The organism is Burkholderia sp. AU16741 (assembly GCF_002223345.1).
In the GTDB taxonomy this organism is placed as follows: Bacteria; Pseudomonadota; Gammaproteobacteria; order Burkholderiales; family Burkholderiaceae; genus Burkholderia; species Burkholderia sola.
This window is the reverse complement of sequence record NZ_NKEZ01000004.1, coordinates 1-54920: the sequence shown is the minus strand read 5'-3', so window position 1 is coordinate 54920 and position 54920 is coordinate 1. Positions and strand designations below refer to the sequence as shown.

Below are 54920 nucleotides of genomic sequence, written 5' to 3'. Positions count from 1 at the left end.
GACCGCGCCTTTCGAGCCCGCGTAATCGACGTACTCGTTCGGCGAGCCGAGCCGCGACGCGATCGACGACACGTTGACGATCGCGCCGCCGCGGCCGCCGCGGTCGGTGGACAGCCGACGCGCGGCTTCGCGCGCGCACAGGTAGGCGCCGAGCACGTTGGTATCGAAGATCCGCCGCAGGCGGTCGGCGGGCATGTCGGCGAGCGGCATCGACGGCGCGACGATGCCGGCATTGTTGACGAGCGCGTCGAGGCGCCCGAACGCGGCCGCAACGGTGTCGAACATCGCGACGACGTCCGCCTCGTTCGCGACGTCGCCCGCGACGATGCACGCGCGGCCGCCCGCGTCGCGCACGGCCTGCGCGGTCAGTTCGGCCGCGGCTGCGTCGCGTGCATAGTTGATGCCGACGTCCCAGCCGCGTTCGGCCGCGAGCACGGCGGTCGCACGGCCGATGCCGCGGCTCGCGCCGGTGACGAGGACAGCCTTGCGGTCGGACGGTGCGGTCATCGCGTGCGGTTTCCGGTGACGGTTACTTCGCGGCGTCGGGCGCCCACTTGTCGCGGGCGGGCGGCTGGTAGCGGCGCAGCCGCTCGATCAGCGCGACGGGTTCCGGTTCGACGCACAGCGCGTCGAAATAGGCTGGCCGCATGAAGCCTTCGTCGACCGTATGACGCAGCAGCGCGATCAGCGGATCGTAGAACGAATCGATGTTGTAGAGCGCGACGGGCTTGCGGTGATAGCCGAGCTGGGCCCACGTGTAGACCTCGAAGAGCTCCTCGAGCGTGCCGGCGCCGCCGGGCATCGCGACGAACGCGTCGGAGAGGTCGGCCATCATTTTCTTGCGATGGTGCATGTCGGGCACGACGTGCAGTTCCGACAGCCCCGTATGGCCGACTTCCTTGTCGACCAGCAACTCGGGGATCACGCCGACCGCACGGCCGCCGGCGGCCATCACTTCGTCGGCGATCACGCCCATCAGGCCGACGCGGCCGCCGCCGTATACGAGCGTGAGGCCCGCATCGACGAGCGCGCGGCCGAACGCGCGCGCGGCGTCGGCATAGACGGGCCGCACACCGGACGACGAGCCGCAGTAAACGCAGACCGCCTTCATTGCTTCGCGTCCTTGGCGGGGGCCTGGCCGGTGGCGACGGGGCCGCCCGCCGGGCGCGGCGAACCGTCGCGCGGCGGCAGGTAATCGGTGAACTGGCGCTTCGGCAGCTTGCCGGACACGAGATCGTCGAACAGCTGGCGCGAACGGCCGCGCAGGTACGGCGCCATGATCGAGATCACGTGCATGCTGACCTGGTGCAGCTCTTCGCGGATCGCGTCCTGATCGTTGTATTTGCGCGGATGCATCACGTACTGGTACGACAGCCAGTACGTCGAGATCACCGCCATGTTGGTGGCGATGACCTCGATCTCCGCGGGCGTCGCGACCATTTCGGCATCGGAGACGAGCAGCTCGCACATGTCGTGCGCGAAGCGCACCTTGTGGCTGATGATCTGCTTGAAGTGCGTCTCGAGCGTGCGGTTGCGGGCGAGCAGGTCGTTGAGGTCGCGATACAGGAACCGGTAGGTCCACATGAAATCGGCCATGTACTGCAGGTACGACCAGGTTTCGTCGATCGTCGGACGGTGATCTTCGGGAAAGCGCAGCCGCCGTTCGATCTGCTGTTCGAACTGCGCGAAGATGCTGTTGATGATGTCGTCCTTGTTGCGGAAATGGTAGTACAGGTTGCCTGGACTGATTTCCATTTCCTCGGCGATCGTCGTGGTGGTGACGTTCGGCTCGCCGATCTCGTTGAAGAGTTTCAACGACAACTCGAGAATCCGTTCGCGGGTGCGGCGGGGAGGTTTCGCTTCCATGTCGTCCGGCCCTGTGTGTGCCGGACTGGCGGGCGCTGCAATCGATGCTGCGTGATTCGTCCGGCGCGGGTTGCTGTTCTATGTCTGGCGGACGATTATAAACCGGGGTTTCGCCACGTCGGGGCATTTCGTGATCGCGGCCTCCGCGCGGCGCATGGTGCGGCGCCGCATGCAGGCGTGGCGAAAGGCGCCCGGCGCTTGCCTAGAAGCCGAGCCAGCGTGCGACGACCGGCCCGAGCACGAAGCCCCACGTCGTCACGCACGCGAACAGCGCGACCGTCACGGCCGCGCTGCCGAGGTCCTTCGCGCGCTTCGACAGTTCGTGGCGCTCGAGCGAGATGCGGTCGATCGCCGCTTCGACGCTCGAGTTCAGCAGCTCGACGATCAGCACCAGCAGCACCGAGCCGATCAGCAGCGCGCGCGACGCGGCCGGCACCGGCGCGAAGGCGCCGATCGGCAGCATCAGCGCGGCGAGCGTGAGTTCCTGGCGAAACGCGCTTTCCTCGCGGATCGCGACGCGAAAGCCGTTCAGCGAATGCTTGAGCGCGAACCACGCACGCGTGATGCCGCGGTGGCGCTTGTACGGATTCGGCGGCAGCGCCGCGAGCCGGTCGTCGGGGCCGAGCGGCTCGTGCGGTTGCACGTCCGCGTCGGCATGCGGCTCTTCCTCGTCGAACGGGCGGTGCCGCGACGGCGTCGCGGCGGGGGGCGGGATCTTGTCGTTCAGGTCTCGTTTCAAACGGCTGCACCTTCGGCTGGCGAGTACGCGGTCTTCGGCAGCGGCTTCAGATGCGACGCGAATTGCTCGGATGCGGCGCGCCACGAGAAGCGTTCCGCCCACGCGCGCGCAGTCGTGCGTTCGATCTTCAGCGCCTCGAGGCAGGCTTCCTGCAGGTCCTCGTGCATCGCGCCGGCATCGCCCCCGCCGAGCACGTCGATCGGGCCCGTGACGGGATACGCGGCCACCGGCGTGCCGCAGGCGAGGGCTTCGAGCAGCACGAGGCCGAACGTGTCGGTGCGACTCGGGAATACGAACACGTCGGCCGCAGCATACACCTTCGCGAGCTCCGTCTGTGACAGCACGCCGAGATAGTTCGCCTCCGGGTAGCGCGACTTCAGCTCCGCGAGCGCGGGGCCTTCGCCCGCGACCCACTTCGAGCCGGGCAGGTCGAGGCGCAGGAACGCCTCGACGTTCTTCTCGATCGCGACGCGCCCCACGTACAGGAAGATCGGCCGCGCGGTGTTGAGCACCTTCGACTCCATCGGCCGGAAGATGTCGAGGTCGACGCCGCGGGTCCAGAGCACGACGTTCGTGAAGCCGAATTTCTCGAGGTCCTGCTTGACGACCGGCGTCGGCGCCATCACCGCGAGCGACGGGCCGTGGAACCAGTGCAGGAACTTGTAGGTCGCCGCCAGCGGAATGCCGAAGCGCGCCTGCACGTATTCCGGGAAGCGCGTGTGGTACGCGGTCGTGTACGGCAGCTTGCGGGCGCGCGCATAGCGCCGCGCGGCGAGGCCGAGCGGGCCTTCGGTCGCGATGTGCAGCGCGTCGGGTGCGAACGCATCGATCCGTGCGCGCAGCTTGCGGTACGGCAGGATCGACAGGCGGATTTCCGGGTAGGTCGGGCAGGGCACCGTGCGGAATTCCAGCGGCGTCAGCATTTCGACGCGGTGGCCGAGCGCGGTGAGTTCGCGGGAGGTGCTCTTCAGCGTGCGCACGACGCCGTTGACCTGCGGTTCCCACGCGTCGGTGACGATCATGATCTTCATCGCGGCATGTCCTGTAAGTAGGGTTGTGTCAGGCAGCGGCCTTGGCCTTGCGCGACGTGGTCTCCGACGGCGCGCTGCGCATCACCGTCCAGTAGACGATCTTCAATTCGCCTTCCATCGTTTCGACGAGCGCGGACAGGCTTTCGACCCAGTCGCCGTCGTTGCAGTACATCACGCCGTCGATGTCGCGAATCTCGGCCTTGTGGATGTGGCCGCACACGACGCCGTCGCAGCCGCGGCGGCGCGCCTCGTCGGTCATCACGGTCTCGAACTGCGAGATGAAGTTGACCGCGTTCTTGACCTGGTGCTTCAGGTACTGCGACAGCGACCAGTACTGGAAGCCGAGCCGGCTGCGGATCCGGTTGAACCAGCGGTTCAGCACGAGGATCAGCGTGTAGAGCGTGTCGCCGAGGTACGCAAGCCATTTCGCGTGCTGGATCACGCCGTCGAACAGGTCGCCGTGCACGATCCACAAACGTTTGCCCGCGAGTGTCGTGTGGAACGCCTCGCCGCGCACCTGGATGTCGCCGAACGCGAGATCGCAGAACTGCCGCGCGCCTTCGTCGTGGTTGCCGGGGATGTAGACGACCTGCGTGCCCTTGCGCGCCTTGCGCAGGATCTTCTGCACGACGTCGTTGTGCGCCTGCGGCCAGTACCAGCCTTTTTTCAGTTGCCAGCCGTCGATGATGTCGCCGACGAGGTACAGGTATTCCGAGTCGTTGTGACGCAGGAAATCCAGCAGGTAGGGCGCCTGACAGCCGCTCGAGCCGAGGTGGATGTCGGACAGCCAGATGGTGCGGTAGCGATGGGCCGACGGCTCGGGGTCGTCGTGCTGCGTGGTGTGCGCGACCGGCGGCTGGTGCGACACCACGCCGTCGGTTGCCCCCGAACCGGACAGGAACGCGGTGGCGGCGCGGGCGCCGATGGGATGACGAAACAATGAAGTCGCGGACGTTTTCTGGCCCATGCATGACTCGCGCCGGTTGACATTACCCGGCATTCCGCCATGCGGGCGTGACTGTGCCGTGACAGTCACGAGACGTTCTTATTACGACCGTTGAAGGGTGTTTAGCCGTGAACGAGCGGGCGTTGCGTTAGCTGCCGCACCGAACGGCCGGCGCTTGTCCGGCAAGGCCGTCCGGCTCGATCGGGGGCGGGATGGGCGAGCGGCTTTCGTCTGGCGAATGCGGCGCGTCAGCGCGGTATCGCGACGACGCGGGTGCGCGCGAGCCGGTCGTGCGGGAACTGGCGGCCGGCGTGCAAGCGGGCGGCGCCGGCCCACACGACGATCCATGCGGCGGCGAGCGCGAGCGTGACGGGTACCGACAGGCCGAGCAGCGGGTGCAGCGCGAGCGGCGGCAGGAACCACAGCCAGCCGAGCGCGTAGCGGACGAGCGCGTGGCCGGCGCTCAGCGGCCGGCCGCTCGACGATTCGAGCCGCAGCCGCCAGGTTTTCATCGGCAGCGTCTGGCCGCCGTGCGTCCAGAACCACACGAAATACGCGCCGACGACGAGCGCGATCCACGCGGCAAGCAGATTGTGATGAACGAGGCCGTTGCGTTGTTGCGTCGCCAGGCTGAACGCGAGCCCGGCGAAGAACACGACGCCGAACAGCAGCACGCCTTCGTAGAGCAGCGCGGCAAGGCGCCGCCGTACGGACGGCGCGGCGGCCGGGGTCTCGGGCGCGCGGGCGTTCGCCACGGCCGCTCAGGAGCCCTTGAACAGCGAAGGCGCGTCGGCGGGCGACACCGGCACGACCGCGGCCGGTGCCGATGCGGTGCCGGACGTCGACGATGCCGGCACCGGCTGCGCGGCGGCACCGGCCGACGCGGGCGCCGGGGCGGCAGCCGCGCCGCTCGCCGGGCGTTCGTGCGAGTTGACGAGGCGGCGGACGTCACGGTCGGCGACGGTCGGCGGCGCGCTGACGACGCTCGGCCGGCGGCGGCGCTCGGCGGCGGCAAGCCGTTCCTTCTGCTCCTCGGGGAGTTGCTGGTAGGCCTTCCACGCGCGCTCGCGCGCCTGCGCGGACAGCTCCTTCGCGCTCTGGTAGTTCTCGCGCGCGACGCGGCGCTGTTCGGGCGTCATCTTCGCCCATTCGGTCATCCGCTCCTGCAGGCGTTTCTGGTTATCCAGCGACAACTTCGCGAAACGCGATGCGATCTTCAGCCATTTACGCTTGCGGGCGTCGCTGAAGCCGTCCCACTGGTCGGCGAACGGCGCGAGGGCCGCGTGCTGCGCCGGCGTGAGGCGTGCCCACGACAGCGGGCCGGTGGCGGCCGGCAACGGCAGCGGAAGGGGCAGCGGCGGGAGTTCGGCGGTCAGCCCGGTCGCGGTCGACGCGGGCGCGGCGGGGCTGGTGGTCGCGACGGGCGCCGTCGCGGGGGCCGGGTGGAATCGGGGATACGTGGCGACGTAGGAAACGGCGATCGCGATCACGCATCCGAAAAATACGGCCAGGCCGCGCTTCTGACTCACCCGTGCGATCCCCTCGTTATTGTCTGTTAGTGAGCGCGCGAAAGATACGCGTTGAACCCGTGATCGAGATACGCATTGAGCGGCAGGTCGTCGCTGAGCATCGCCGCGTCGATGTCGGCGAGTTCGGCGGTGCGCTGCATGTCTTCCCAGTACGCGATGCCGACGAGCCCCGCGAGCAGCAACGCGAGCGGCCACGCGCGCAGCAGGCGGCGGGCGAACGACGTCGGCACGCGGTTCGCGGGCGTCGGGCCGTAGGCGCCGGCCGCGCCGGCGAAGGCCGGCACGAACACCGGCGCGCTCGCGGCTTCGGGCTTCTTGCGCGCGAGCGCGGCCCGGCGGGCGACGGCCAGCCGATCGGTGGTCGCGGCAGGCAGCGCGGCCGCGCGCTCGTCCAGCGCGCGACGCACCTTCAGCGCGAATTCGTGTTCTCGGTTTGCGGAGCTCATAGCGTGATTCCTTTGGCCTTGAGCGCTTGCGCCAGGGTGTGAGTGGCTCGCGAGCAGTGCGTCTTCACGCTGCCCTCGGAGCACCCCATTGCGGCGGCAGTCTCGGCGACATCCATATCTTCCCAATAACGCATCAGGAACGCTTCCCGTTGACGCGTCGGAAGCTTCTGGATTTCTTCGTCGATCAGGGCCAGGACCTGCTCTCTTTCGAGGCGGTGCTCGCTGCTCTCGACGCCCGCGTTGTCGTCCGCGGATTCAAGCGTTTCGAGCGGGTCGAAGTCGTCGTCGTCGGTGTTGTTCAGCGACGAGAAGAGCGTCACCCACGTGTTGCGGACCTTCTGCCGGCGGAACCAGTCGTGGATCGCGTTCTGCAGGATCCGCTGAAAAAGCAGCGGCAGCTCGGCCGCCGGCCGGTCGCCGTACTTTTCCGCGAGCTTGATCATCGCGTCCTGCACGATGTCGAGCGAGGCATCGTCGTCACGTACGGCGTACGCAGCCTGCTTGAACGCGCGCCTTTCGACGCCCGCCAGAAAGTCGGCGAGTTCCTTGTCTGATGCCATTCCGTGAAGGTATGCGCTGCGGCCCGCTGCGTGGTGTAAAAGGTCGAAAAATTTCGTAAAACCCGCGGATGCTATCAAATTTTCGCGCGGCTTGGCACCGGGTCGGGCGCCGCACGTTGCGCGCGAGCCGCGCCGGGCGGGCGCCGGGCGGCGCGCATGATGCGCTGCGGGATATTTTGCTTGACGGCCCCATCGCGACCGGCTATCGTCAGCGATTCGCAACATGAAGTGATGGTCTCATTTGAGGCTGGCCCAAGAAGCCCGCCCTTCAAACTGGACGCGCCGCTTGAACCCGAGCCACAAGCCCGGCAGAGAGCACCCGATCAATTTTTTGCCGAAAATTCGAAAGGTCAAAATGAACATGCCCAGCGCGGAATTCTCCACGTCGGAACCCCTTTCCCCTCCCGATAGCGACTCCATCGGCGGCACCGTGCTCATGAAGGCACTGGCCGACGAAAACGTCGAATTCATCTGGGGCTACCCCGGCGGCTCGGTTCTCTACATCTACGACGAGCTGTACAAGCAGGACAAGATTCAGCACGTGCTGGTGCGCCATGAACAGGCGGCCGTGCACGCAGCCGATGCGTATGCGCGCTCCACCGGCAACGTCGGCGTCTGTCTCGTGACGTCCGGCCCCGGTGTCACCAACGCGGTGACCGGCATCGCAACGGCATACATGGATTCGATCCCGATGGTCGTGATCAGCGGCCAGGTGCCGACTGCCGCGATCGGTCAGGATGCGTTCCAGGAATGCGACACCGTCGGCATCACGCGTCCGTGCGTGAAGCACAACTTCCTCGTGAAGGACGTGCGCGACCTCGCGGCAACCGTCAAGAAGGCGTTCTACATCGCCCGCACCGGCCGTCCGGGCCCGGTGCTGATCGACATCCCGAAAGACATCTCGAAGACGCCGTGCCAGTACGAGCCGATCAAGAGCGTGTCGCTGCGTTCGTACAACCCCGTCACGAAGGGCCATTCGGGCCAGATCCGCAAGGCCGTGTCGCTGCTGCTGACGGCCAAGCGTCCGTACATCTACACGGGTGGCGGCATCATCCTCGCCGATGCGTCGCGTGAACTGAATCAGTTCGCGGATCTGCTCGGCTACCCGGTCACGAACACGCTGATGGGCCTCGGCGGCTATCGTGCGTCGGACAGGAAATTCCTCGGCATGCTCGGCATGCACGGCACCTACGAAGCGAACATGGCGATGCAGCACTGCGACGTGCTGATCGCGATCGGCGCGCGCTTCGACGACCGCGTGATCGGCGACCCGGCGCACTTCGCGTCGCGCCCGCGCAAGATCATTCACATCGACATCGACCCGTCGTCGATCTCGAAGCGCGTGAAGGTCGACATTCCGATCGTCGGCGACGTGAAGGAAGTGCTGAAGGAACTGATCGAGCAGCTGCAGACGGCCGAGCATGGCCCCGACACCGAGGCGCTCGCGCAATGGTGGAAGGACATCGAGGGCTGGCGCGCGAAGGACTGTCTGAAGTTCGACCGCGAAAGCGAGATCATCAAGCCGCAGTACGTGGTCGAGAAGGCGTGGGAGCTGACGGACGGCAATGCGTTCGTGTGCTCGGACGTTGGCCAGCACCAGATGTGGGCCGCGCAGTTCTACCGTTTCAACAAGCCGCGTCGCTGGATCAACTCCGGCGGCCTCGGCACGATGGGCTTCGGCCTGCCGGCGGCGATGGGCGTGAAGATGGCCCATCCGGACGACGACGTGCTGTGCATCACGGGCGAAGGCTCGATCCAGATGTGCATCCAGGAACTGTCGACCTGCCTGCAGTACGACACGCCCGTGAAGATCATTTCGCTGAATAACCGCTATCTCGGCATGGTCCGCCAGTGGCAGCAGATCGAATACAGCAAGCGCTATTCGCATTCGTACATGGATGCGCTGCCCGATTTCGTGAAGCTCGCCGAAGCGTACGGCCACGTCGGCATGCGGATCGAAAAGACTTCGGATGTGGAGCCGGCGCTGAAGGAAGCATTGCGCCTGAAGGACCGCACCGTGTTTCTCGACTTCCAGACCGATCCGACCGAAAACGTCTGGCCGATGGTACAGGCCGGCAAGGGCATCACCGAGATGCTGCTCGGATCGGAAGATCTGTAACGGCGCGACGCGCGCCCGGCCCGATGCGGCCGCCTTCACGAAGGGCGGTGCGGCACGCGGCGGCGCGCGGCGCGAGTGAATCGACACGGACACATTCTGGAAGAAGCGAACATGAGACACATCATTTCCGTCCTGCTGGAGAACGAACCGGGCGCGCTGTCGCGCGTGGTCGGCCTGTTCTCCGCACGCGGCTACAACATCGAAACCTTGACGGTGGCGCCGACCGAAGACCAATCGCTGTCGCGGCTCACCATCGTTTCCATTGGCTCCGACGACGTGATCGAACAGATCACGAAGCATCTGAACCGCCTGATCGAGGTGGTGAAAGTGGTGGACCTGACCGACGGTGCACACATCGAACGCGAGCTGATGCTGATCAAGGTACGTGCAGTGGGCAAGGAGCGTGAAGAAATGAAGCGGATGTCGGATATTTTCCGCGGCCGCATCATCGACGTGACCGAGAAGACCTACACGATCGAATTGACGGGCGCGAGCGACAAGCTCGACGCATTCATCCAGGGGCTGGACGCGGGCGCGATCCTCGAGACCGTGCGCACCGGCAGCTCCGGCATCGGACGCGGCGAGCGCATCCTGAAGGTGTGATGCCGACATAGCCAAAAATGGCACGCCGGGTGCGCCGTCATGTCCCGGCCCGCAGTATTCCATCCGAACGAATTATTGAATTTTTTGAATTAGCGAAGGAACCATCATGAACGTTTTCTACGACAAAGACGCCGACCTCTCCCTCATCAAGGGCAAGCAAGTCACGATCATCGGCTACGGCTCGCAAGGCCATGCACACGCGCTGAACCTGAAGGAAAGCGGCGTGAACGTGACGGTCGGCCTGCGCAAGGACGGCGCGTCGTGGAGCAAGGCCGAAAACGCCGGCCTGTCGGTCAAGGAAGTCGCGGAGGCGGTGAAGGGCGCGGACGTCGTCATGATGCTGCTGCCGGACGAGCAGATCGCCGACGTGTACGCGAAGGAAGTGCACGCGAACATCAAGCAAGGCGCGGCGCTCGCGTTCGCGCACGGTTTCAACGTCCACTACGGCCAGGTGATTCCGCGCGCCGACCTCGACGTGATCATGATCGCGCCGAAGGCACCGGGCCACACCGTGCGCGGCACGTACTCGCAAGGTGGCGGCGTGCCGCACCTGATCGCTGTGGCACAGAACAAGTCGGGCGCGGCACGCGACATCGCGCTGTCGTACGCGGCGGCGAACGGCGGCGGCCGTGCCGGCATCATCGAGACGAACTTCCGTGAAGAAACCGAAACCGACCTGTTCGGCGAGCAGGCCGTGCTGTGCGGCGGTACCGTCGAGCTGATCAAGGCAGGTTTCGAGACGCTGGTCGAAGCCGGCTACGCGCCGGAAATGGCGTACTTCGAGTGCCTGCACGAACTGAAGCTGATCGTCGACCTGATCTACGAAGGCGGCATCGCGAACATGAACTACTCGATCTCGAACAACGCCGAGTACGGCGAATACGTGACCGGCCCGCGCGTCGTCACGGAAGAGACGAAGAAGGCGATGAAGCAGTGCCTGACCGACATCCAGACGGGCGAGTACGCGAAGAGCTTCATTCTCGAGAACAAGGCAGGCGCGCCGACGCTGCAGTCGCGCCGCCGCCTGACGGCCGAGCACCAGATCGAGCAGGTCGGCGCGAAGCTGCGCGCGATGATGCCGTGGATCGCGAAGAACAAGCTCGTCGACCAGACGAAGAACTAAGCACCGTCAGCAGCAAAAGGTGCTGTTCCGGCCCTTCAAGCGAAGGGCCGGCATCAAAAAGCCGTCCGAAGGCAGCAGTGCCCCGGGCGGCTTTTGTTATGCTACGGGCTTTGCAATTCACCGAACACAGAACGAATCCATGAACTATCCTCATCCGATCATCGCGCGCGAAGGCTGGCCGTTCATCGCGATTGCAGCCGTCATCGCGCTGTTGATCCATGCCGTCGGGGGCTTCGGCTTCGCGTGGCCGTTCTGGCTGCTGCTCGTCTTCGTCGTCCAGTTCTTCCGCGATCCGCAGCGCCCGATCCCGGCGCAGCCGAACGCGGTGCTGTGCCCGGCGGACGGCCGCATCGTCGCGGTCGAGACCGCGCAGGATCCGTACGCGAACCGCGAAGCGCTGAAGATCAGCGTGTTCATGAATGTCTTCAATGTCCATTCGCAGCGTTCGCCGGTCGATGGCGCGATCTCGAAGGTCGAGTACTTCCCCGGCGCGTTCCTGAACGCGGCGATCGACAAGGCGTCGACCGAGAACGAGCGCAACGCGGTCGTGATCCAGACGGCGAGCGGCAAGACCGTCACGTCCGTGCAGATCGCCGGCCTGATCGCGCGCCGGATCCTGTGCTACGTGCGCGCCGGCGAGCCGCTGTCGCGCGGCCAGCGCTACGGTTTCATCCGCTTCGGTTCGCGCGTCGACGTGTACCTGCCGCTCGGCAGCCGCGCGAAGGTGTCGATCGGCGAGAAGGTCTACGCGTCGTCGACGATCCTCGCCGAGCTCGAACAGTAAGGGGCGGGGCGCACGATGGCCGCATTCAAACCGCGTCGGCCGCGTAACGGCTCCGGCCAGACGCCACGCCCGTTCCGCCGCAACAAGGTGATGGCGCCCGATGCGGCGCCGCTCGAAAGCCGCCGCGCCGCGCGCCAGCGGTTCCTGAAGACGCGCGGCATCTATCTGCTGCCGAACGCGTTCACGACCGCCGCGCTGTTCTGCGGCTTCTTCGCGGTCGTGCAGGCGATGAACGTGCGCTTCGAGATCGCCGCGATCGCGATTTTCGTCGCAATGGTGCTCGACGGGATGGACGGGCGCGTCGCGCGCATGACGCATACGCAGAGCGCGTTCGGCGAGCAGTTCGACAGCCTGTCGGACATGGTGTCGTTCGGCGTCGCGCCCGCGCTCGTGATGTACGAGTGGGTGCTGAAGGATCTCGGCCGCTGGGGCTGGCTCGCCGCGTTCGTCTATTGCTCGGGCGCCGCGCTGCGCCTCGCGCGCTTCAACACGAACATCGGCAGCGTCGACAAGCGCTTCTTCCAGGGGCTGCCGAGCCCGGCCGCCGCCGCGCTGATCGCGGGCTTCGTGTGGCTCGCGACCGACAACCGCGTGCCGATGAAGCTCGGCTGGCTGCCATGGGTCGCGTTCGCGCTGACGATCTACGCGGGCGTGACGATGGTGTCGAACGCGCCGTTCTACAGCGGCAAGGCGCTCGACGTGCGGCACCGCGTGCCGTTCGCGGCAATCCTGCTCGTCGTCGTCGCGTTCGTGCTCGTGTCGTCGGATCCGCCGCTGATGCTGTTCTGCCTGTTCGTGTTGTACGGGCTGTCCGGCTACGTGTTCTGGGCCTACATGGCCATTCGTGGGCGGGCGAATCCGGCGCGCTCGTCGCAGCGCGATCACTGACGCCGCGCACGATCGTTGATCTGCCCGGAAACGGCGGCCTCGGAGCCGCCGTTTTCATTTGCCCCTTTTTCGAGCCGGGCCGCGTCGATTCCCGGGTGCCGTCCGATTGCGCGGCCAGCGGAATGTCGCTATAGTCTCCGCCATGACCGCATTTCCCCGCTTCTCCCTCCTTCTAGCCGGTGCGCCGCTACGCGCGCTAGCTTTGGCGCGCCTGCCGCGCTGACCGTTCTCGCCCCCCGTCTCAAGCCTCGTCTGTTGTTGAGCGTCGCCAGCGGTGGCGCGATCTCATTACGTTTGACTTCCGTATAAAGAGCCCTGGAGCCCCCCATGACAGACAAGCTGATCATTTTCGATACGACGTTGCGTGACGGCGAGCAATCGCCCGGTGCGTCGATGACGAAGGAAGAGAAAATCCGCATCGCGAAGCACCTCGAGCGGATGAAGGTCGACGTGATCGAGGCCGGCTTCGCGGCCAGCTCGAACGGCGATTTCGACGCGATCCACACGATCGCCGGTCTCGTGAAGGACAGCACGATCTGCTCGCTGGCGCGGGCCAACGACAAGGACATCCAGCGCGCCGCCGACGCACTGAAGCCGGCCAACAGCGCGCGGATCCACACGTTCATCGCGACGTCGCCGCTGCACATGGAGAAGAAGCTGCGGATGACGCCGGACCAGGTGTTCGAGCAGGCGCGTCTCGCGGTGCGTTTCGCGCGCAAGTTCACCGACAACGTCGAATTCTCGCCGGAAGACGGCAGCCGCTCGGATCTCGACTTCCTGTGCCGCGTGCTGGAAGCCGTGATCGCCGAAGGCGCGACGACGATCAACATCGCCGACACGGTCGGCTACGGCGTGCCGGAACTCTACGGCAACCTCGTGAAGACGCTGCGCGAGCGCATTCCGAACTCGGACAAGGCGATCTTCTCGGTGCATTGCCACAACGACCTCGGGATGGCGGTCGCGAACTCGCTCGCCGGCGTGAAGATCGGCGGTGCGCGCCAGATCGAGTGCACGATCAACGGCCTCGGCGAGCGCGCGGGCAACACGTCGCTCGAAGAGATCGTGATGGCCGTGAAGACGCGCAGGGACTACTTCGGCCTCGACGTCGGCATCGACACCACGCAGATCGTGCCGACGTCGAAGCTCGTGTCGCAGATCACCGGCTTCGTCGTGCAGCCGAACAAGGCGGTGGTCGGCGCGAACGCGTTCGCGCACGCGTCGGGCATCCACCAGGACGGCGTGCTGAAGGCGCGCGACACCTACGAGATCATGCGCGCGGAAGACGTGGGCTGGACCGCGAACAAGATCGTGCTCGGCAAGCTGTCGGGCCGCAACGCGTTCAAACAGCGCCTGCAGGAACTCGGCGTATCGCTCGACAGCGAAGCCGAATTGAATGCCGCGTTCATGCGCTTCAAGGATCTGGCCGACCGCAAGGCGGAGATCTTCGACGAGGACATCATCGCGATCGTGTCCGAGGAATCGGCGCTCGCGCAGGAGCAGGAGCACTTCAAGTTCGTGTCGCTGTCGCAGCGTTCGGAAACGGGCGAGCAGCCGCAGGCCAAGGTCGTGTTCGCGGTCGAGGGCAAGGAAGTGACCGGCGAGGCGCGCGGCAACGGCCCGGTCGACGCGACGTTCAATGCGATCGAGGGCGAAGTCGGTAGCGGCTCCGAGCTGCTGTTGTACTCGGTGAACGCGATCACGACCGGCACGCAGGCGCAGGGCGAGGTGACGGTCCGGCTGTCGAAGAGCGGGCGGATCGTCAACGGCGTCGGCACCGATCCGGACATCGTCGCCGCATCCGCGAAGGCGTACATTTCCGCGCTGAACAAGCTGCACTCGAAGGACGACAAGGTCAACCCGCAGCGCTCGTAAGCGTCGCGCGCCGCCGCGCGCGCGTTACACGGCTCCGAAACGCCCCGTGCGGCCCTGCGCCGCCCGGGGCGTTTTTTCATTGGCCGCTCATTCGGCGGCCGGCGCGCGGAACAGCCAGCGGCGCGCAGCCGTGCGTGCCGCCGGCTGACGCCGGCGGAACTCGACCGCGATCCCGCGCCGCGGCGCATCGGCGACGAACCCATCGAGCAGTTCGAGCACGTCGTGGTCGATGTAGTCGGCACGCGTCGCGTCGATGATCACCGCCGCCCGGTCCGGAATGTGCCGCAGGTGGTGCTTGACCTGCACCTTGCCCAGAAACGACACGTCCTTGCGGAACGACAGCAGGAAGTGGTCGTCATGCTGCGCGAGCGTGACGGGGCTCTTCAGGTTCGCGACGGCGACGGCCAGCACGCTGCACGCAAGGCCGAGCGCGATGCCGAACAGCAGGTCCACTGCGAGCACGCCGACGATCGTCGCGGCGAACGGCGCGAACGCGGCCGGGCCTTGCTTCATCACCGAGCGGAACAGCGCCGGTTTCGCGAGCTTCATACCGGTGTGGATCAGGATCGCGGCCAGGCTCGCGAGCGGGATCAGGTTGATCAGGCCGGTGAGCGCGAATACGCTCGCGAGCAGCAGGATCCCGTGCACGATCGCGGACATCCGGCTTTGCGCGCCGGCGTTGACGTTGGCCGAACTGCGCACGATCACCGACGTGATCGGCAGGCCGCCGACCGCGCCCGCGACAAGGTTGCCGACACCCTGTGCCTTCAGCTCCCGGTCGGGCTGCGTCGGACGCCGCTTCGGATCGATCTGTTCGACCGCTTCGAGGCACAGCAGCGTCTCGAGGCTCGCGACGACCGCGAGCGTGATCGCAACCCGCCAGACGTCCGGATTGACCAGGTGCGCGAAGTTCGGGCCGAGTTCCGCATGCTTGAGCGATGCCGCGAGCGCCGCGAACGAGTCGAATTCGGGCAGCGTGACGCGATGCGCGGCGCCCGGCGCGGCTGCCGGTGCGACCATGCCGAGCACGAGCGTCGCGCCGATGCCGAGCACGACGACCGCGAGCGGAGCCGGTACCGAACGCACCCACGCGAAGCGCTTGAGTGCCGGCGTGTCCCATGCGATCAGCAGCGCCAGCGACGCAAGCGCGATCGCCGTGGCGGCCCATGCGGTCGGCAGCGCCAGCCAGCTCGCAAACGATTGCGCGGGCTGGCCGCCGATGCCGAATGCGAACGGAATCTGCTTCACGATCAGCAGCAGGCCGATCGCGGCGAGCATGCCCTTGATGACGGGCGACGGCACGTAGGCGGCGAAACGGCCGGCGCGCAACATGCCGAAGCCGAACTGCAGCACGCCGGACAGCAGCACCGCGAGCAGGAACGCGGAGAAGCTGCCGAGTTGCGCGATGCCTTCGACGACGATCACGACGAGGCCGGCGGCCGGCCCGCTGACGGACAGCGACGAGCCGCTCAGCAGCGCGACGACGATGCCGCCGACGATGCCGGACACGAGCCCGGCGAACGGTTCGACGCCGGAGGCATTGGCGATGCCGAGACAGAGCGGCAGCGCGACGAGAAAAACGACGATGCCGGCGACGATGTCGCGCGGCAGGGTGGACAGGCGCTCGTTCAGTTTCATGGTTGGGGTGGTGTCGTTGGCGTGGAGGGCGGCGCGGGTCAACCGAGCGCGGCGGCGGTCGCAACAGGCTCGGGCTCGGCTTCGGCGTCGGCTTCGGCCGGCGGTGCTGCATAGCCGGAATCGAGCTCCTTCAGGCGGCCGTCGGCGAGCGAAAAGATCCAGCCGTGCACGAGCGGCGGCCGTTCGCGGCCGCGCACGATCGGCGACGCGCGCAGCAGCCGCACCTGTTCGAGCACGTTCAGCTCGGCGAGGCGATCGGCGGCGGCCAGGTCGTCGAGCCCGTCGAGCGCGTCGCGATGGCGCCGCGCGAGCGCGCAGAGCGGCGCAATGCGGCGCGCGACGTGCGGCAGGTCGGCGGGTGGCGGCAGCAGCGATGCGCGCACGCCGCCGCACCCGTAGTGACCGCACACGATCACGTGGTCGACCTTCAGCACCCGCACCGCGTACTCGAGCACGCTGGCGGAATTGTCGTCGTCCGGCTGGAACAGGTTCGCGATGTTGCGATGGACGAACAGCTCGCCGGGCGCGCAGTGCGTGATGGTTTCGGCCGGCACGCGGCTGTCGGCGCAGCCGATCCACAGGACGCGCGGGTTCTGGCCGCGCGCAAGCGCGTCGAAGAAGCCCGGCGTGTGTTCGCGCGTCTCGCGGGCCCAGGCAATGTTGGCAACCAGCATGCTCTTGGGGCGGTTCATGAGGACTCCTTTGTGATCAAGGCGAATAAATATCGCTCGAAACGACGGAACGACATTCTTTCTAAGTTGAAAGGTTCGATTTCGACTGATATTAGGGGTATGCCCTAGCAGTCCGGGTGGGTTGAAACAAATTGTTTCAAATTGATTGGGCGTAGTGCATTGCATGCACCAGTGAGACGCATGATATGCGTCAGATATGCCTGTTTATGCGCAGGCGCCCGCATGACGGGGCGTTCAGCGTATTGTCATCGAAATGTTAACGATCGGAAAAGTTTTCCGTGTAATTCGCGAAATTAAATAAGGCAGCGGAAAAAAAGAAATGGCCATTCACGCAATCATTCGTAAATGGCCATTGCGACAATTGCGCGTCAATGCGCAATCGGTCAGAACAGAGTGCGGCGATCGGGATCGTGCAGCGGGTCCGGCGTTTTCTGCGTGGTGCGCAGGATGCCTTGCGGATCGAAGTAGAAGCTGTACATCATGTACCAGACGTTGTCCTCGAGATACCGGTACGTCCACACCTCGCGCTTCATCAGCGGGAAGTAGGACGTCTCGACCGGGCGTCCGAAATTGACGAGGACGTCGGTCTTCGTCCACTTGCCGATCTCCGCGCGATAGAACTCGCTCGGCTGCAGCACCTGGCGCACGTTGACGATCCGGTGGGCCGCGTCGACGTCGGCCGCGACCGTGATCTCGCCCATCGGCTGGGTCGGCCACATCAGGCGCTTGCCGCCGCCCGGCAGGTCGTAGATCTCGCGCGGCGGGCCCATGCGCGCGACGATCGCCGACTCGTCCTGGCCGGCCTGGTATTGCTGCCACGGTTGCGCGCAACCGGCCAGCAGCGCGGCCGTGCAAGCGACCAGTACCGGCAGGCGCACGGGAATGCGAGAGCGCATCGGATTCTCCTGAACACGGAAACAAGTCCCGTTTTATCACGGACGGCGCGCGATCGCGCATCGCGCGGAAAAAATCGGTGCGGATCGCCGCCCGTCGCGCTTGCGGGCGGCGGGCGCCGCGGCCTATGATCCGCGCTTCTCGGGCAGATTGAAGGGCAGGTGGCCGATGCAGGGATGGAAGCGATGCGCGCTCGCGTGGGGCGCGGGGTGGATGCTGGCGTCGTCCGCGTTTGCCGGCGGGGAGCCGGTGCGGATCGCGCTGATCGAAGGGATGTCGGGCCCGTTCGCGAACGCGGGCGCGGCGGTCGAGCGCAACCTGCGTTTCGGCGTCGAGCAGGTCAACGCGGCGGGCGGCGTGAAGCTGCGCGATGGCGCGCACCCGCTCGAGCTCGTCGTGCTCGACAGCAAGGGCAGCCCCGAGGAGGCGCTCGTGCAGTTGCGCGCGGCCGCCGATCGCCATGTCGGCTTCGTCGCGCAGGGCAACAGCTCCGCCGTCGCGGCCGCGCTCGTCGCGGCGCTCGACAAGCTGAACGCACGCGATCCGGACAACCGGATGTTGTTCCTGAACTACTCGGCCGACGATCCCGCGCTGACCGGCGCGCGCTGCAGTTTCTGGCATTTCCGCTTCGATGCGCATGCCGGCATGCGGATGGCGGCGCTCGCGGACGTGATGGCGCGCGATCGTGCGCTGCGCAAGGTCTATCTGTTGAACCAGGACTACAGCTTCGGCCACGACGTCAGCACCCTCGCGCGGCAGGCGCTGGCCGCGCGGCGCCCGGACGTGACGATCGCCGGCGACGAATTCCATCCGATCGGCCGGATCAAGGATTTCTCGCCGTATATCGCGAAGATCCGCGCGAGCGGCGCGGACGCCGTCGTGACCGGCAACTGGGGCAACGACCTCACGCTGCTCGTGAAGGCGGCGCGCGAACAGGGGCTGAACGCGAAGTTCTATACGTTCTACGGCAACAGCCTCGGCGCGCCGGCGGCCCTCGGCGACGCGGGTGTCGGCCGCGTCGTGGCGGTGGCCGACTGGCACCCGAACGCGGGCGGCGCTGCGTCCGATGCGTTCTACCGCGCGTTCCGGACCCGTTTCCCGGCCGCCCAGGACGATTACCCGGTACGACGGATGAGCCAGATGATCCAGATCCTGGCCGCCGCGATGACCCGCGCGGGTTCGGCCGACCCCGTCGCGGTCGCGCACGCGCTCGAGGGGCTGTCGTTCGACGACGGCTTCCACGCGTCGCGGATGCGCGCGCAGGATCACCAGTTGATCCAGCCCCTTTACGTGATGGAAATGGACAAGGCGGGCACGCCGGGCGTGCGCTTCGACAACGAGGGGTCGGGCTATGGCTTCCGGACGGTGCTCGCGGTGCCGGCGCAACGCACGGAGATGCCGTCGACGTGTTCGATGACGCGCCCGTGACGGGAAGCGGTAAGAACGGCACCGAGTTGTGCTACAATGCGCGCCGGTTGTAAGTCACGGCACGGCCATTCTTCCGTGTCCGCCTGTTCAGTTAGAAAGGAAATCACATGTCTGTTGCAGATATCAAGAAGTCGGAAGTCGTTGCTCAGTTCGCCCGCGGTACCAACGACACGGGGTCGCCCGAAGTCCAGGTCGCACTGCTGACCGCACGTATCGTCGAACTGACGGGTCACTTCAAGACCCACGCGAAGGATCACCACAGCCGCCGCGGCCTGCTGCGCATGGTGAGCCGCCGCCGCAAGCTGCTCGACTACCTCAAGGGCAAGGATGCCGACCGTTACCGCGCACTGATCGAGAAGCTGGGTCTGCGTAAGTAATCGAGGCGATTGCCGCCAGCAAGATGCCTGTGTCAGTCCGCTGATGCAGGCATTTTGTTTTTGCGCGGTGCGTAGCGTCACACGCATCGCAGGCTGTCCCGTACGTTCGTGCGGGGCCGCCGCCGCGATCGATACCGGGGCAGGATTTGTGTCATTCCAGCGCGTCGCTGCCTGAGCGCCGCGCTGGAATGGCATAAAAAACACACCTTGCTCCGGGTGATTCGGTCGGGACGCCGCCGCGCGGGATGGCCGGCGCGGCGAATGAAATGCATGAATACAAAGGAGCAACCATGTCCATGTTCAACAAGGTCGTGAAGGAATTCCAATGGGGCCAGCACAAGGTGCGCCTCGAAACCGGTGAAGTCGCCCGCCAGGCGAGCGGCGCCGTGATCGTCGACGTCGAGGACACCGTCGTGCTGGCAACCGTCGTCGGCGCGAAGTCGGCGAAGCCGGGCCAGGATTTCTTCCCGCTGACCGTCGACTACCTCGAGAAGACCTACTCGGCCGGCAAGATCCCGGGTGGCTTCTTCCGCCGCGAAGGCCGTCCGTCGGAGCATGAAACGCTGACGTCGCGCCTGATCGACCGTCCGCTGCGCCCGCTGTTCCCGGAAGGCTTCTACAACGAAGTCCAGGTCGTGATCCACGTGCTGTCCGTGAACCCGGAAATCCCGGCGGACATCCCCGCGCTGATCGGCGCATCGGCCGCGCTCGCCGTGTCGGGCCTGCCGTTCAACGGCCCGGTCGGCGCCGCGCGCGTCGCGCACATCGACAACGCGTACGTGCTGAACCCGACGCGCGACCAGCTCAAGGCATCGAGCCTCGACCTCGTCGTCGCGGGTACCGAGCGCGCCGTGCTGATGGTCGAGTCGGAAGCCGATCAACTGTCGGAAGAAGTGATGCTGGGCGCCGTGGTGTTCGGCCACGAGCAGATGCAGATCGCGATCGACGCGATCCACGAACTGGTGCGCGACGGCGGCAAGCCCGAGTGGGACTGGCAGCCGGCGCCGAAGAACGAGGCGCTGATCGCACGCGTGACCGAGCTGGCGCAGAACGATCTGCTCGCCGCTTATCAGTTGCGCGACAAGCAGGCGCGTTCGGCGAAGCTGAAGGAAGTCTACGCGGCGACGTCGGCGAAGCTCGAGGAAGACGCGCTGGCGGCCGGTACGGTCGCGGCCGACAAGGCAACGGTCGGCAACGTGCTGTTCGACATTGAGGCGAAGATCGTCCGTTCGCAGATCCTGAACGGCGAGCCGCGCATCGACGGCCGCGACACGCGCACCGTGCGCCCGATCGAGATCCGCACCGGCGTGCTGCCGCGTACCCACGGCTCGGCGCTGTTCACGCGCGGCGAGACGCAGGCGCTGGTCGTCGCGACGCTCGGCACGAAGGGTGACGAGCAGATCATCGATGCGCTCGAAGGCGAATACCGCGAGCGCTTCATGCTCCACTACAACATGCCCCCGTTCGCGACCGGCGAAACGGGCCGCGTCGGCTCGCCGAAGCGCCGCGAAATCGGCCACGGCCGTCTGGCTAAGCGCGCGCTGGTCAAGTGCCTGCCGAGCGCCGACGAATTCGGCTACTCGATCCGCGTCGTGTCGGAAATCACCGAATCGAACGGTTCGTCGTCGATGGCGTCGGTGTGCGGCGGCTGCCTCGCGCTGATGGACGCCGGCGTGCCGATGAAGGCGCACGTCGCGGGTATCGCGATGGGCCTGATCCTCGAAGGCAACAAGTTCGCGGTGCTGACCGACATCCTCGGCGACGAAGATCACCTCGGCGACATGGACTTCAAGGTCGCGGGCACGGAGCAAGGCGTCACCGCGCTGCAGATGGACATCAAGATCCAGGGCATCACGAAGGAAATCATGCAGGTCGCGCTCGCGCAGGCGAAGGAAGGCCGCATGCACATCCTCGGCAAGATGACGTCGGCGGTGTCCGGCGCGAACACGCAATTGTCGGAATTCGCGCCGCGCATGATCACGGTCAAGATCAACCCGGAAAAGATCCGCGACGTGATCGGCAAGGGCGGTTCGGTGATCCGCGCGCTGACCGAGGAAACGGGCACGACGATCGACATCTCGGACGACGGCGTCGTGACGATCGCGAGCACGAGCAGCGAAGGCATGGCCGAAGCGAAGAAGCGCATCGAGCAGATCACGGCTGAAATCGAAGTCGGCCAGGTGTACGAAGGCACGGTGCTCAAGCTGCTCGATTTCGGTGCGATCGTGAACCTGCTGCCGGGCAAGGACGGCCTGCTGCACATCTCGGAAATCGTCAACGAGCGCGTGAAGGACATCAACGACTACCTGAAGGAAGGCCAGCAGGTGAAGGTCAAGGTGATCCAGACGGACGAGAAGGGTCGCGTGCGTCTGTCGGCCAAGGCGCTGCTGAATGAAGCAGCGGCGGCAGCGCAGTCGGATACGCCGCCGCAGCAGTAAGCGGACAGGCGGATCAACGGCCGGCAGTGCGAAAGCGTGCCGGCCGTTTTTTCTGTAGCATCGTTGTGCGGCGCAGCAGCGCCGGCGAGGCGCCCGCCGCCGTGCGCGCGGGCGTGCCATCCGATTCCGATCCTGGAGCGATTCTCACCATGAAAGCCATCGAAATCACCGAATTCGGCGCCCCCGACGTGCTGAAGCTCGCGGAGCGTCCGCGCCCCGAACCGAAGCGCGGCGAGGTGCTGATCAAGGTGGCGGCTTCCGGCGTGAACCGGCCCGACGTGTTCCAGCGCAAGGGCGCCTATGCGCCGCCGCCGGGGGCGTCGGATCTGCCGGGCCTTGAGGTCGCGGGCGAGATCGTCGGCGGGGACGTGTCCGATGCGGCGCTGAACCCGTTCGGCCTGAAGCTCGGCGATCGCGTGTGCGCGCTGCTCGCGGGCGGCGGCTATGCCGAATATGCGGTCGCGCCGCTGCCGCAGTGCCTGCCGGTGCCGGACGGCCTCACGGATATCGAGGCCGCCTCGCTGCCCGAAACGTTTTTCACCGTGTGGAGCAACGTGTTCGACCGTGCGCAGCTCGGCGCGGGCGAGGGCGGCGATCAGGAGACGCTGCTCGTGCAGGGCGGCTCGAGCGGCATCGGCGTGACGGCGATCCAGATCGCGCATGCGCTTGGCTTTCGCGTGTTCGCGACGGCCGGCACCGCCGACAAGTGCCGCGCGTGCGAGGCGCTCGGCGCCGAGCGTGCGATCGACTACAAGACCGAAGACTTCGTCGAGGTCGTGAAGTCGCTGACGCACGATCGAGGCGTCGACGTGATCCTCGACATGGTGGCGGGCTCGTACGTGCCGCGCGAGCTGTCCGCGCTCGCGGACGGCGGTCGTCTCGTGCTGATCGCGCTGCTCGGCGGCGCGAAGGCCGAGGTCAACCTGAACGAGATCCTGCGCCGCCGGCTGACAGTGACGGGCTCGACGCTGCGCCCGCGCCCGGTCGAGTTCAAGGCGCGCATCGCCGCGCAATTGAAGGCGCGCGTATGGCCGCTGCTCGCCGACGGTCGCATTAAACCCGTGATCTACCGTGTGCTGCCGGCCGGCGAGGCCGCGCAGGCGCATGCGCTGATGGAGAGCGGCGAGCACATCGGCAAGATCGTGCTCGATTGGGGCGCGAACGCATGAGGGCCCGGGTGGCGGGCTTGACATACGCGGTTTGACCGGTTCAAGCCGCGCGCAGTAAAATCGCGGGTTTGCTTCGCCAGATCCAACCTGACGGCCGGGTTCCGGCACGTTAATGACAAGATAGTGACGAGACGGACACGATGTCGAAACAACGAACAAAGCGAGTGATCGGCAACTGGAAGATGCACGGCCGGCTGGCCGGCAACCAGGCGCTGCTGAACGAAGTGGTGCAGGGTGCGGGCGCGGTGGCGGCTGAAACGTCCATCGGCGTGTGTGTTCCGTTCCCGTATCTCGCGCAGGTTCAGGCGCAGCTCGGCGGTGGCCGTGTCGCGTTCGGTGCGCAGGACGTGTCCGCGCACGAGCAAGGCGCGTTTACCGGCGAGGTGGCGGCCGCGATGGTGGCGGAGTTCGGCGCGCAGTATGCGATCGTCGGCCATTCGGAGCGTCGCGCGTATCACGGCGAAAGCAGCGAGACGGTCGCCGCGAAAGCGCAACGCGCGCTCGCTGCGGGCCTCACGCCGGTCGTGTGCGTCGGCGAGACGCTCGACGAGCGCGAGTCGGGTGCGACGGCGCAGGTCGTCGGTGCGCAGCTCGACGCGGTGCTGGCCGTGCTGACGGCCGACGAAGCCGCGCGCATCGTCGTCGCGTACGAGCCGGTCTGGGCGATCGGTACGGGCAAGAGCGCGACGTCGGCGCAGGCGCAGGACGTGCACGCGTTCCTGCGTACGCGTCTCGCGGCGAAGGGGGCGGCGGACGTGTCCGTGCTGTACGGCGGCAGCGTGAAGCCGGACAACGCGGAAGAGCTGTTCGCGCAGCCGGACATCGACGGCGGCCTGATCGGCGGCGCGTCGCTGAAGGCGGAAGATTTCCTGGCGATCTGCCGGGCCGCGCATTGAGCGGTCCGAGATCGAATTGAACCATGACGGCGGCCGGTCGGTCCGGTCGCCCGATCCAATCGGGTGGGTGTGATGCTGTTATTCAAGACGTTGATTATTGTGGTGCAGGTGCTGTCTGCACTCGGTGTGATCGGGCTGGTGCTGCTGCAGCACGGCAAGGGTGCCGACATGGGCGCCGCGTTCGGCAGCGGCGCGTCGGGCAGCCTGTTCGGTGCGACGGGCTCGGCGAACTTCCTGTCGCGCACGACGGGCATTCTCGCGGCGATCTTCTTCGTCTCGACGCTTGCGCTGACGTACCTCGGTTCGTACAAGTCGACGCCGTCGGCAGGCGTGCTCGGCACGGCCGCGACCGCGCCGGCATCGGCGCCCGCGGCATCGGCGCCGGCCGTCGCGGCGTCCGCTGCAGCCGGTTCGGCCGCGAGCGCGCCGGGCCAGGATGTCCCGAAATAAAAAGTTAATTTTTTTGCGGTTGTGCGTTGAACAAATCTGGAACTCGGGTTAGAATTTAATTCTTGAAGCGATTCGCGGGAACAAGCAGCACAACCCGAGTTGCATGCAGTGCCGACGTGGTGAAATTGGTAGACACGCTATCTTGAGGGGGTAGTGGCGAAAGCTGTGCGAGTTCGAGTCTCGCCGTCGGCACCAAAGTTACTCAATGCCAGCCGCTTCTAGTGGCTGGCATTTTTCATTTCTGGGGTGTGCTTGCGGTTGTCTTGCGATCGCCTGTACTCCGAAATGATTCCTTCCGCCGGAAGTGGTATTCTCCGGACGCTCAGAACCAACCGATAGAGGATTGCCTTGAACCTCGCAGCCTATTACCCCGTCTTGTTGTTCCTCCTCGTGGGCACTGGTTTAGGTATAGCGCTGGTCAGCATCGGCAAGCTCCTTGGTCCCAACAAGCCGGACGTCGAGAAGAACGCACCGTACGAGTGCGGCTTCGAAGCCTTTGAAGACGCCCGGATGAAGTTCGACGTTCGGTATTACCTCGTCGCCATCCTGTTCATCATCTTCGATCTCGAAACCGCATTCCTGTTCCCGTGGGGCGTCGCGCTCCGGGACATCGGCTGGCCGGGTTTCATCGCAATGATGATTTTTCTGCTCGAATTCCTGCTGGGCTTTGCCTATATCTGGAAGAAAGGCGGCCTCGACTGGGAGTGATGGGTTAATCGCCGGTTTGCATGGGCGGCCACGCTCGGTCGCTCGTCTGGAGTGGAAAGCAAATGAGTATCGAAGGGGTCTTGAAGGAAGGGTTTGTCACCACGACGGCTGACAAGCTGATCAACTGGACGCGTACCGGCTCGCTGTGGCCGATGACGTTCGGGCTCGCGTGTTGCGCCGTCGAGATGATGCATGCGGGCGCGGCCCGTTACGATCTGGACCGGTTCGGGGTCGTGTTCCGTCCGAGCCCGCGTCAGTCGGACGTGATGATCGTCGCCGGCACGCTGTGCAACAAGATGGCGCCCGCGCTGCGCCGCGTGTACGACCAGATGGCCGAGCCGCGCTGGGTGATCTCGATGGGGTCGTGCGCAAACGGCGGTGGTTATTACCACTACTCGTACTCGGTGGTCCGCGGCTGCGACCGGATCGTGCCGGTCGACGTCTACGTGCCGGGCTGTCCGCCCACGGCCGAGGCGCTGGTCTACGGCGTGATCCAGCTTCAGGCGAAGATCCGCCGCACCAATACCATCGCCCGTCAATAAAGCCCCGAGCGTCCCCTCAATATGGCAAGCAAAATCGAGACTCTCAAGGCAAACCTCGAAGCCGCGCTCGGCGCGCGCGTGGTGAGCCTCACCGAAGCGATCGGTGAACTGACGCTCGTCGTGAAGGCGAGCGATTACCTCGAAGTCGCAAAGACGCTGCGCGACGATCCGAAGCTCCGTTTCGAGCAGCTGATCGACCTCTGCGGCGTCGACTACCAGACCTTCGGCGACGGCGCCTACGACGGCCCGCGCTTCGCGGCCGTGTCGCACCTGCTGTCGGTCACGAACAACTGGCGTCTGCGCCTGCGCGCGTTCGCGCCGGACGACGATCTGCCGATCGTGGCGTCGCTGGTCGACATCTGGACCTCGGCGAACTGGTACGAGCGCGAAGCGTTCGACCTGTACGGCATCGTGTTCGAAGGCCACCCCGACCTGCGCCGCATCCTCACCGACTACGGCTTCATCGGTCACCCGTTCCGCAAGGACTTCCCGGTGTCGGGCTACGTCGAAATGCGTTACGACCCGGAAGAGAAGCGGGTCGTGTACCAGCCGGTGACGATCGAGCCGCGCGAAATCACGCCGCGCGTGATCCGCGAGGATCGCTATGGCGGTCTGAAACATTAAGGGGGCGTCATGGCAGAAATCAAGAACTACACGCTCAACTTCGGCCCGCAGCACCCGGCAGCGCACGGCGTGCTGCGCCTCGTGCTCGAGCTCGACGGCGAAGTCATCCAGCGTGCCGATCCGCACATCGGCCTGCTGCACCGCGCGACGGAAAAGCTCGCGGAATCCAAAACCTTCATCCAGTCCGTGCCGTACATGGACCGTCTCGACTACGTGTCGATGATGGTCAACGAGCACGGCTACGTGCTCGCGATCGAAAAGCTGCTCGGCATCGAAGTGCCGGAGCGCGCGCAGTACATCCGCGTGCTGTTCGACGAAATCACGCGCGTGCTGAACCACCTGATGTGGATCGGCGCGCACGCGCTCGACGTCGGCGCGATGGCGGTGTTCCTGTACGCGTTCCGCGAACGCGAAGACCTGATGGACGTGTACGAAGCGGTGTCCGGCGCCCGGATGCACGCGGCCTACTATCGTCCGGGCGGCGTCTATCGCGATCTGCCTGACGCAATGCCGCAATACAAGGCGTCGAAGATTCGCAACGAGAAGGCGCTCGCGAAGATGAACGAAGCGCGCAGCGGCTCGGTGCTCGACTTCATCGACGATTTCTTCACGCGCTTCCCGAAGTGCGTCGACGAATACGAAACGCTGCTGACCGACAACCGGATCTGGAAACAGCGTCTGGTCGGGATCGGTGTGGTGAGCCCGGAACGTGCGCTGCAGATGGGCCTGACGGGCCCGATGCTGCGCGGCTCGGGCATCGCGTGGGACCTGCGCAAGAAGCAGCCCTACGAAGTGTACGATCGGATGGATTTCGACGTGCCGGTCGGCGTGAATGGCGATTGCTACGACCGCTATCTGGTGCGCGTCGAAGAAATGCGCCAGTCGATCCGCATCGCGAAACAGTGTATTGAGTGGCTCCGCAAGAATCCGGGCCCGGTGATGACGGACAATCACAAGGTTGCGCCGCCGTCGCGCGTCGGCATGAAGACCAACATGGAAGACTTGATTCACCACTTCAAGCTCTTCACCGAAGGTTTCCATGTGCCGGAAGGCGAAGCGTACGCGGCGGTCGAGCATCCGAAGGGCGAGTTCGGCATCTATCTCGTGTCGGACGGCGCCAACAAGCCGTATCGCCTCAAGATTCGCGCGCCGGGTTTCGCGCACCTGGCGTCGCTCGACGAAATGGCGCGCGGTCACATGATCGCCGACGCCGTCACGATCATCGGTACGCAGGACATCGTGTTCGGCGAAATCGATCGCTAAGGGTTGCGCCGCCCGCGCGCGCGGGCGGCGAGCAGTCAGTCACACGTGAAGTCACAAGCGGTATGCGCCGAACCGGCGCGGCTTCGCAAGCTGTCAACAGAGTGAGCGCCAGGTCTGCCGTCCATGCACCCCAGTGTGCGGCAGGTTGTTCGTTCGGTAGGAATTGAAAGAGTCGTGTCTGAAAATGATCTCAGCTGAAGGCCTGAAGGAAATCGATCGAGCGTTGACGAAGTATCCCGCCGATCAGAAACAGTCCGCCGTGATGTCGGCGTTGGCCGTGGCTCAGGAAGAGCATGGCTGGCTGTCGCCCGAACTGATGCAGTTCGTCGCGGACTATCTCGGCATGCCGGCCGTCGCCGTGCAGGAAGTCGCGACGTTCTACACGATGTACGAGCTCAAACCGGTCGGCAAGCACAAGATCACGCTCTGCACGAACCTGCCGTGCCAGCTCGGCCCGCATGGCGGCGCGGAAGCGACTGCCGACTACCTGAAACAGAAGCTGGGCATCGGCTTCGGCGAGACCACGCCCGACGGCAAGTTCACGCTGAAGGAAGGCGAATGCATGGGCTCGTGCGGCGATGCGCCGGTGCTGCTGGTGAACAATCACAGAATGTGCAGCTTCATGAGCCGCGAGAAGATCGACCAGCTGCTTGAGGAGCTCTCGAAATGACGTCCCTCCACGACCGTCACATCAAACCGCTGATCCTCGCTGGTCTGAACGGCGAGAACTGGCATCTCGAAGACTACGTTGCGCGCGGCGGCTACAAGCAGCTGCGCCGCATTCTCGAAGAAAAGATTCCGCCCGAGCAGGTGATCGCCGACGTGAAGGCGTCGGGCCTGCGCGGCCGCGGCGGTGCGGGCTTCCCGACCGGCCTGAAGTGGAGCTTCATGCCGCGTCAGTTCCCGGGGCAGAAGTACCTCGTCTGCAACTCGGACGAAGGCGAGCCGGGCACGTTCAAGGATCGCGACATCCTGCGCTGGAACCCGCACGCGCTGATCGAAGGCATGGCCATCGGCGCATACGCGATGGGCATCACCGTCGGCTACAACTACATCCACGGCGAGATCTTCGAAGTGTATCGACGCTTCGAAGCCGCGCTGGATGAAGCGCGCGCGGCCGGGTTCCTCGGCGATAACATCATGGGCTCGGAATTCTCGTTCCAGCTGCACGCGCACCACGGTTACGGCGCGTACATCTGCGGCGAGGAAACGGCGCTGCTCGAGTCGCTCGAAGGCAAGAAGGGCCAGCCGCGCTTCAAGCCGCCGTTCCCGGCGAGCTTCGGCGTGTACGGCAAGCCGACCACGATCAACAACACCGAGACGTTCGCCGCGGTGCCGTTCCTGCTGTCCATCGGGCCGCAGAATTACCTCGAGATCGGCAAGCCGAACAACGGCGGCACGAAGATTTTCTCGGTGTCGGGCGACGTCGAGCGTCCGGGCAACTACGAAGTGCCGCTCGGCACGCCGTTCGCGACGCTGATGGAGCTCGCCGGCGGGATGCGCGGCGGCAAGAAGATTAAGGCCGTGATTCCGGGCGGTTCGTCGGCGCCGGTGATCCCGGGCGACATCATGATGCAGACGGATCTCGACTACGATTCGATCGCGAAGGCGGGCTCGATGCTCGGTTCCGGTGCGGTGATCGTGATGGACGAGACGCGCTGCATGGTGCGCTCGCTGCTGCGCCTGTCGTACTTCTACTACGAGGAATCGTGCGGCCAGTGCACGCCGTGCCGTGAAGGCACCGGCTGGCTGTATCGCGTCGTGAACCGTATCGAGCACGGCGAAGGGCGCCAGGAAGATCTGGACCTGCTGAACTCGGTGGCCGAGAACATCATGGGCCGCACGATCTGCGCGCTCGGCGATGCGGCGGCGATGCCGGTGCGCGGGATGCTCAAGCACTACTGGGACGAATTCGCGTACCACGTCGAGCACAAGCATTGCATGGTCGGCGGCCACGCGCCGCATGTGGCTTCGGCTGCGGCGGCCTGAAGCGAAACACCCGGTTGCGGAATTTGAGCGCACGGTCGGGCAAACGCGCGAACGGGCGGAAATAGGTTAAGGACCATTCACCATCATGGTTGAACTTGAAATAGACGGCAAGAAGGTCGAGGTGCCCGAAGGCAGCATGGTGATCCAGGCTGCGCACAAGGCGGACACGTACATTCCTCACTTCTGCTATCACAAGAAACTGTCGGTCGCGGCCAACTGCCGGATGTGTCTCGTCGAAGTCGAGAAGATGCCGAAGGCCGTGCCGGCCTGCGCGACCCCCGTGTCGGCCGGCATGATCGTCCATACGCAATCCGACAAGGCCGTGAAGGCGCAGCAGTCGGTGATGGAATTCCTCCTCATCAACCATCCGCTCGACTGCCCGATCTGCGATCAGGGCGGCGAATGCCAGTTGCAGGATCTGGCGGTCGGCTACGGCAAGTCGTCGTCGCGCTACTCGGAAGAAAAGCGCGTGGTGTTCCACAAGAACGTGGGCCCGCTGATCTCGATGGAAGAAATGTCGCGCTGCATCCACTGCACGCGCTGCGTCCGCTTCGGCCAGGAAGTCGCCGGCGTGATGGAGTTCGGCATGCTGGGCCGCGGCGAGCATTCGGAAATCACGACGTTCGTCGGCAAGACGGTCGACTCCGAAATGTCGGGCAACATGATCGACCTGTGCCCGGTCGGCGCGCTGACCAGCAAGCCGTTCCGCTACAGCGCCCGTACGTGGGAACTGTCGCGCCGCAAGTCCGTGAGCCCGCACGATTCCGTCGGCGCGAACCTCGTCGTGCAGGTGAAGAACAACCGCGTGATGCGTGTGCTGCCGTTCGAGAACGAGGCCATCAACGAATGCTGGATCTCGGACAAGGACCGCTTCTCGTATGAAGGCCTCAACGGCGAAGAGCGCCTGACGAAGCCGATGCTGAAGCAGGGCGGCCAGTGGATCGAAACCGACTGGCAGACCGCGCTCGAATACGTCGCGAAGGGCCTGAAGGGCATCGCCGCGGATCACGGCGCGAACGCGCTGGCGATGCTCGCGAGCGCGCACAGCACCGCGGAAGAGCTGTTCCTCGTGAAGCAGCTCGCCAGCGAACTGAAAACGCCGAACGTCGACTTCCGTCTGCGTCAGCAGGATTTCTCGGCGCCGGTTCAGGGCGCACCGTGGCTCGGCATGCCGATCGCCGATCTGTCGAACGTCGACGCCGCGTTCGTCGTCGGTTCGTTCCTGCGCCGCGACCATCCGCTGTTCGCATCGCGCCTGCGTCAGGCGGCGAAGAACGGCGCGAAGCTGCACTTCCTGCACGCGACCGGTGACGATTCGCTGATCCCGACCGCGCAACGCATCGTCGCCGCGCCGTCCGCATGGCTCGACGAGCTGGCCGGCATCGCCGCGGCCGTCGCGCAACTGCGCGGCGTCGCGCTGCCCGACGCGCTGGCTGGCGTCACCGCATCGCCGGCCGCGCAAGCCGTCGCGCAGTCGCTCGCGAACGGCGAACGCCGCGCGGTGCTGCTCGGCAACGTGGCGGTCCGTCATCCGCAATTCGCGAAGCTGCACGCCGTCGCGCAGTGGATCGCCGAGAACACCGGCGCCACGTTCGGCTTCCTGACGGAAGCGGCGAACACGGTCGGCGCACACGTCGTCGGCGCACTGCCGGGCGAAGGCGGCCTGAACGCACGCGAGGCGTTCGCGCAGCCGCGCAAGGGCTATTTGCTGCTGAACGTCGAACCGGAATTCGATACCGCCGATCCGGCGCAGGCGATTGCCGCGCTGAACCAGGCGGAGATGGTCGTCGTGATGTCGCCGTTCAAGCACGGCCTCGACTACGCCGACGTGCTGCTGCCGGTTGCGCCGTTCACCGAAACGGCCGGGACGTTCGTCAACGCGGAAGGCACCGTGCAGAGCTTCAACGGCGTCGTGCGCCCGCTCGGCGACACGCGTCCGGCCTGGAAGGTGCTGCGCGTGCTCGGCAGCCTGCTCGGCCTGCCGAACTTCGAATACGAGACCGCGGAAGAAGTGCGTGTCGCCGCGCTCGGCGAAGCCGGCGTCGCGGGCCGCCTGTCGAACCAGACGTCGGTCGCGCCGGCCCGTGCCGCGGCGAATGCCGCGAACGGCGGTTTCGAGCGCCTGGCCGACGTGCCGATCTATCACGCCGACGCACTCGTGCGCCGCGCAGGTGCGCTGCACCTGACGGCCGCCGCGAAGGCGGCGAACGCCGCGGCCCTGCCGGCCGCGCTGTTCGACAAGCTGGGCTTGAAGGAAGGCGACGCCGTGCGCGTGCGCCAGGGCGAGCGTGCGGTGCAGTTGCCGGCCGTGCGCGACGCGAATCTTGCGGAGACGGTCGTTCGCGTGTCGGCGGCGACGCCTGCCGGCGCGGCGCTCGGCAGCCTGTCCGGTGAACTGGTGGTGGAGAAGGCGTAAATGAGCTTGTTCGATACGATCAACGCGGGCGGGGCCGAGCTTCTCGGCTTCGCGTGGCCGACGGTGTGGGCAGTCGTGCGCATCCTCGTCGTCTCCGTCGTCATCCTGCTGTGCGTCGCGTACCTGATTCTGTGGGAACGCAAGCTGATCGGCTGGATGCACGTGCGTCTCGGCCCGAACCGCGTCGGCCCCGGCGGCCTGCTGCAGCCGATCGCCGACGTGCTGAAGCTGCTGCTGAAGGAAGTCATTCAGCCGAGCGCCGCCAGCCGCTGGCTGTACCTGATCGCACCGGTGATGACCGTCGTGCCGGCGTTCGCCGTGTGGGCCGTGATTCCGTTCCAGGCGGAAGCCGTGCTCGCGAACGTGAACGCGGGCCTGCTGTACGCGATGGCGATCTCGTCGATCGGCGTGTACGCGGTGATTCTCGCCGGCTGGGCGTCGAACTCGAAGTACGCGTTCCTCGGCGCGATGCGCGCCGCGGCGCAGATGGTGTCGTACGAAATCTCGATGGGTTTCGCGCTGGTGCTCGTGCTGATGACGGCCGGCAGCCTGAACCTGTCGGAAATCGTCGGTTCGCAACAGCACGGCTTCTTCGCCGGCCACGGCGTGAACTTCCTGTCGTGGAACTGGCTGCCGCTGCTGCCGGCGTTCGTCGTCTACTTCATCTCGGGCATCGCCGAAACGAACCGTCACCCGTTCGACGTGGTGGAAGGGGAGTCGGAGATCGTCGCGGGTCACATGATCGATTACTCGGGCATGGCGTTCGCGCTGTTCTTCCTCGCCGAGTACATCAACATGATCGTGATCTCGGCGCTGGCCGCGACGCTGTTCCTCGGCGGCTGGGATGCACCGTTCGAATTCCTGTCGTTCATCCCGGGCATCTTCTGGCTCGTGCTGAAGGTCTTCGCGCTGCTGTCGGTGTTCATCTGGGTGCGCGCGACGTTCCCGCGCTACCGTTACGACCAGATCATGCGTCTGGGCTGGAAGGTGTTCCTGCCCGTCACGGTGGTCTGGGTGATCGTGGTCGGCTTCTGGATGATGTCGCCGCTGAACATCTGGGCGAAGTAAGGACGAAATCATGACGGCTATCCAACACTTCTTTAAGACCTTCTTCCTGACCGAGCTGCTGAAGGGGCTCGCGCTGACCGGTCGTTACACGTTCAAGCGCAAGTTCACCGTGCAGTTCCCGGAAGAGAAGACCCCGATTTCGCCGCGTTTCCGCGGGCTGCATGCACTGCGCCGCTATGAAAACGGCGAAGAGCGCTGCATCGCGTGCAAGCTGTGCGAGGCCGTGTGCCCCGCGCTGGCGATCACGATCGAATCGGAAACGCGCGCCGACAACACGCGCCGCACGACGCGCTACGACATCGACCTGACGAAGTGCATCTTCTGCGGTTTCTGCGAAGAGAGCTGCCCGGTCGATTCGATCGTTGAGACGCAGATTCTCGAGTACCACGGCGAAAAGCGCGGCGACCTGTATTTCACGAAGGATATGCTGCTCGCGGTGGGCGATCGCTACGAGAAGGACATCGCAGCGGCGAAGGCTGCCGACGCGCCGTATCGTTGATTGTGTTTGCAGTGCCGGCCCGGCATGAACGGGCCGAGCCGCCGCGACGGGTGCGGGCGTTCCGCAAGCCGCGCCTGACTATGGCCTAACGATGAACCGGTAATCATGGAATTCACGACCGTACTGTTCTACATCTTCGCGCTGCTCCTGGTGGTATCAGGGCTGAAGGTGATCACTTCGCGCAACCCGGTGGCGTCTGCGCTTTTCCTTGTGCTGGCGTTCTTCAACGCCGCTGCGATCTGGATGCTGCTGGAAGCCGAGTTCCTCGCGATCCTGCTGGTTCTGGTCTACGTGGGCGCGGTGATGGTGCTGTTCCTGTTCGTCGTGATGATGCTGGACATCAACATCGACTACCTGCGCCGCGACTTCAAGCGCTTCGTACCGATGGCGACCGTGGTCGGCGCGATCATCGTGATCGAAACCGCGCTGATCCTGTGGCGCGGCTACGGCGACACGCATACCGTACATGCGATGGCGACGGGCGAGATGGCCACTTGGTCGAATACGCGCCTGATCGGCAAGGTGATCTACACCGACTACATCTTCGCGTTCGAAATCGCCGGTCTCGTGCTGCTGGTCGCGATCATTGCCGCGATCGGGCTGACCGAGCGCAAGGGCAAGGACAGCAAGCGCCAGCGCGTGTCGGATCAGGTCAAGGTGCGCCGCAACGACCGCGTGCGCCTCGTGAAGATGGAAGCGGACAAGCCGCTGCCGGAAACGGCGCAGAGCGAAGCCGGTTCGGGCACCAACGGCTAAGCGGAGGAAAAGAAAACCATGCTGACCCTTGCTCACTACCTTGTGCTCGGCGCGATCCTGTTCGCGATCGCGATCGTCGGGATCTTCCTGAACCGCCGCAACGTCATCATCATCCTGATGTCGATCGAACTGATGCTGCTGGCGGTGAACACCAACTTCGTCGCGTTCTCGCATTACCTCGGCGACGTGCACGGCCAGATCTTCGTGTTCTTCGTGCTGACCGTCGCCGCAGCGGAAGCCGCGATCGGCCTCGCGATTCTGGTGACCCTGTTCCGTAAGCTCGACACGATCAATGTCGAGGATCTCGATCAGCTCAAAGGTTAATTTCAGGCAACGCTGTTATGTCAACGACACTCAATGAAAACCTGCTGCTGGCGATTCCGCTCGCTCCGCTGGCCGGCTCGCTGATTGCGGGGCTGTTCGGGAACGCAGTCGGGCGCAAGGGCGCACACCGGATCACGATCCTCGGCGTATTGATCGCGTTCCTTCTGTCGGCGAAAGTCTTCTTCGACGTGATGGGCGGCGCAAGTTTCAACGCGACCGTCTACGAATGGATGAACGTCGGTTCGCTGAAGCTCGAAGTCGGCTTCCTCGTCGATTCGCTGACCGCGATGATGATGGTCGTCGTGACCTTCGTCTCGCTGATGGTGCACGTGTACACGATCGGCTACATGGCGGAAGAAGACGGCTACCAGCGCTTCTTCTCGTACATCTCGCTGTTCACGTTCTCGATGCTGATGCTCGTGATGAGCAACAACTTCCTGCAGCTGTTCTTCGGCTGGGAAGCGGTGGGTCTGGTGTCGTACCTGCTGATCGGCTTCTACTTCACGCGTGAGAGCGCGATCTACGCGAACATGAAGGCGTTCCTCGTGAACCGCGTGGGCGACTTCGGCTTCCTGCTCGGCATCGGCCTGCTGCTCGCGTTCGCCGGCTCGATGAACTACGGCGAAGTGTTCGCGAAGCGCGCGGAACTCGCGAGCCTGCACTTCCCGGGCACCGACTGGGGCTTGCTGACCGTCGCCTGTATCTGCCTGTTCATCGGCGCGATGGGTAAATCGGCGCAGTTCCCGCTGCACGTGTGGCTGCCGGACTCGATGGAAGGCCCGACCCCGATCTCGGCGCTGATTCACGCGGCGACGATGGTCACGGCCGGCATCTTCATGGTGTCGCGCATGTCGCCGCTGTTCGAGCTGTCGGATACCGCGCTGTCGTTCATCACGGTGATCGGCGCGATCACGGCGCTCTTCATGGGCTTCCTCGGCATCGTCCAGAACGACATCAAGCGCGTGGTCGCGTATTCGACGCTGTCGCAGCTCGGTTACATGACCGTCGCGCTCGGCGTGTCCGCTTACCCGGTCGCCGTGTTCCACCTGATGACGCACGCGTTCTTCAAGGCGCTGCTGTTCCTCGGCGCCGGCTCGGTCATCATGGGCATGCACCACGACCAGGACATGCGCAACATGGGCGGTCTGCGCAAGTACATGCCGATCACGTGGATCACGTCGCTCGTCGGTTCGCTCGCGCTGATCGGCACGCCGTTCTTCTCGGGCTTCTACTCGAAGGACTCGATCATCGACGCGGTGAAGCTGTCGCACCTGCCGGGTTCGGGTTTCGCGTACTTCGCGGTCGTCGCGAGCGTGTTCGTCACGGCGCTGTACTCGTTCCGCATGTACTTCCTGGTGTTCCACGGCGAAGAACGTTTCCGTCAGCCGAAGCATCCGGAATCGCCGATGGGCATGGCCGCCGCACATGGCCACGACGATCACGGCCATGGCCACGACCACGGTCATGACGACCACGCGCACGAGCCGCACGAGACCCCGTGGGTCGTGTGGGTGCCGCTGGTCCTGCTGGCGATCCCGTCGGTGATCATCGGCGCGATCGCGATCAGCCCGATGCTGTTCGGCGATTTCTTCCAGCATGGCGTCGCATTCGACAAGGTGATCTTCATCGGCGAAAACCACCCGGCGCTGGCCGAGATGGCCGAAGAATTCCACGGCTGGGTCGGCATGGGCCTGCACTCGGTGTCGGGCCTGCCGGTGTGGCTCGCGCTCGCCGGTGTGGTCGTCGCGTGGTTCCTGTACCTGAAGCGTCCGGAGCTGCCGGCGTCGATCCGCCGCGCGTTCGGCCCGATCTACACGCTGCTGGACAACAAGTACTACCTGGACAAGATCAACGAAGTGGTGTTCGCCCGCGGTTCGGTGGCGATCGGCCGCGGCCTGTGGAAGGAGGGCGACGTCGTGGTGATCGACGGCCTCGTCAACGGCAGCGCCCGGTTCATCGGCTGGTTCGCCGGCGTGATCCGCTTCCTCCAATCCGGTTACATCTATCACTACGCGTTCGCCATGATCATCGGCATGCTGGGGCTCCTGACCCTGTTTGTAACGCTCGGCGGCAAATAAGGCGGGGAGACAACACTAATGCACGCTTTTCCGATTCTCAGTACCGCGATCTGGCTGCCGATCGTTTTCGGCCTCCTCGTGCTGGCGGTGGGTAACGACAAAAATCCGGGGACGGCCCGCTGGGTCGCCCTGATCGGCGCGCTGCTCGGCCTCGCGGTCACGATCCCGCTGATCACGGGCTTCGACTCGAGCACGGCTGCGCTGCAGTTCGTCGAGAAGTCGACCTGGATCGAACGCTTCGACATCGCGTATCACCTCGGCGTCGACGGCATCTCGATGTGGTTCGTCGTGCTGACCGCGCTGATCACGGTGATCGTCGTGATCGCCGCGTGGGAGGTGATCACCGAAAACGTCGCGCAGTACCTCGCGGCGTTCCTGATCCTGTCCGGGATCATGATCGGCGTGTTCTCGGCGGCGGACGGCCTGCTGTTCTACGTGTTCTTCGAGGCGACCCTGATCCCGATGTACATCATCATCGGCGTGTGGGGCGGCCCGAACCGCGTGTATGCGGCGTTCAAGTTCTTCCTGTACACGCTGGCCGGTTCGCTGCTGATGCTGGTCGCGCTGATCTACCTGTACACGCAGACCCACTCGTTCGACCTCGCGACGTGGCAGAACGCGAAGATCGCGATGACGCCGCAGATCCTGCTGTTCATTGCATTCTTCCTCGCGTTCGCGGTGAAGGTGCCGATGTGGCCGGTGCACACGTGGCTGCCGGACGCGCACGTGGAAGCGCCGACGGGCGGCTCGGTCGTGCTGGCGGCGATCATGCTGAAGCTCGGCGCCTACGGTTTCCTGCGCTTCTCGCTGCCGATCACGCCTGACGCGAGCCACTTCCTGGCGCCCGTCGTGATCACGCTGTCGCTGATCGCGGTGATCTACATCGGCCTCGTCGCGATGGTGCAGGCCGACATGAAGAAGCTGGTCGCGTATTCGTCGATCGCGCACATGGGCTTCGTCACGCTCGGCTTCTTCATCTTCAACCAGCTCGGCGTCGAAGGCGCGATCATCCAGATGATCTCGCACGGCTTCGTGTCGGGCGCGATGTTCCTCTGCATCGGCGTGCTGTACGACCGCGTGCACTCGCGCCAGATCGCCGATTACGGCGGCGTCGTGAACGTGATGCCGAAGTTCGCGGCATTCGCGATGCTGTTCTCGATGGCCAACTGCGGCCTGCCGGGTACGTCGGGTTTCGTCGGCGAGTTCATGGTGATTCTCGCGGCCGTCCAGTACAACTTCTGGATCGCCTTCGGAGCGGCGTTCACGCTGATCCTCGGCGCGACCTACACGCTGTGGATGTACAAGCGCGTGTACTTCGGCGCGGTCGCGAACGATCACGTCGCCAAGCTGAAGGACATCGGCCGTCGCGAATTCCTGATGCTGGCCGTGCTTGCCGCGTTCACGCTGCTGATGGGCCTGTATCCGAAGCCTTTCACCGACGTGATGCACGTTTCCGTGGAAAACCTCCTCTCCCACGTCGCGCAGTCGAAGCTGCCGCTGGCCCAGTAATCGCGAGCGGAGGAACTCAAGATCATGCAAAACGCCTCTATGAATGTTCTGTTGCCTGACGCGCTGGTGATGGCCGCCATCGTCGTCGCATGGCTGAACGACACCTTTACCGGTGCTTCCGGCCGCCGCCTGACCTATCTGATCGCGGTCGTCTCGTCGGTCGTCGCCGGCGTGTGGTTCTCGGTCCAGGCGCTCGACCCGCAGCAGTACTACTTCTTCTCGAAGATGGTCGTCGTCGACTCGTTCGCGAGCACGATGAAGGCTGTCGTGTCGTTCGGTTTCGCGGTCTCGCTCGTCTATTCGCGCAAGTACCTCGAGGATCGCGACATGTTCCGCGGCGACGTGTTCCTGCTCGGCATGTTCTCGCTGCTCGGTCAGCTGGTCATGGTGTCGGGCAACAACTTCCTGACGCTGTACCTCGGCCTCGAACTGATGTCGCTGTCGCTGTACGCGGTCATCGCGCTGCGTCGCGATGCCGCGCAGTCGAGCGAAGCGGCGATGAAGTACTACGTGCTGGGCGCGCTCGCGTCGGGCTTCGTGCTGTACGGCATCTCGATGCTGTATGGCGCGACCGGCTCGCTCGAGCTGGGCGAGGTGTACAAGGCGGTTAGCGGCAACACCGACGCCGCCGTGCTGATGTTCGGCGTGGTCTTTATCGTCGCCGGTATCGCGTTCAAGCTCGGCGCCGTGCCGTTCCACATGTGGGTGCCGGACGTCTACCAGGGCGCACCGACCGCGATGACGCTGTTCGTCGGCGGCGGCCCGAAGGTGGCCGCGTTCGCGTGGGGCCTGCGCTTCCTGGTGATGGGCCTGCTGCCGCTCGCACAGAACTGGCAGACCGCGCTCGTGATCCTCGCCGCGCTGTCGCTGATCGTCGGCAACATCACCGGTATCGTCCAGCGCAACATCAAGCGGATGCTCGCGTACTCGGCGATCTCGAACATGGGCTTCGTGCTGCTCGGCCTGCTCGCGGGCATCGTGAAGGGCGACGCGGCGGCACCGGCGAATGCGTACAGCTCTGCGATGTTCTATGCGATCGTCTACCTGATCACGACGCTCGGCTCGTTCGGCGTGGTGATGCTGCTCGCGCGCCGCGATTTCGAAGCGGAAACGATCGACGACTTCAAGGGCCTCAATAAACGCAGCCCGGTGTTCGCGTTCGTGATGATGGTCATGATGTTCTCGCTGGCCGGCATCCCGCCGACCGTCGGCTTCTACGCGAAGCTCGCCGTGCTCGAGGCGACCGTCAACGCGGGTCTCACGTGGCTGGCCGTGCTGGCCGTGATCACGTCGCTGTTCGGCGCGTTCTACTACCTGCGCATCGTGAAGCTGATGTACTTCGATGCCCCGCAGGATTCGACGCCGATCTCGGGCGATTTCTGCAAGCGCACGATCCTCGTGCTGAACGGCCTGGCGGTCGTCGTGCTCGGCCTGATTCCGAGCCCGCTGCTGACCGCCTGCCTGCAGGCAATCCGTCACACGCTGCCGCTGTAATGTCGGCAGCCGGCTGGTTCATCGTGCTGTTGGCGCTCGTCTGCGCCAACCTGCCGTTCCTGAACCAACGCCTCTTCGCCATCGTGCCGTTCGGCGCGACCAAGAAGAACGCGTGGGTGCGGATCGGCGAGCTGATCGTGCTGTACTTCATCGTCGGTGCGCTCGGCTTCTGGCTCGAGTCGCGCGCCGGCAACCGCTTCGAACAGGGCTGGCAGTTTTACGCGATCACGTTCAGTCTCTTCGTCGTGTTCGCGTTTCCCGGCTTCACGTTCCAGTATCTCGTCAAACGACGCTGACGGCTTCGGCCGTCCGTCGTGCTCATTCAGGAGCCGCCGATGGCCGAACTACCCAATCACGACGCCGCACTGACCGAAACCTGCCTCGAGAGCGAGGCGATCTTCGAAGGCGCGTTCCTCAAGCTCAAGCGCGACACCGTCCGCCTGCCGGACGGCAAGAAGGCCACGCGCGAATACGTGCAGCACCCGGGCGCGGTGATGGTGATTCCGCTGTTCGACGACGGCCGCGTGCTGATGGAGAGCCAGTTCCGCTATCCGATCGGCAAGGTGATGGCCGAATTCCCGGCCGGCAAGCTCGATCCGAACGAAGGTGCGCTCGCGTGCGCGGCGCGCGAACTGCGCGAGGAGACGGGCTACACGGCGCGCGAATACGTATTTCTGGCCCGCATTCATCCGATCATTTCCTATTCGACCGAATTCATCGATCTGTACCTCGCGCGCGGGCTCACGGCCGGCGAGCGCAAGCTCGACGAAGGCGAATTTCTCGAAACCTTCACCGCGACGCTGGCCGACCTGCAGGAATGGGTGCGCACCGGCCAGATCTCCGACGTCAAGACGATCATCGGCACGATGTGGCTCGACAAGGTGCTGTCCGGTACGTGGCCGCTCGGGCCGGTCGTCACGCCCTGAGCACGGCGTCAGCGGCGGGCGGGGCGCCGCGTTACAATCCGGTGACGCGGCGCGTTCGTGCCGCGCGATCGGGATTTAGCACGACCGTTCACAAAACCGCTTTTTGCGCTACACTCGTCACACGCCCTGATTCAGCATGAAGGTCCTCGATTTACAGTGCCCGCACGGTCATCGGTTCGAAGGCTGGTTCGCTTCCGCCGATGAATTCGAAGCGCAGTTGTCCCGCAAGCTGGTCGAATGCCCGGTGTGCGGAACGACGGAGATCAACCGGATGCCGTCCGCGCCGCGCCTGAACCTGTCGGGCGCGACGCAGGCGCAGCCGGCCGATCCCCGTGCGCTGCAGGCGCAGGTGATGCGCGCGCTGCGCGAGGTGCTGGAGAAGACCGAGAACGTGGGCGAGCGCTTCGCCGAGGAAGCGCGGCGCATCCATTACAACGAGGCGCCCGCACGCAGCATTCGCGGCGTCACGACGCCGGAGGATGCGCAGTCCTTGGTCGAAGAAGGCATCGACGTGATGCCGCTGCCGATTCCTGCCGCGCTGAAAGAACCGCTGCAATGACGTACGCAGTGTGTCCTTGGCCGGGCCGGACGGCCGCGGCGAGGAGACACTGCGCATGGATCTGGATTATTCCCCCGCCGACGACGCGTTCCGCGCCGACGTTCGCGCCTGGCTCGAGGCCAACCTGCCTCACGCACTGCGCGCCAAGGTACTCGATCACAAACGACTCGACCGTGAGGATTTCGCGAGCTGGCACCGGATTCTGGGCCAGCGCGGCTGGTCCGCGCCCGCCTGGCCGGTCGAATACGGCGGCCCGGGCTGGAACGCGACGCAGCGGCACATCTGGGACGAGGAGTGCGCGCGGATCGGTGCGCCGACCGTGCTGCCGTTCGGGGTGTCGATGGTCGCGCCGGTCCTGATGAAATACGGCAGCGAAGCGCAGAAGCGCCACTATCTGCCGCGTATTCTCGACGGCTCGGACTGGTGGTGCCAGGGTTACTCGGAGCCGGGTTCCGGGTCCGACCTCGCGTCGCTGCGCACGCGCGCCGAGCGCCACGGCGATCACTACGTCGTGAACGGCCAGAAGACCTGGACCACGCTCGGCCAGTACGCCGACATGATGTTCTGCCTCGTGCGCACCGATCCGGCCGCGAAGAAGCAGGAAGGCATCTCGTTCCTGCTGATCGACATGAAGACGCCCGGCATCACGGTGCGCCCGATCGTGATGCTCGACGAGGACCACGAGGTCAACGAGGTGTTCTTCGAGGACGTGAAGGTGCCGGTCGAGAACCTCGTCGGCGACGAGAACCGCGGCTGGACCTACGCGAAATACCTGCTCGGCCACGAGCGCACCGGCATCGCGCGTGTCGGCGCGTCGAAGCGGGAGCTCGCATTCCTGAAGCGCGTCGCATCGAACCAGCGCAAGAACGGCAAGCCGTTGCTCGCCGATCCCGTGTTCGCCGCGAAGGTCGCGGCGCTCGAAGTCGAGCTGATGGCGCTGGAAGTGACGGTGCTGCGCGTCGTCAGCCGCGAGACGAGCGGCAAGGGGCCCGGCCCCGAGGCGTCGATGCTGAAGATCAAGGGCACCGAGGTGCAGCAGGCGCTCACCGAGCTGATGGTCGAAGCGATCGGCCCGCTGGCCGCCCCGTTCGACGTGCCGTTCCTCGACGGCGAGCGCGAGCACAGCATCGCGGGCGACGACGATGCGGCGCCGCTTGCCGCGTACTACTTCAATTACCGGAAGACGTCGATCTACGGCGGTTCGAACGAGATCCAGAAGAACATCATCGCGCAGATGATTCTGGGGCTGTGATCAGGGAACGGAGACAACCATGGATTTCAGCTTTACCGATGAGCAGCAGCAGTTCGCCGACGCGCTGCGCCGGTATCTCGGCGAGCAATACGGCTTCGAAGCGCGCCAGGCGATCGTGCACAGCGATACCGGTGTGTCGGACGCGCAGTGGAGCGCATTCACCGAACTGGGCTTGACCGCGTTGCCCGTGCCCGACGCACAGGGCGGCTTCGGCGGTGGGCCGGTCGACATGCTGGTCGTGATGCAGGCGCTCGGCCGCGCGCTCGTGATCGAGCCGTACTGGGCCACGGCGGTTGGCGTCGAGGCGTTGCGGATCGCCGGCTCCGGCACGGGTGACGATGCCGCGCTGCTGGAGGCGGTCGCGCAGGGGCACAAGCGCGTGGCGGTCGCGTTCCACGAACCCCACGCGCGCTATGACCTGTACGAACTCGACACGCACGCGCGCGAGCAGGGCGGCACGTACCGGCTGACCGGCACCAAGTCGGTGGTGCAGCACGGCGCGCAAGCGCATGTGTGGATCGTACCCGCACGGGTCGACGACGGCGGCATCGGCCTCTTCGTCGTCGAACGCGATGCGGCCAATGCGAAGGTAGTCGACTACCGGACCATCGACGGCCAGCGTGCCGCGACGATCACGTTCGACGACACGCCGGGCCGACTGCTGACGGGCCGGGCGCGCGACGCCGCGGCACTCGAGCAGATCGCCGATTACGCGACCTTCCTGCTGTGCGCGGAAGCGGTCGGCGCACTTGACGAACTGAATCGCGCGACGGTCGAATACACGAAGACGCGCGAGCAGTTCGGCGTGCCGATCGCGCGTTTCCAGGCGCTGCAGCACCGGATGGTCGACATGCTGATTCATGCAGAGCAGGCGCGTTCGCTGACTTATCTCGCGGCGGTGCGCTATGCGAACGGCGACGCCGACGCGCGGCGCAAGGCCGTGTCGGCCGCGAAGGCGCGGGTCGGTGCGGCCGCGCGCTTCGTCGGCCAGCAGGCGGTCCAGCTGCACGGCGGCATGGGCGTGACCAACGAGGTGGCCGCCGCGCACCTGTTCAAGCGGCTGTCGATCATCGAGACGACGCTCGGCGATACCGATCATCATCTCGCCCGCATCGCGGCGCTGCCCGATTTCGCGCAGACCGACGTAGCATGACGGCGACGCGCGAGCGCGCCAGACAAGGAGACTCATCAGTGGGCATCAGTTACGAAGATCTGGTGGTCGGCAGCACCACCGAAGTGGGCCGCTACACGTTCGAGGCCGACGACATCAAGACGTTCGCGAGGCGCTACGATCCGCAGCCGTTCCATGTCGACGAGGAAGCGGGAAAGGCCTCGCATTTCGGCGGACTCGTCGCGAGCGGCTGGCATACGTGCTCGGTATTCATGAGCCTGCTGGTCCAGAAGCTCGGGCCGGATTCGACCAGCATGGGCTCGCCGGGCATCGATTCGATCCGCTGGCTGAAGCCGGTGCGCGCCGGCGACACGATCACGATGTACCAGAAGGTGCACGACAAACGCGTGTCGGAAAGCAAGCCCGACCGCGGCATCGTGTCGACGGAATGGATCGGCGTGAACGAAGCCGGCGAGACGGTGATCTCCGTGCACACCAAGGTGATTTTCGGGCTGCGCCATCCGGGGGGCGCGAATCCATGATCGACGTGACCTTGCCGCTGATCGCCTCCGCGCAGGCGCTGCAGGCGCGGATCGGCGCGGAACCGCTCGCGAGCGGCTGGATCGAGATCGACCAGCCGCGCGTCGATGGTTTCGCCGACGCGACCGGCGATCATCAATGGATTCACGTCGACCCCGAACGCGCGCGGCGCGAGTCGCCGTTCGGCGGGCCGATCGCGCACGGGTTCCTGACGCTGTCGCTGATTCCGGCGTTGATGACCGACGCGATGCGCTTCGAGCAGAAGATGGGCGTGAACTACGGGCTGAACCGCGTGCGGTTCTTGAAGCCGGTGCCGGTCGGGGCGCGCGCGCGTGCGCTGTTCGCGGTGAAGGAGACCGCGGACGCCGCGCGCGGCGGCATCCAGGTGACGTGGTCGGTATCGGTGCAGGTCGAGCACCCCGACGCGCCGCTGCCGGTATGCGCGGCGGAGTTCATCACACTGCATTACTTCTGAAGCACGGAGCGGCATGCACGGAGGCCGCTCCGTCCACCACGTGCGGGTCAGTGCTTCGCGCATTGCGTTGCGCCGAACAGCACCTCGCGTGCCTTGTCGTCCTGCAGCGCCTTGCGCATCGACGCGCGCACCTCGATGCCGCGCTGCACGGCCGGTCGCGCGGCGATCGCCTCGTGCCAGCGCTTCACGTTCGGCCACTCGTCCGGCACGATGCCCTGGTTTTGCCACGAGCGCGTCCACGGGAACGTTGCGATGTCCGCGATCGTGTACGTGCGGCCCGCGAGATACTCGGATTCCGGATGGAGGCGCGTGCCGTGGCGTGCGACGCGGCGGATCAGCGTTTGTAGCGCGGCTGGCGCTTCTCCAGAAACGCGGTGATGCCTTCGAGCCCGTCCGCATGATGCAGCGACGCGACGAAATGATCGCGCTCGGTGACGAGGTGCGCGTCCAGCGGTTGCGCGGTGGCGTCGTCGAGCAGCGACTTGATGCGCGTGAGCGCATTCGGCGAGATGTCGGCGAGCGCGTCGGCCCGGGCCAGTGCGTCGCTGAGCGCCGTGCCGGGCGCGGCGAGCCGATTGACCACGCCGAGTGCATGCAGGCGTTCCGCGGAAACCGGCGTGCCTTCGAACAGGATCTCGGCTGCGATCGCACGCGGCAGCGCGCGGGCGAGAAACCACGAGCCGCCGCCGTCGGGCGTCAGGCCGACGCGCGCATACGACATCACGAATTTCGCATCGTGTGCGGCGACGATCAGGTCGCACGCGAGCGCGAGCGAGAAGCCCGCGCCGGCCGCCGCGCCTTCGACGGCCGCGATCACCGGCTTCGTCGACGCGCGGATCGCCGTGACCCATGCCGCGAGCTGATCGATGCTGTCGGCCTGGAAGGACGGATCCTTCGAGCGATTCTCGAGCAGCCGGTTCAGGTTGCCGCCCGCGCAGAAGAAACGATCGGCGCCCGTCAGCACGACGGCGCGAATCGCCGGATCGCGCTCGGCGGTGGCGAGCGCTTCGATGCCGGCCGCGTACATGTCGGGATGCAGCGCGTTGCGCGCGCCGGGATTGGACAGCGTGAGGACGAGCGTCGAATCGCTCTCGGGCGGACGCGAGGCCAGCAGTTCAGCACTCATGCGAGCGTGTCTCCATCGGATGGCGCGGCGGCGACGCCGCGTGTGTCGCGCGGGCAGGCGTGGCCGACGCCGCAGCGGAGGTAATGTTGTCGTGACGAACGCACGACTTGCTTTAGACTAGCACGGCCGTGCTTTTCAGCGCGATGAATCCCGATGTGGCCGGTTTCGATGCGGCCGCGTTTCAGCAAGGAAGGAGACACCGATGCTACAGCTGTGCGGTATTCCGTTGTCCAACTATTACAACAAGGTGAAGTTCGTCCTGCTCGAGCATGACATTCCGTTTGAGGAAGCGATGTGCGGTTTCCCGATCAGCGATCCGGCGCAGCTTGCCGATTCGCCGCTCGGCAAGATTCCGTTCCTGAGGACCGAAGAGGGCGCGCTGTTCGAGTCGCAGGCGATCATCGAATACCTGGCGGCGCGCTATCCCGAGAAAGGCATTTTCCCCGCGAACCCGTTCGCGGCGGCGAAGGTGCGCGAACTCGTCGAGACGCTCGAGCTGTATCTCGAATGGATGGCGCGCGAGGTGTACACGGAAGCGTTTTTCGGCGGCAAGGTGAGCGACGGGACGAAGGCGCACGTCGAGAAGCGCCTGCCGCGCGCGATCGATGCATTCAAGCAGATGACGCGGTTTTCGCCGTATGTGCTCGGCGAATCGTTCGGCTTGGCGGACATCGCCGCGTGGGTTCATCTGCCGGTCGTCGGCATGGCGACGAAGGCCGTCTTCGGGCGCGACTTCCTGCTCGATGCCGGCATCGACTGGAAGGCGCATGCAAAGACGGTGGGAGAACGCCCGGCCGCGCAACGCGTGGCAGCCGAGCGCAAGGCGTATGTCGAAGCGGCGAACGTCGTGCGTTCGTAAGCGTTTCTGACAGGCGGCGTACGGCCGCCCGTCCGGGTCTTACAGGCGGGCGAGCCGTTCGAGCGCGGATGCGAGCGTGCTTTCCTGCTTCGCGAAGCAGAAGCGCACGACGCCCGATTCGTGCGGCTCGTGATAGAACGCCGACACCGGAATGGCGGCCACGCCGATCTCCGACGTGAGCCATTTCGAGAATTCCGCTTCGGGCAGGTCGCTGATCGCCGAGTAATCGACGCACTGGAAGTACGTACCCGTGCACGGCAGCAACTTGAAGCGCGTGCGCTGGAGGCCGGCCCGGAAGAAGTCGCGCTTGCGCTGATAGAAGCCCGCGAGCGACAGGTACGGCGCCGGGTCGCGCAGGTAGTCGGCGAGCCCGATCTGCATCGGCGTGTTCACCGTGAACACGTTGAACTGGTGGACCTTGCGGAATTCCGCGGTCAGCGCCGCAGGCGCTGCGACGTAACCGACCTTCCAGCCCGTCACGTGATAGGTCTTGCCGAAGCTCGACACGATGAAGCTGCGCGCGGCGAGCTCCGGGTAGCGCGCGACGCTCTCGTGGCGCGCGCCGTCGTAGACCATGTGCTCGTAGACCTCGTCGGACAGGATCAGCACGTTTGTGCCGCGCACGATGTCCTCGAGCTTGCGCATGTCGGCCTCGCGCCACACGGTGCCCGTCGGGTTGTGCGGCGTGTTGATCAGGATCATCCGCGTCTTCGGCGTGATCGCGGCCGCGAGACGGTCGAACGGGATCGTATAGTCGGGCGCGTCCAGCGTGACGAACACGGGCTTGCCGCCGGCAAGCTCGATCGACGGTAGGTAGCTGTCGTAGGTCGGCTCGACGACGATTACTTCATCGCCCGGATGCACCGCGCAGAGGATCGCCGTCAGCAGCGCCTGCGTCGCGCCGGCCGTCACGGTGATTTCGGTGCCCGGATCGTAGCGTCGGCCGTACACCTGCGCGATCTTGTCGGCGATCGCGTCGCGCAGCGGCGCGACGCCGGCCATCGGCGGGTACTGGTTGTGCCCGTTGCGCATCGCGGTGGCGACCGCATCGACGATGCGCGGATCGCAATCGAAATCGGGGAAACCCTGGCCGAGGTTCACCGCGCCTTTTTCGGCGGCAAGCGCGCTCATGACCGTGAAGATCGTCGTGCCGACATTCGGCAGGCGCGACGGGAAAACGGGAGTCGTTGGCATATCTGAAGGAGCGTTCATCGAGACGGTCGAATTCGGGTGGGGGCGTCAGGCCGGCGTCGCCGTGGCGGGCGGCGCGGCGTCGAGCGCGCAGGCTTCCACGAACGGCGCGGGTTGCGCGATCCGGAAACCGAAGTCGCGTGCGGTGCGCTTCGCGAGCTTCAGCAGCGCGCGGTCTTTCGACACGAGCCACTCGGCCTGCGCGGCGTGGGCGAGTTCGAGAAATTTCTGGTCGTCGCGGTCCTTGCACTTCGGCAGCGGCGGCGCGTCGGCGTCGACGGGCGACGGTTCGACGAGGCTCGCGAGCCGGGCGACGGTCGCGAGCGCGGCAGCCTTGTCGATCGCGCGCGACTGGAACTGCGGATAGTCGAGCACGTATTCGAGTTCGGTCAGGCAGCGGCCGTCGATCACGGCGGCCAGCGTGCCGCGCTCCAGCGCGGCACGGATCGGGCGCGTAGCGGGGTCGTCGAAGACGAGGATGTCGATCCAGACGTTCGAGTCGAGCACGACGCGGCGTGCGGCGTGCGGGGCGAGAGAGCGGGTCATTCGTTACAATCGGTGGTTTTCGTCTGACCGCAAGGCACGGCGTGCCAGCGAGCCTCTATGATAATCGTTCTCTCTCCCGCCAAATCCCTCGACTACGAGACGCCCGCGCACGTCCAGTCTTACACGAAGCCTGCATTCGTCGACGACGCGTCGGAACTGATCGACGGCCTGCGCAAGCTGTCGCCGCAGGACATCGCGGCGCTGATGGATATTTCCGATCCGCTCGCGCGCCTGAACTTCCAGCGCTACGCCGACTGGTCGCCGACCTTCACGCCGGCCAACGCGAAGCAGGCCGTGCTGGCGTTCAACGGCGACGTCTACGAGGGTTTCGACGCGAAATCGCTGTCGCCGACCGATCTCGACTATGCGCAGCAGCACGTGCGCGTGCTGTCGGGCCTGTACGGGCTGCTGCGTCCGCTCGACCTGCTGCAGCCGTACCGGCTGGAGATGGGCACGCGTTTCGCGAACGCGCGCGGCAAGGATCTGTATGCGTTCTGGGGCGACCGCATCACGCGGGCGCTGAACGAGCAGCTCGAGACGCGCAGCGGCGCGGCGCGCGTGCTCGTCAATTGCGCGTCGACCGAATACTTCAAGTCGGTCAAGCCGAAACTGCTGGCCGCGCCGGTCATCACGCCGGTATTCGAGGACTGGAAGGGCGGCCGCTACAAGATCATCAGTTTCCATGCGAAACGCGCGCGCGGGCTGATGGCGCGTTTTGTCGTCGAGAACCGTATCGCCGACCCGAAGGCGCTGAAGGCATTCGCGGCCGAAGGCTATGCGTTCGAGGCGGCGGCGTCGAACGATTCGACTTACGTATATCGCCGGCGCATCGGCGAGTGACCCAGCCGGCCGTTCACGAGACGGCCGGTGCATGCATGAGGCCGGACAGGCGGTACGTGCCTGCTTCGGTCGACCGCTTTGCATGGGACCGGCGTAAGCGCTGAAGCGCTAACGCTGGTCGACCGCTTTGCATGGGACCAGCATAAGCGCTGAAGCGCTAACGCTGGTCGACAAAGGAGATAGACAGATGGCTGTTTCGATCACCAGTAATTTCGACGCAGGCGCAATCGACGTCGTGTCGTGCGACAGCCCCGACGCAATCCGGCTGCGCGTGCGCGGCGACAATCGTTCGGAATTCGCGCAATGGTTTTACTACCGCTTGACGGGGGCGCGCGGCGAGCGATGCGTGATGACGTTCGAGAACGCAGCCGAATGCGCGTATCCGTCGGGCTGGCGCAACTACCACGCGGTGGCGAGCTACGACCGCGTCGACTGGTTTCGCGTGCCGACGACGTTCGACGGCAAGACAATGACCATCGACCATACGCCCGAGTTCGACAGCATCTACTACGCGTATTTCGAACCGTACTCGGAAGAGCGTCACGCGGCGTTTCTCGGCGCGGTCCAGCAGTTGCCGCAGGCGAGCGTCGTCGAGCTCGGCCGCACGGTCGAAGGCCGTCCGATGTCGCTGCTGACGCTCGGCACGCCGGAAACCGATGGCGCGCCGAAGAAGAAGGTGTGGATCATTGCGCGCCAGCATCCGGGCGAATCGATGGCCGAGTGGTTCGTCGAAGGCCTGGTCAAGCGGCTGGCCGGATGGGGCGATTGGGCCGGCGATCCGGTCGCGCGCAAGCTGTACGATCGCGTGACGTTCTACATCGTCCCGAACATGAACCCGGACGGCAGCGTGCACGGTAACCTGCGCACCAATGCGGCCGGCGCGAACCTGAATCGCGAATGGATGGCGCCCGATGCGGAACGCAGCCCCGAAGTGCTGGCCGTGCGCGATGCGATCCATGCGATCGGTTGCGACATGTTCTTCGACATTCACGGCGACGAGGATTTGCCGTACGTGTTCGTCGCCGGCTCGGAGATGCTGCCGAGCTTCACCGAGCAGCAGGGCAAGGAGCAGGCCGCGTTCATCGACGCGTTCAAGGTCGCCAGTCCCGACTTCCAGACCGAGCACGGCTACGCGGCGAGCAAGTACAAGGAAGATGCGCTGAAGCTCGCGTCCAAGTACATTGGCCACCAGTTCGGTTGCCTGTCGCTGACGCTCGAAATGCCGTTCAAGGACAACGCGAACCTGCCCGACGAGCGCGTTGGCTGGAACGGCGAGCGTAGCGCGGCACTCGGCGCGGCGATGCTGGCCGCGATCCTCGTACACGTCGACACGTTCGCGTAAGCGCAGCCGTCGTTGCATGAAAAAGGCCGGCGCATCTTGCGATGCACCGGCCTTTTTTGCTGCTGTCGTTGCCGCTCCGCCGTATCAGGACTTCTTCGCGGTTTTTTTCTTCACGGCTTTCTTCTGGCCGCTTGATTTCTTCGTCGCGACGGCCTTCTTGCTGCCGGCGCGGCCCGATGCCTTCGCCTTGGCTTTGCCACGGTGCGACTTGCCCTTGAACTTCTTCGTCGAAGACGAGCGCTCGACGCGCGGCTTCAGCGGCGGAACCGGGTCGTTCCAGCTGAACGCGAGCATTTGCTGGCCGACATAGCCGCAACGGAATTTCAGCGGCGTCGGATCGCGGCCGTCGCTGTGGATGCCGAGCCCGTCGACGGTAACGATGTTGTCGACTTTCACGCGCTGCTTGCCCTGGTCGAACGAGTCGTTCCACGGCGTGATCGTCGCGTTGCCGCCGTCGAATGCGTTCGGCGCGAAATCGACGCGATCGAACGCCGTCGACGTGCTGGCGATGAAGCTGCCGTGCGCTGCACAATCGGCGGCGAGCGGATCGGCATGCATCTCGTCGACGAATTTGTTGATCAGTTCGGAACGCTGGTCGAGCAGGTCGGCGAATACCGGTGCGGGAAGCGCAAGCGACAGGCCCGCGATACAGGCTGCCAGCTTGCCGAGCGCCCGGAAAATCCGGAGCGAGGCAGGTGAGCTGTCCATCTGGTTATTGGTGAGGAGCGAAGAAGACGTCGGGCACGTATAGATGCCCGATGAAGAACAGGAGTTCAATCTTAGCGTAAAAAAGTTGTGCGGCAGTAGGTGGCGTATTCGGCGCGCGCCGCGCAAGCGCCGCCGATACGCGTGTGCGCCGGGCCGATGCGGTGGAAATTCAGGCGCGCGGGCCGCCGAGGCGGTAGCGCCGGACGTCGAAGGTCGTGACCCACGCGGGGCGATAGACGGCGATGAGTGCCGTTGCCATGCCGGTGAACCAGGCTTCGCCGAGCGCGAGCAGCGCGGTGTTCAGCAGATAGCCGGCTGGAATCACGACGGGCACGCCGTCCGCGAGCGCGAGCTGGACACCGGCCGCCGCGGCAGCGACCGCAACGATTGCGATCGCGGGCGACAGGAAGCCCTGCCCGGTGATGAACGACGCGAGGTTGTGCGGCAGCCAGGCGAGCGCGGCGCGTTGCAGCAACGCCGACACGCCGACAGGCAGCGCACCGTAGATCAGATAGGTCAGGCCGATGCCTTGCCACGGCGCGTCGAAGATGATCGCGGCAATCGCGGTGACGGCGCCCATCGCGACCAGGGCGAGTGTCCAGTCGAACAGCGTGACGAGCAACGTTGCGCCGAGCAGATGCATGACGATGCCATCTTCGAGCCATGCGTTCGAGGCCCACAGGACCGCGATCGCTGTGACGAGCGCGAGCCACACGTGCTGGAGCGTGGCGTCTTGCAGGCGTACGAAGGGGCGATTCCAGATCGCGAGCGCGAGCAGAGCCACGGCGGCGATCCAGCCACCGATGCCAACCCAGAGCGGAAGCGGTGTGAAAAGAAAACCCATGCGTCCATATTACTCGTTGAGCATCAAAGGTGGGAGCCTCCACATGCCCGACCGTCGCAATATCGAGACTGTTTGCCTAGCGTCCGCGCCGGAATCGTGCCGGCGGCTCGGCGGCGAGCGGCAGGTCCTGCGTGCCGGCATTCGCGGTGGGCAACGGGTACGGACGGTCATGCCGTTGTGTCCGCAGCGGAGCCGGGCCGTGTTCCCCGATGACCGGTTTACGGGCGCGGTTGCGGTTCGCCAGCAGCACCTCGAGATGGGGCGACAGCCAGCCGTTGTAGATCGCGACCGCGGCGGCGCGGTTTGCGGCGCCGAGCTGCTGGAAGATGCTCGCGAGGTGGATCTTCACCGTGCCTTCGCTGATGCCGAGCGTACGGGCGATCATCTTGTTCGTGCTGCCCATGTGGACGAACCGCATGATCTGCGCTTGCCGCGGCGACAGGAGGCCGGTCGGCGGGCGCCGGGGCAGCGAGCCGGCGAGCGTCTGGAAATGGGCGTCGTGGCGGGCCGTCGTCGTTGCCGTGGACGGCAACAGGCTGAGGGCAATCGGCGGAATGTAATGTCCGCCCAAGAGGACGATCTCGAGCGCACGCACGATCAGGTGCGGCCGCGTGGAATGCGGGATCACGCCCGCGACGCCGTAATTGAAGAAGCGCTGGATGGCTTCTGGCGAGATGTCGTCGACCAGAACGGCGACCGGTGTGGGCGAGCACGCATTGCCGAGTGCCTGAAGCTCGCTGATCCGGCCGACGTCCAGCCAGTCGATCGCGACGAGGTCGAAACGCTGGGTGCGCAGCAGCCGGCGTGCCTGGAAACCGTCAGGCGCATCGTTGATGCTGGCGTGCCGGTCGATCTGCCGCAACAGGGTCTTCAGTCCGTCACGCCGTTCGGCGTCTGAGTTAAGTACCAAGAACCGCATATTCAACCTCCGTGAAGTGAGTCATTGACTGCCGTCGGGGATAAGCTGGCCCCGATAATGACAAAGACCTTACACGATGTCTGCTTGGCTGAAAGGCTTAGGAAAAGTTCGAAATTTTGAGCGATCGGGCGTCGGACAAGAAAAAAGCCGCTTCGGCAGGAACCGAAAGCGGCTTTGGGCGGCTCAGGTTTTCTGAGCCTGCGGGGCGGGTCAGTGGAAGTGCGGCTGGGCGGGCGACGCGTCTTCCGGCATTTCCGCATGGACGATTTCGCCGAGCGGATCGGCGTAAAGCGGCACGCCGCAGTCGTCGCAGTATTCGGGTTCGAAGCGGCCCGCGTGCCGCCGGACGTCGGTTACGCCGCATTCCTTCAGCAGGCTCACGATTTCCTCGAGCGGCCCCTCGATCGGCGCTTCGCCTTCGAGCGTCGCGTTGTCGACCGATACGTCGCCGTTTTCCCGGCCGTAGAGCGGCCACACGACACCGTAGATCACGTCGTTGCTCGCACGTCGCGTGAAGCCGACGCGATACTCGTCGATACGACGTTCGCCGAAGCCGGCGACCACCGCGCGCAGCTCTTGCGGCGCTGCACCAAGTGTGTCGAATAGATAACGAATGGCCGTTCGGACGGTGTGCGGGCGTACGCGTTCGTCCGCATCGCGACAGGCCGAGTAGTACGCGTCCGGAAGCAGGCATTCGAACTCGCAGCCGGGCAGCGCGATCGACAGGTTCGGGCCGCCTTGAGCCGTCCATTGTTCGAGGCACTGGCCGCGCTCGATCCGGCTACCGTTTTCCTCTTCCTGCCAGCGGAACAGCGGCGCGCCGGCCGGCGCGGCGACGACCGCCAGCAGGAAACGCGGATCGGCCAGGATCGGCGAAGTTTCCGGCAGGTCGCCGAAGCTCAGCTTCGGGGCGTGCTGGCCGATTGCCGCATGGGCGAGTTGCTGGGCCAGCCGGTAGGTTTCGACATGGTGCCGCGGCAACTGGTCGATGCTGTAGAGGAACGGTGCGAGCCCGACGAGGGTGCCGTTCGCGAGCACGTGCGCCTGCAGGTGCGTTCGCAGCGCGTCGGCCACGTCGCCCTTGAGCGGTCCCGACGGAATCATGTAGCGTGTCCAGGCGAGAACCGGGACGGCGACCAGCAGTGCATCGTACGGTTGGCCGTCGTGTTCGATCACCATCGACTCGCTGTGCGTCTCGGCCATGTCGGCGAGCGCGCCGTAGGCGTCGGGATGATTCTGTTGAAGATGGTCGAGCGCGGCGTCGAGCGTGGTCTGATTGCCGTTGCGGACAATCTTGGCGAGCAGCGTATCGAGCTTCGCTTCCCAGAAGCGATCCTCGATGCGACTGCCCGACGCGAAGAGCGCAAGTGACAGACCGACCAATTTGTCGGCATCGGGGGGGAGGCGTTTGGCGATTCGCTGGCGCATATTAAAGACGTATATAGAAAGAGGCGAAGAACCTCACATTCTAGTCCGTTCTTTGCACCATAAGCGGTCTCGTGGCCAAGCATGGCCGGACGGCCGAACTGCGGCGTGTGTGAAAAAGTTGCTGCGAGCCCCTTGCGCTCACGACGTGAGCTGCTTAGAATCACGCCTCTTTCGCGCTAACGCAAACGCGGCGCGAGAGGAAGGGAAGCAGTGCTGTCGGGGTTCGGAGGTAGCGAGCCTGGGCGGCACAGGAAGTTGAGCCCCGCAGTCGCAACGAAGTCGTGTAGAAAGTTGTTGACGGGCTGCGAAACACGGTTCATAATCTCGCTTCTCTGCTGCTGAAAACGCAGCGCTGCCGGGAAACACGGAGTTCCTCGCAGAAATGCTCTTTAAAAATTAACAGCCGATAAGTGTGGGCGCTTGATGGCAGCGAGCTGATCCTCGGATCAGATAGCAAAAGTATCAAGAGTCTCACACTAAAGTAAGTCAGGTTTAT

At 65.3% G+C, this 54920-nt stretch carries 57 protein-coding genes and 1 tRNA gene (1 of these 58 running past the window's edge); 37 read left to right on the top strand and 21 right to left on the bottom strand.

The genetic code is table 11. The annotated features are described in order from the left end of the window. The 10 genes from CFB89_RS11630 to CFB89_RS11585 all read right to left on the bottom strand — a co-directional run. A protein-coding gene (locus tag CFB89_RS11630) for an SDR family oxidoreductase (protein WP_089468036.1) crosses the window boundary here: on the bottom strand, positions 1-507 show its 5' portion. Its footprint begins 255 nt before the window's first position; only the first 507 of its 762 coding nucleotides appear in the window; it begins with the start codon at positions 505-507; its stop codon lies beyond the left edge, outside the window. Positions 508-529: 22 nt separating this feature from the next. Further along, complete coding sequence (locus CFB89_RS11625; RefSeq protein ID WP_089468035.1) at positions 530-1111, bottom strand: TIGR00730 family Rossman fold protein; 582 nt, start codon at positions 1109-1111, stop codon at positions 530-532. Continuing rightward, positions 1108-1866 (bottom strand): TetR/AcrR family transcriptional regulator, encoded by a 759-nt coding sequence (locus tag CFB89_RS11620; protein WP_050016436.1) that lies wholly within the window; start codon positions 1864-1866, stop codon positions 1108-1110. The genes CFB89_RS11625 and CFB89_RS11620 overlap by 4 nt, the downstream gene beginning before the upstream one ends. A gap of 202 nt (positions 1867-2068) precedes the next feature. Continuing rightward, positions 2069-2605 carry a diacylglycerol kinase gene (locus CFB89_RS11615; protein WP_089468034.1) on the bottom strand — a complete coding sequence of 179 codons (537 nt, stop codon included), beginning with the start codon at positions 2603-2605 and terminating at the stop codon, positions 2069-2071. Further along, a complete protein-coding gene (locus CFB89_RS11610) occupies positions 2602-3636 on the bottom strand; it encodes a glycosyltransferase family 1 protein (RefSeq protein WP_089468033.1) in 1035 nt (344 codons plus the stop codon). The genes CFB89_RS11615 and CFB89_RS11610 overlap by 4 nt, the downstream gene beginning before the upstream one ends. 28 nt (positions 3637-3664) lie before the next feature. After that, positions 3665-4603: a UDP-2,3-diacylglucosamine diphosphatase gene (locus CFB89_RS11605; RefSeq protein ID WP_089468032.1), complete on the bottom strand. Its 939-nt coding sequence runs from the start codon at positions 4601-4603 to the stop codon at positions 3665-3667. Between the two features lie 227 nt (positions 4604-4830). Further along, the gene (locus tag CFB89_RS11600) at positions 4831-5337 is read right to left on the bottom strand and encodes an RDD family protein (RefSeq protein ID WP_089468031.1); all 507 of its coding nucleotides are present in this window, start codon (positions 5335-5337) and stop codon (positions 4831-4833) included. 6 nt (positions 5338-5343) lie between these two features. Continuing rightward, positions 5344-6111, bottom strand: a complete 768-nt coding sequence (locus tag CFB89_RS11595) for a DUF3106 domain-containing protein (RefSeq protein WP_089468030.1) — start codon at positions 6109-6111, stop codon at positions 5344-5346. Between the two features lie 26 nt (positions 6112-6137). Beyond that, positions 6138-6557, bottom strand: a complete 420-nt coding sequence (locus tag CFB89_RS11590) for a DUF3619 family protein (protein WP_089468029.1) — start codon at positions 6555-6557, stop codon at positions 6138-6140. Then, entirely contained in the window at positions 6554-7117 is a 564-nt protein-coding gene (locus tag CFB89_RS11585) for an RNA polymerase sigma factor (RefSeq protein ID WP_027784998.1), read from the bottom strand. The genes CFB89_RS11590 and CFB89_RS11585 overlap by 4 nt, the downstream gene beginning before the upstream one ends. A 355-nt stretch (positions 7118-7472) precedes the next feature. On the opposite strand from CFB89_RS11585, the gene CFB89_RS11580 reads away from it, so the two are divergent. The 6 genes from CFB89_RS11580 to CFB89_RS11550 all read left to right on the top strand — a co-directional run bounded on the left by CFB89_RS11580 (position 7473) and on the right by CFB89_RS11550 (position 14506). Beyond that, complete coding sequence (locus tag CFB89_RS11580; protein WP_089468028.1) at positions 7473-9236, top strand: acetolactate synthase 3 catalytic subunit; 1764 nt, start codon at positions 7473-7475, stop codon at positions 9234-9236. Between the two features lie 111 nt (positions 9237-9347). Next, positions 9348-9839, top strand: a complete 492-nt coding sequence (gene ilvN, locus CFB89_RS11575) for an acetolactate synthase small subunit (protein ID WP_006398781.1) — start codon at positions 9348-9350, stop codon at positions 9837-9839. Positions 9840-9945: 106 nt separating this feature from the next. Further along, complete coding sequence (ilvC, locus tag CFB89_RS11570) at positions 9946-10962, top strand: ketol-acid reductoisomerase (RefSeq protein ID WP_034190794.1); 1017 nt, start codon at positions 9946-9948, stop codon at positions 10960-10962. A 139-nt stretch (positions 10963-11101) separates the two neighbouring features. Next, entirely contained in the window at positions 11102-11746 is a 645-nt protein-coding gene (locus CFB89_RS11565) for a phosphatidylserine decarboxylase (protein ID WP_006491035.1), read from the top strand. Positions 11747-11761: 15 nt separating this feature from the next. Further along, positions 11762-12634 (top strand): CDP-diacylglycerol--serine O-phosphatidyltransferase, encoded by an 873-nt coding sequence (gene pssA, locus CFB89_RS11560; RefSeq protein ID WP_089468027.1) that lies wholly within the window; start codon positions 11762-11764, stop codon positions 12632-12634. Positions 12635-12961: 327 nt separating this feature from the next. Further along, on the top strand, positions 12962-14506 hold the full coding sequence (locus CFB89_RS11550; RefSeq protein ID WP_089468026.1) for a 2-isopropylmalate synthase: 1545 nt from the start codon (positions 12962-12964) through the stop codon (positions 14504-14506). 87 nt (positions 14507-14593) lie between these two features. Here CFB89_RS11550 and CFB89_RS11545 read toward each other — a convergent pair whose 3' ends face one another. From CFB89_RS11545 to CFB89_RS11535, 3 genes are all read right to left on the bottom strand, one after another. Further along, positions 14594-16144, bottom strand: a complete 1551-nt coding sequence (locus CFB89_RS11545) for a SulP family inorganic anion transporter (protein WP_089468025.1) — start codon at positions 16142-16144, stop codon at positions 14594-14596. A gap of 38 nt (positions 16145-16182) precedes the next feature. Further along, the gene (locus CFB89_RS11540) at positions 16183-16836 is read right to left on the bottom strand and encodes a carbonic anhydrase (protein WP_089468024.1); all 654 of its coding nucleotides are present in this window, start codon (positions 16834-16836) and stop codon (positions 16183-16185) included. Positions 16837-17219: 383 nt separating this feature from the next. Further along, complete coding sequence (locus CFB89_RS11535; protein WP_089468023.1) at positions 17220-17732, bottom strand: hypothetical protein; 513 nt, start codon at positions 17730-17732, stop codon at positions 17220-17222. Between the two features lie 166 nt (positions 17733-17898). On the opposite strand from CFB89_RS11535, the gene CFB89_RS11530 reads away from it, so the two are divergent. From CFB89_RS11530 to CFB89_RS11390, 28 genes are all read left to right on the top strand, one after another. Continuing rightward, positions 17899-19158 carry a branched-chain amino acid ABC transporter substrate-binding protein gene (locus tag CFB89_RS11530; RefSeq protein WP_089468022.1) on the top strand — a complete coding sequence of 420 codons (1260 nt, stop codon included), beginning with the start codon at positions 17899-17901 and terminating at the stop codon, positions 19156-19158. 107 nt (positions 19159-19265) lie between these two features. Further along, positions 19266-19535: a 30S ribosomal protein S15 gene (gene rpsO, locus CFB89_RS11525; RefSeq protein WP_006398792.1), complete on the top strand. Its 270-nt coding sequence runs from the start codon at positions 19266-19268 to the stop codon at positions 19533-19535. A 290-nt stretch (positions 19536-19825) separates the two neighbouring features. After that, a complete protein-coding gene (pnp, locus tag CFB89_RS11515) occupies positions 19826-21973 on the top strand; it encodes a polyribonucleotide nucleotidyltransferase (RefSeq protein ID WP_089468020.1) in 2148 nt (715 codons plus the stop codon). A 149-nt stretch (positions 21974-22122) separates the two neighbouring features. Continuing rightward, positions 22123-23142, top strand: coding sequence for an NAD(P)H-quinone oxidoreductase (locus tag CFB89_RS11510; protein ID WP_089468255.1), 1020 nt, complete (start codon positions 22123-22125; stop codon positions 23140-23142). 140 nt (positions 23143-23282) lie between these two features. Next, the gene (tpiA, locus tag CFB89_RS11505; RefSeq protein WP_089468019.1) at positions 23283-24038 is read left to right on the top strand and encodes a triose-phosphate isomerase; all 756 of its coding nucleotides are present in this window, start codon (positions 23283-23285) and stop codon (positions 24036-24038) included. Between the two features lie 72 nt (positions 24039-24110). Further along, the gene (gene secG, locus CFB89_RS11500) at positions 24111-24488 is read left to right on the top strand and encodes a preprotein translocase subunit SecG (protein ID WP_089468018.1); all 378 of its coding nucleotides are present in this window, start codon (positions 24111-24113) and stop codon (positions 24486-24488) included. Between the two features lie 110 nt (positions 24489-24598). Continuing rightward, a tRNA-Leu gene (locus tag CFB89_RS11495) sits at positions 24599-24683 on the top strand. A 153-nt stretch (positions 24684-24836) separates the two neighbouring features. Next, positions 24837-25196, top strand: a complete 360-nt coding sequence (locus CFB89_RS11490; RefSeq protein WP_006398798.1) for an NADH-quinone oxidoreductase subunit A — start codon at positions 24837-24839, stop codon at positions 25194-25196. A 62-nt stretch (positions 25197-25258) separates the two neighbouring features. Continuing rightward, complete coding sequence (locus tag CFB89_RS11485; protein ID WP_006398799.1) at positions 25259-25738, top strand: NADH-quinone oxidoreductase subunit B family protein; 480 nt, start codon at positions 25259-25261, stop codon at positions 25736-25738. 21 nt (positions 25739-25759) lie between these two features. Beyond that, positions 25760-26362: an NADH-quinone oxidoreductase subunit C gene (locus CFB89_RS11480; RefSeq protein ID WP_006478264.1), complete on the top strand. Its 603-nt coding sequence runs from the start codon at positions 25760-25762 to the stop codon at positions 26360-26362. Between the two features lie 9 nt (positions 26363-26371). Beyond that, positions 26372-27625, top strand: coding sequence for an NADH-quinone oxidoreductase subunit D (locus CFB89_RS11475; RefSeq protein WP_006478265.1), 1254 nt, complete (start codon positions 26372-26374; stop codon positions 27623-27625). A 184-nt stretch (positions 27626-27809) separates the two neighbouring features. Continuing rightward, positions 27810-28295, top strand: a complete 486-nt coding sequence (gene nuoE / locus CFB89_RS11470) for an NADH-quinone oxidoreductase subunit NuoE (protein WP_006478266.1) — start codon at positions 27810-27812, stop codon at positions 28293-28295. Then, positions 28292-29614: an NADH-quinone oxidoreductase subunit NuoF gene (nuoF, locus tag CFB89_RS11465; protein WP_017331620.1), complete on the top strand. Its 1323-nt coding sequence runs from the start codon at positions 28292-28294 to the stop codon at positions 29612-29614. The genes nuoE and nuoF overlap by 4 nt, the downstream gene beginning before the upstream one ends. 85 nt (positions 29615-29699) lie before the next feature. Beyond that, the gene (nuoG, locus tag CFB89_RS11460; RefSeq protein WP_089468017.1) at positions 29700-32030 is read left to right on the top strand and encodes an NADH-quinone oxidoreductase subunit NuoG; all 2331 of its coding nucleotides are present in this window, start codon (positions 29700-29702) and stop codon (positions 32028-32030) included. Then, the gene (gene nuoH, locus CFB89_RS11455) at positions 32031-33098 is read left to right on the top strand and encodes an NADH-quinone oxidoreductase subunit NuoH (RefSeq protein WP_089468016.1); all 1068 of its coding nucleotides are present in this window, start codon (positions 32031-32033) and stop codon (positions 33096-33098) included. A 10-nt stretch (positions 33099-33108) separates the two neighbouring features. Beyond that, positions 33109-33597, top strand: a complete 489-nt coding sequence (gene nuoI / locus CFB89_RS11450; RefSeq protein WP_006484869.1) for an NADH-quinone oxidoreductase subunit NuoI — start codon at positions 33109-33111, stop codon at positions 33595-33597. A gap of 105 nt (positions 33598-33702) precedes the next feature. Further along, entirely contained in the window at positions 33703-34353 is a 651-nt protein-coding gene (locus tag CFB89_RS11445) for an NADH-quinone oxidoreductase subunit J (RefSeq protein ID WP_089468015.1), read from the top strand. An 18-nt stretch (positions 34354-34371) separates the two neighbouring features. Continuing rightward, positions 34372-34677, top strand: a complete 306-nt coding sequence (gene nuoK / locus CFB89_RS11440; protein WP_006478272.1) for an NADH-quinone oxidoreductase subunit NuoK — start codon at positions 34372-34374, stop codon at positions 34675-34677. Between the two features lie 17 nt (positions 34678-34694). Then, complete coding sequence (gene nuoL / locus CFB89_RS11435; RefSeq protein WP_089468014.1) at positions 34695-36755, top strand: NADH-quinone oxidoreductase subunit L; 2061 nt, start codon at positions 34695-34697, stop codon at positions 36753-36755. A gap of 18 nt (positions 36756-36773) precedes the next feature. Continuing rightward, positions 36774-38264, top strand: a complete 1491-nt coding sequence (locus CFB89_RS11430) for an NADH-quinone oxidoreductase subunit M (protein ID WP_089468013.1) — start codon at positions 36774-36776, stop codon at positions 38262-38264. A gap of 39 nt (positions 38265-38303) precedes the next feature. Continuing rightward, the gene (nuoN, locus tag CFB89_RS11425) at positions 38304-39758 is read left to right on the top strand and encodes an NADH-quinone oxidoreductase subunit NuoN (RefSeq protein WP_179233427.1); all 1455 of its coding nucleotides are present in this window, start codon (positions 38304-38306) and stop codon (positions 39756-39758) included. Beyond that, the gene (locus CFB89_RS11420; RefSeq protein ID WP_089468011.1) at positions 39758-40054 is read left to right on the top strand and encodes a DUF2818 family protein; all 297 of its coding nucleotides are present in this window, start codon (positions 39758-39760) and stop codon (positions 40052-40054) included. Before nuoN ends, CFB89_RS11420 begins: the two co-directional genes overlap by 1 nt. A 39-nt stretch (positions 40055-40093) precedes the next feature. Next, a complete protein-coding gene (locus CFB89_RS11415; protein WP_012328901.1) occupies positions 40094-40684 on the top strand; it encodes an NUDIX domain-containing protein in 591 nt (196 codons plus the stop codon). Between the two features lie 136 nt (positions 40685-40820). Then, complete coding sequence (locus tag CFB89_RS11410) at positions 40821-41243, top strand: DUF1178 family protein (protein ID WP_006750470.1); 423 nt, start codon at positions 40821-40823, stop codon at positions 41241-41243. A 55-nt stretch (positions 41244-41298) separates the two neighbouring features. After that, positions 41299-42495, top strand: coding sequence for an acyl-CoA dehydrogenase family protein (locus CFB89_RS11405; RefSeq protein WP_059781350.1), 1197 nt, complete (start codon positions 41299-41301; stop codon positions 42493-42495). A gap of 19 nt (positions 42496-42514) precedes the next feature. After that, positions 42515-43648, top strand: coding sequence for an acyl-CoA dehydrogenase family protein (locus tag CFB89_RS11400; protein WP_089468010.1), 1134 nt, complete (start codon positions 42515-42517; stop codon positions 43646-43648). A 38-nt stretch (positions 43649-43686) separates the two neighbouring features. Beyond that, positions 43687-44148 carry a MaoC family dehydratase gene (locus CFB89_RS11395; protein ID WP_089468009.1) on the top strand — a complete coding sequence of 154 codons (462 nt, stop codon included), beginning with the start codon at positions 43687-43689 and terminating at the stop codon, positions 44146-44148. After that, a complete protein-coding gene (locus CFB89_RS11390) occupies positions 44145-44621 on the top strand; it encodes a MaoC family dehydratase (RefSeq protein WP_089468008.1) in 477 nt (158 codons plus the stop codon). Before CFB89_RS11395 ends, CFB89_RS11390 begins: the two co-directional genes overlap by 4 nt. A gap of 47 nt (positions 44622-44668) precedes the next feature. Here the strand turns inward: CFB89_RS11390 and CFB89_RS11385 are convergent, their stop codons facing one another. After that, positions 44669-44956: a glutathione binding-like protein gene (locus CFB89_RS11385; RefSeq protein WP_256979666.1), complete on the bottom strand. Its 288-nt coding sequence runs from the start codon at positions 44954-44956 to the stop codon at positions 44669-44671. Next, positions 44956-45747: an oxepin-CoA hydrolase, alternative type gene (locus tag CFB89_RS11380; RefSeq protein ID WP_089468007.1), complete on the bottom strand. Its 792-nt coding sequence runs from the start codon at positions 45745-45747 to the stop codon at positions 44956-44958. Before CFB89_RS11380 ends, CFB89_RS11385 begins: the two co-directional genes overlap by 1 nt. Before the next feature lie 202 nt (positions 45748-45949). Here CFB89_RS11380 and CFB89_RS11375 point away from each other — a divergent pair, with 202 nt between their 5' ends. After that, positions 45950-46606, top strand: coding sequence for a glutathione S-transferase (locus tag CFB89_RS11375; protein ID WP_089468006.1), 657 nt, complete (start codon positions 45950-45952; stop codon positions 46604-46606). A gap of 39 nt (positions 46607-46645) precedes the next feature. Here CFB89_RS11375 and CFB89_RS11370 read toward each other — a convergent pair whose 3' ends face one another. After that, positions 46646-47818: a pyridoxal phosphate-dependent aminotransferase gene (locus CFB89_RS11370; protein WP_089468005.1), complete on the bottom strand. Its 1173-nt coding sequence runs from the start codon at positions 47816-47818 to the stop codon at positions 46646-46648. 27 nt (positions 47819-47845) lie between these two features. Next, a complete protein-coding gene (locus tag CFB89_RS11365) occupies positions 47846-48343 on the bottom strand; it encodes a putative toxin-antitoxin system toxin component, PIN family (RefSeq protein ID WP_089468004.1) in 498 nt (165 codons plus the stop codon). 57 nt (positions 48344-48400) lie between these two features. Here CFB89_RS11365 and yaaA point away from each other — a divergent pair, with 57 nt between their 5' ends. Together yaaA and CFB89_RS11355 are read left to right on the top strand one after the other, a co-directional pair. Next, positions 48401-49183: a peroxide stress protein YaaA gene (gene yaaA / locus CFB89_RS11360; RefSeq protein WP_089468003.1), complete on the top strand. Its 783-nt coding sequence runs from the start codon at positions 48401-48403 to the stop codon at positions 49181-49183. Positions 49184-49370: 187 nt separating this feature from the next. Continuing rightward, positions 49371-50525, top strand: a complete 1155-nt coding sequence (locus tag CFB89_RS11355; protein ID WP_089468002.1) for a M14-type cytosolic carboxypeptidase — start codon at positions 49371-49373, stop codon at positions 50523-50525. A gap of 84 nt (positions 50526-50609) precedes the next feature. Here the strand turns inward: CFB89_RS11355 and CFB89_RS11350 are convergent, their stop codons facing one another. The 4 genes from CFB89_RS11350 to CFB89_RS11335 form a co-directional block, all read right to left on the bottom strand. After that, the gene (locus tag CFB89_RS11350; protein WP_089468001.1) at positions 50610-51233 is read right to left on the bottom strand and encodes a BspC domain-containing protein; all 624 of its coding nucleotides are present in this window, start codon (positions 51231-51233) and stop codon (positions 50610-50612) included. A gap of 169 nt (positions 51234-51402) precedes the next feature. After that, on the bottom strand, positions 51403-52077 hold the full coding sequence (locus CFB89_RS11345; RefSeq protein ID WP_089468000.1) for an energy-coupling factor ABC transporter permease: 675 nt from the start codon (positions 52075-52077) through the stop codon (positions 51403-51405). 76 nt (positions 52078-52153) lie between these two features. Further along, positions 52154-52996, bottom strand: coding sequence for a response regulator transcription factor (locus CFB89_RS11340; RefSeq protein ID WP_089467999.1), 843 nt, complete (start codon positions 52994-52996; stop codon positions 52154-52156). A 210-nt stretch (positions 52997-53206) separates the two neighbouring features. Continuing rightward, the gene (locus CFB89_RS11335) at positions 53207-54424 is read right to left on the bottom strand and encodes a DUF2863 family protein (RefSeq protein ID WP_089467998.1); all 1218 of its coding nucleotides are present in this window, start codon (positions 54422-54424) and stop codon (positions 53207-53209) included. Positions 54425-54920 lie beyond the last annotated feature (496 nt).

What these genes read in the sequence shown, in the direction of transcription:
- CFB89_RS11355 (WP_089468002.1), top strand. Translation starts at nt 49,371, where the DNA reads ATGGCTGTTTCGATCACCAGTAATTTCGACGCAGGCGCAATCGACGTC.
- CFB89_RS11345 (WP_089468000.1), bottom strand. Translation starts at nt 52,077, where the DNA reads ATGGGTTTTCTTTTCACACCGCTTCCGCTCTGGGTTGGCATCGGTGGC.
- CFB89_RS11375 (WP_089468006.1), top strand. Translation starts at nt 45,950, where the DNA reads ATGCTACAGCTGTGCGGTATTCCGTTGTCCAACTATTACAACAAGGTG.
- CFB89_RS11565 (WP_006491035.1), top strand. Translation starts at nt 11,102, where the DNA reads ATGAACTATCCTCATCCGATCATCGCGCGCGAAGGCTGGCCGTTCATC.
- CFB89_RS11335 (WP_089467998.1), bottom strand. Translation starts at nt 54,424, where the DNA reads ATGCGCCAGCGAATCGCCAAACGCCTCCCCCCCGATGCCGACAAATTG.
- nuoL (WP_089468014.1), top strand. Translation starts at nt 34,695, where the DNA reads ATGTCAACGACACTCAATGAAAACCTGCTGCTGGCGATTCCGCTCGCT.
- CFB89_RS11550 (WP_089468026.1), top strand. Translation starts at nt 12,962, where the DNA reads ATGACAGACAAGCTGATCATTTTCGATACGACGTTGCGTGACGGCGAG.
- CFB89_RS11530 (WP_089468022.1), top strand. Translation starts at nt 17,899, where the DNA reads ATGCAGGGATGGAAGCGATGCGCGCTCGCGTGGGGCGCGGGGTGGATG.
- secG (WP_089468018.1), top strand. Translation starts at nt 24,111, where the DNA reads ATGCTGTTATTCAAGACGTTGATTATTGTGGTGCAGGTGCTGTCTGCA.
- CFB89_RS11365 (WP_089468004.1), bottom strand. Translation starts at nt 48,343, where the DNA reads ATGACCCGCTCTCTCGCCCCGCACGCCGCACGCCGCGTCGTGCTCGAC.
- ilvC (WP_034190794.1), top strand. Translation starts at nt 9,946, where the DNA reads ATGAACGTTTTCTACGACAAAGACGCCGACCTCTCCCTCATCAAGGGC.
- CFB89_RS11485 (WP_006398799.1), top strand. Translation starts at nt 25,259, where the DNA reads ATGAGTATCGAAGGGGTCTTGAAGGAAGGGTTTGTCACCACGACGGCT.
- CFB89_RS11625 (WP_089468035.1), bottom strand. Translation starts at nt 1,111, where the DNA reads ATGAAGGCGGTCTGCGTTTACTGCGGCTCGTCGTCCGGTGTGCGGCCC.
- ilvN (WP_006398781.1), top strand. Translation starts at nt 9,348, where the DNA reads ATGAGACACATCATTTCCGTCCTGCTGGAGAACGAACCGGGCGCGCTG.
- CFB89_RS11370 (WP_089468005.1), bottom strand. Translation starts at nt 47,818, where the DNA reads ATGAACGCTCCTTCAGATATGCCAACGACTCCCGTTTTCCCGTCGCGC.
- CFB89_RS11540 (WP_089468024.1), bottom strand. Translation starts at nt 16,836, where the DNA reads ATGAACCGCCCCAAGAGCATGCTGGTTGCCAACATTGCCTGGGCCCGC.
- pnp (WP_089468020.1), top strand. Translation starts at nt 19,826, where the DNA reads ATGTCCATGTTCAACAAGGTCGTGAAGGAATTCCAATGGGGCCAGCAC.
- CFB89_RS11410 (WP_006750470.1), top strand. Translation starts at nt 40,821, where the DNA reads ATGAAGGTCCTCGATTTACAGTGCCCGCACGGTCATCGGTTCGAAGGC.
- tpiA (WP_089468019.1), top strand. Translation starts at nt 23,283, where the DNA reads ATGTCGAAACAACGAACAAAGCGAGTGATCGGCAACTGGAAGATGCAC.
- CFB89_RS11620 (WP_050016436.1), bottom strand. Translation starts at nt 1,866, where the DNA reads ATGGAAGCGAAACCTCCCCGCCGCACCCGCGAACGGATTCTCGAGTTG.
- CFB89_RS11585 (WP_027784998.1), bottom strand. Translation starts at nt 7,117, where the DNA reads ATGGCATCAGACAAGGAACTCGCCGACTTTCTGGCGGGCGTCGAAAGG.
- CFB89_RS11610 (WP_089468033.1), bottom strand. Translation starts at nt 3,636, where the DNA reads ATGAAGATCATGATCGTCACCGACGCGTGGGAACCGCAGGTCAACGGC.
- yaaA (WP_089468003.1), top strand. Translation starts at nt 48,401, where the DNA reads ATGATAATCGTTCTCTCTCCCGCCAAATCCCTCGACTACGAGACGCCC.
- CFB89_RS11400 (WP_089468010.1), top strand. Translation starts at nt 42,515, where the DNA reads ATGGATTTCAGCTTTACCGATGAGCAGCAGCAGTTCGCCGACGCGCTG.
- rpsO (WP_006398792.1), top strand. Translation starts at nt 19,266, where the DNA reads ATGTCTGTTGCAGATATCAAGAAGTCGGAAGTCGTTGCTCAGTTCGCC.
- CFB89_RS11350 (WP_089468001.1), bottom strand. Translation starts at nt 51,233, where the DNA reads ATGGACAGCTCACCTGCCTCGCTCCGGATTTTCCGGGCGCTCGGCAAG.
- CFB89_RS11405 (WP_059781350.1), top strand. Translation starts at nt 41,299, where the DNA reads ATGGATCTGGATTATTCCCCCGCCGACGACGCGTTCCGCGCCGACGTT.
- CFB89_RS11545 (WP_089468025.1), bottom strand. Translation starts at nt 16,144, where the DNA reads ATGAAACTGAACGAGCGCCTGTCCACCCTGCCGCGCGACATCGTCGCC.
- CFB89_RS11415 (WP_012328901.1), top strand. Translation starts at nt 40,094, where the DNA reads ATGGCCGAACTACCCAATCACGACGCCGCACTGACCGAAACCTGCCTC.
- CFB89_RS11480 (WP_006478264.1), top strand. Translation starts at nt 25,760, where the DNA reads ATGGCAAGCAAAATCGAGACTCTCAAGGCAAACCTCGAAGCCGCGCTC.
- CFB89_RS11510 (WP_089468255.1), top strand. Translation starts at nt 22,123, where the DNA reads ATGAAAGCCATCGAAATCACCGAATTCGGCGCCCCCGACGTGCTGAAG.
- CFB89_RS11430 (WP_089468013.1), top strand. Translation starts at nt 36,774, where the DNA reads ATGCACGCTTTTCCGATTCTCAGTACCGCGATCTGGCTGCCGATCGTT.
- CFB89_RS11535 (WP_089468023.1), bottom strand. Translation starts at nt 17,732, where the DNA reads ATGCGCTCTCGCATTCCCGTGCGCCTGCCGGTACTGGTCGCTTGCACG.
- nuoG (WP_089468017.1), top strand. Translation starts at nt 29,700, where the DNA reads ATGGTTGAACTTGAAATAGACGGCAAGAAGGTCGAGGTGCCCGAAGGC.
- CFB89_RS11590 (WP_089468029.1), bottom strand. Translation starts at nt 6,557, where the DNA reads ATGAGCTCCGCAAACCGAGAACACGAATTCGCGCTGAAGGTGCGTCGC.
- CFB89_RS11580 (WP_089468028.1), top strand. Translation starts at nt 7,473, where the DNA reads ATGAACATGCCCAGCGCGGAATTCTCCACGTCGGAACCCCTTTCCCCT.
- nuoI (WP_006484869.1), top strand. Translation starts at nt 33,109, where the DNA reads ATGACGGCTATCCAACACTTCTTTAAGACCTTCTTCCTGACCGAGCTG.
- CFB89_RS11475 (WP_006478265.1), top strand. Translation starts at nt 26,372, where the DNA reads ATGGCAGAAATCAAGAACTACACGCTCAACTTCGGCCCGCAGCACCCG.
- pssA (WP_089468027.1), top strand. Translation starts at nt 11,762, where the DNA reads ATGGCCGCATTCAAACCGCGTCGGCCGCGTAACGGCTCCGGCCAGACG.
- CFB89_RS11445 (WP_089468015.1), top strand. Translation starts at nt 33,703, where the DNA reads ATGGAATTCACGACCGTACTGTTCTACATCTTCGCGCTGCTCCTGGTG.
- nuoF (WP_017331620.1), top strand. Translation starts at nt 28,292, where the DNA reads ATGACGTCCCTCCACGACCGTCACATCAAACCGCTGATCCTCGCTGGT.
- CFB89_RS11605 (WP_089468032.1), bottom strand. Translation starts at nt 4,603, where the DNA reads ATGGGCCAGAAAACGTCCGCGACTTCATTGTTTCGTCATCCCATCGGC.
- nuoN (WP_179233427.1), top strand. Translation starts at nt 38,304, where the DNA reads ATGAATGTTCTGTTGCCTGACGCGCTGGTGATGGCCGCCATCGTCGTC.
- nuoE (WP_006478266.1), top strand. Translation starts at nt 27,810, where the DNA reads ATGATCTCAGCTGAAGGCCTGAAGGAAATCGATCGAGCGTTGACGAAG.
- CFB89_RS11340 (WP_089467999.1), bottom strand. Translation starts at nt 52,996, where the DNA reads ATGCGGTTCTTGGTACTTAACTCAGACGCCGAACGGCGTGACGGACTG.
- nuoK (WP_006478272.1), top strand. Translation starts at nt 34,372, where the DNA reads ATGCTGACCCTTGCTCACTACCTTGTGCTCGGCGCGATCCTGTTCGCG.
- CFB89_RS11380 (WP_089468007.1), bottom strand. Translation starts at nt 45,747, where the DNA reads ATGAGTGCTGAACTGCTGGCCTCGCGTCCGCCCGAGAGCGATTCGACG.
- CFB89_RS11390 (WP_089468008.1), top strand. Translation starts at nt 44,145, where the DNA reads ATGATCGACGTGACCTTGCCGCTGATCGCCTCCGCGCAGGCGCTGCAG.
- CFB89_RS11420 (WP_089468011.1), top strand. Translation starts at nt 39,758, where the DNA reads ATGTCGGCAGCCGGCTGGTTCATCGTGCTGTTGGCGCTCGTCTGCGCC.
- nuoH (WP_089468016.1), top strand. Translation starts at nt 32,031, where the DNA reads ATGAGCTTGTTCGATACGATCAACGCGGGCGGGGCCGAGCTTCTCGGC.